This window comes from Campylobacter sp. JH32, assembly GCF_017846535.1.
In the GTDB taxonomy this organism is placed as follows: Bacteria; Campylobacterota; Campylobacteria; order Campylobacterales; family Campylobacteraceae; genus Campylobacter_D; species Campylobacter_D coli.
Genome location: NZ_JAEQBS010000010.1, coordinates 1 through 57,671 on the forward strand (window position 1 = coordinate 1; position 57,671 = coordinate 57,671).

At 31.2% G+C, this 57,671-nt stretch carries 59 protein-coding genes, 3 tRNA genes and 1 pseudogene (1 of these 63 running past the window's edge); 28 read left to right on the forward strand and 35 right to left on the reverse strand.

Annotated elements, in window-relative coordinates:
- Positions 1-169: 169 nt before the first annotated feature.
- Positions 170-1,147: an exopolyphosphatase gene (locus KAR67_RS07720; protein WP_002777475.1), complete on the reverse strand. Its 978-nt coding sequence runs from the start codon at positions 1,145-1,147 to the stop codon at positions 170-172.
- A 54-nt stretch (positions 1,148-1,201) separates the two neighbouring features.
- On the opposite strand from KAR67_RS07720, the gene KAR67_RS07725 reads away from it, so the two are divergent.
- A complete protein-coding gene (locus KAR67_RS07725) occupies positions 1,202-1,969 on the forward strand; it encodes a pyridoxine 5'-phosphate synthase (protein WP_002783656.1) in 768 nt (255 codons plus the stop codon).
- Between the two features lie 2 nt (positions 1,970-1,971).
- A complete protein-coding gene (pdxA, locus tag KAR67_RS07730; protein ID WP_002777479.1) occupies positions 1,972-3,072 on the forward strand; it encodes a 4-hydroxythreonine-4-phosphate dehydrogenase in 1,101 nt (366 codons plus the stop codon).
- Here the strand turns inward: pdxA and KAR67_RS07735 are convergent.
- On the reverse strand, positions 3,056-3,661 hold the full coding sequence (locus KAR67_RS07735; RefSeq protein ID WP_002789871.1) for a hypothetical protein: 606 nt from the start codon (positions 3,659-3,661) through the stop codon (positions 3,056-3,058). The two genes, pdxA and KAR67_RS07735, sit on opposite strands and share 17 nt — an antisense overlap.
- A gap of 242 nt (positions 3,662-3,903) precedes the next feature.
- Between KAR67_RS07735 and KAR67_RS07740 the strand changes: the two are divergent.
- The 3 genes and pseudogenes from KAR67_RS07740 (at position 3,904) to KAR67_RS07750 (ending at position 6,283) form a co-directional block, all read left to right on the forward strand.
- Positions 3,904-4,214: pseudogene (locus tag KAR67_RS07740) on the forward strand (hypothetical protein).
- 147 nt (positions 4,215-4,361) lie between these two features.
- A complete protein-coding gene (hemE, locus tag KAR67_RS07745) occupies positions 4,362-5,384 on the forward strand; it encodes a uroporphyrinogen decarboxylase (protein WP_002789869.1) in 1,023 nt (340 codons plus the stop codon).
- Positions 5,381-6,283 (forward strand): radical SAM protein, encoded by a 903-nt coding sequence (locus KAR67_RS07750; RefSeq protein WP_002777490.1) that lies wholly within the window; start codon positions 5,381-5,383, stop codon positions 6,281-6,283. Before hemE ends, KAR67_RS07750 begins: the two co-directional genes overlap by 4 nt.
- Here the strand turns inward: KAR67_RS07750 and KAR67_RS07755 are convergent.
- The 3 genes from KAR67_RS07755 to KAR67_RS07765 are packed head-to-tail and all read right to left on the reverse strand — an operon-like array spanning position 6,280 to position 9,758.
- Positions 6,280-7,473 carry a hypothetical protein gene (locus KAR67_RS07755; RefSeq protein WP_162284664.1) on the reverse strand — a complete coding sequence of 398 codons (1,194 nt, stop codon included), beginning with the start codon at positions 7,471-7,473 and terminating at the stop codon, positions 6,280-6,282. The two genes, KAR67_RS07750 and KAR67_RS07755, sit on opposite strands and share 4 nt — an antisense overlap.
- Before the next feature lies 1 nt (position 7,474).
- Positions 7,475-9,289, reverse strand: coding sequence for an excinuclease ABC subunit UvrC (gene uvrC, locus KAR67_RS07760; protein WP_002786130.1), 1,815 nt, complete (start codon positions 9,287-9,289; stop codon positions 7,475-7,477).
- On the reverse strand, positions 9,282-9,758 hold the full coding sequence (locus tag KAR67_RS07765) for a hypothetical protein (RefSeq protein ID WP_002777499.1): 477 nt from the start codon (positions 9,756-9,758) through the stop codon (positions 9,282-9,284). The genes uvrC and KAR67_RS07765 overlap by 8 nt, the downstream gene beginning before the upstream one ends.
- 136 nt (positions 9,759-9,894) lie before the next feature.
- On the opposite strand from KAR67_RS07765, the gene guaA reads away from it, so the two are divergent.
- Together guaA and KAR67_RS07775 are read left to right on the forward strand one after the other, a co-directional pair.
- Entirely contained in the window at positions 9,895-11,430 is a 1,536-nt protein-coding gene (guaA, locus tag KAR67_RS07770; protein WP_002831315.1) for a glutamine-hydrolyzing GMP synthase, read from the forward strand.
- Positions 11,431-11,604: 174 nt separating this feature from the next.
- On the forward strand, positions 11,605-12,213 hold the full coding sequence (locus KAR67_RS07775; RefSeq protein ID WP_002783669.1) for a class I SAM-dependent methyltransferase: 609 nt from the start codon (positions 11,605-11,607) through the stop codon (positions 12,211-12,213).
- 122 nt (positions 12,214-12,335) lie between these two features.
- Here the strand turns inward: KAR67_RS07775 and KAR67_RS07780 are convergent, their stop codons facing one another.
- Positions 12,336-12,893 (reverse strand): methyltransferase domain-containing protein, encoded by a 558-nt coding sequence (locus KAR67_RS07780; RefSeq protein ID WP_002831311.1) that lies wholly within the window; start codon positions 12,891-12,893, stop codon positions 12,336-12,338.
- A gap of 135 nt (positions 12,894-13,028) precedes the next feature.
- Between KAR67_RS07780 and KAR67_RS07785 the strand changes: the two genes are divergently transcribed.
- The 7 genes from KAR67_RS07785 (at position 13,029) to KAR67_RS07815 (ending at position 21,842) form a co-directional block, all read left to right on the forward strand.
- Positions 13,029-14,489: a hypothetical protein gene (locus KAR67_RS07785; protein ID WP_002780191.1), complete on the forward strand. Its 1,461-nt coding sequence runs from the start codon at positions 13,029-13,031 to the stop codon at positions 14,487-14,489.
- Positions 14,490-14,729: 240 nt separating this feature from the next.
- Complete coding sequence (purD, locus tag KAR67_RS07790) at positions 14,730-15,980, forward strand: phosphoribosylamine--glycine ligase (RefSeq protein ID WP_002777514.1); 1,251 nt, start codon at positions 14,730-14,732, stop codon at positions 15,978-15,980.
- Positions 15,977-16,429, forward strand: coding sequence for an RDD family protein (locus KAR67_RS07795; RefSeq protein WP_002777521.1), 453 nt, complete (start codon positions 15,977-15,979; stop codon positions 16,427-16,429). The genes purD and KAR67_RS07795 overlap by 4 nt, the downstream gene beginning before the upstream one ends.
- Positions 16,419-18,467 (forward strand): LPS-assembly protein LptD, encoded by a 2,049-nt coding sequence (locus tag KAR67_RS07800; RefSeq protein WP_002792270.1) that lies wholly within the window; start codon positions 16,419-16,421, stop codon positions 18,465-18,467. Before KAR67_RS07795 ends, KAR67_RS07800 begins: the two co-directional genes overlap by 11 nt.
- 73 nt (positions 18,468-18,540) lie before the next feature.
- Positions 18,541-20,700, forward strand: a complete 2,160-nt coding sequence (locus KAR67_RS07805; protein WP_002838536.1) for a polyribonucleotide nucleotidyltransferase — start codon at positions 18,541-18,543, stop codon at positions 20,698-20,700.
- Positions 20,697-21,179 (forward strand): DNA-deoxyinosine glycosylase, encoded by a 483-nt coding sequence (locus KAR67_RS07810; RefSeq protein ID WP_162284663.1) that lies wholly within the window; start codon positions 20,697-20,699, stop codon positions 21,177-21,179. Before KAR67_RS07805 ends, KAR67_RS07810 begins: the two co-directional genes overlap by 4 nt.
- Positions 21,180-21,632: 453 nt before the next feature.
- Positions 21,633-21,842 (forward strand): 4-oxalocrotonate tautomerase family protein, encoded by a 210-nt coding sequence (locus KAR67_RS07815; protein WP_002777534.1) that lies wholly within the window; start codon positions 21,633-21,635, stop codon positions 21,840-21,842.
- Here the strand turns inward: KAR67_RS07815 and KAR67_RS07820 are convergent.
- Together KAR67_RS07820 and KAR67_RS07825 are read right to left on the reverse strand one after the other, a co-directional pair.
- Positions 21,839-22,495, reverse strand: a complete 657-nt coding sequence (locus KAR67_RS07820) for a DUF4230 domain-containing protein (RefSeq protein ID WP_002777536.1) — start codon at positions 22,493-22,495, stop codon at positions 21,839-21,841. The two genes, KAR67_RS07815 and KAR67_RS07820, sit on opposite strands and share 4 nt — an antisense overlap.
- 20 nt (positions 22,496-22,515) lie before the next feature.
- On the reverse strand, positions 22,516-23,700 hold the full coding sequence (locus KAR67_RS07825) for an MFS transporter (protein ID WP_021033678.1): 1,185 nt from the start codon (positions 23,698-23,700) through the stop codon (positions 22,516-22,518).
- Positions 23,701-23,753: 53 nt separating this feature from the next.
- Here KAR67_RS07825 and KAR67_RS07830 point away from each other — a divergent pair, with 53 nt between their 5' ends.
- On the forward strand, positions 23,754-24,209 hold the full coding sequence (locus KAR67_RS07830) for a low molecular weight protein-tyrosine-phosphatase (protein WP_002777540.1): 456 nt from the start codon (positions 23,754-23,756) through the stop codon (positions 24,207-24,209).
- Between the two features lies 1 nt (position 24,210).
- Here KAR67_RS07830 and KAR67_RS07835 read toward each other — a convergent pair whose 3' ends face one another.
- The 5 genes from KAR67_RS07835 to KAR67_RS07855 all read right to left on the reverse strand — a co-directional run bounded on the left by KAR67_RS07835 (position 24,211) and on the right by KAR67_RS07855 (position 29,475).
- Positions 24,211-25,080, reverse strand: coding sequence for a 1-aminocyclopropane-1-carboxylate deaminase/D-cysteine desulfhydrase (locus KAR67_RS07835; RefSeq protein WP_002780176.1), 870 nt, complete (start codon positions 25,078-25,080; stop codon positions 24,211-24,213).
- A gap of 9 nt (positions 25,081-25,089) precedes the next feature.
- Entirely contained in the window at positions 25,090-26,040 is a 951-nt protein-coding gene (locus tag KAR67_RS07840) for an OmpA family protein (RefSeq protein ID WP_002789860.1), read from the reverse strand.
- A complete protein-coding gene (locus KAR67_RS07845) occupies positions 26,037-27,491 on the reverse strand; it encodes a MotA/TolQ/ExbB proton channel family protein (protein ID WP_002842549.1) in 1,455 nt (484 codons plus the stop codon). The genes KAR67_RS07840 and KAR67_RS07845 overlap by 4 nt, the downstream gene beginning before the upstream one ends.
- Positions 27,492-27,589: 98 nt before the next feature.
- Positions 27,590-28,654: a class II fructose-bisphosphate aldolase gene (gene fbaA, locus KAR67_RS07850; RefSeq protein ID WP_002777549.1), complete on the reverse strand. Its 1,065-nt coding sequence runs from the start codon at positions 28,652-28,654 to the stop codon at positions 27,590-27,592.
- Complete coding sequence (locus KAR67_RS07855; RefSeq protein ID WP_002777551.1) at positions 28,654-29,475, reverse strand: peptidylprolyl isomerase; 822 nt, start codon at positions 29,473-29,475, stop codon at positions 28,654-28,656. Before KAR67_RS07855 ends, fbaA begins: the two co-directional genes overlap by 1 nt.
- 82 nt (positions 29,476-29,557) lie before the next feature.
- Here KAR67_RS07855 and nth point away from each other — a divergent pair, with 82 nt between their 5' ends.
- The 4 genes from nth to KAR67_RS07875 all read left to right on the forward strand — a co-directional run bounded on the left by nth (position 29,558) and on the right by KAR67_RS07875 (position 31,770).
- On the forward strand, positions 29,558-30,184 hold the full coding sequence (gene nth, locus KAR67_RS07860; RefSeq protein WP_002777553.1) for an endonuclease III: 627 nt from the start codon (positions 29,558-29,560) through the stop codon (positions 30,182-30,184).
- Positions 30,181-30,831 (forward strand): DNA/RNA non-specific endonuclease, encoded by a 651-nt coding sequence (locus KAR67_RS07865; RefSeq protein WP_002780169.1) that lies wholly within the window; start codon positions 30,181-30,183, stop codon positions 30,829-30,831. The genes nth and KAR67_RS07865 overlap by 4 nt, the downstream gene beginning before the upstream one ends.
- A 9-nt stretch (positions 30,832-30,840) precedes the next feature.
- Positions 30,841-31,473: a trimeric intracellular cation channel family protein gene (locus KAR67_RS07870; RefSeq protein WP_002780167.1), complete on the forward strand. Its 633-nt coding sequence runs from the start codon at positions 30,841-30,843 to the stop codon at positions 31,471-31,473.
- A 78-nt stretch (positions 31,474-31,551) separates the two neighbouring features.
- The gene (locus KAR67_RS07875) at positions 31,552-31,770 is read left to right on the forward strand and encodes an EexN family lipoprotein (protein ID WP_002780165.1); all 219 of its coding nucleotides are present in this window, start codon (positions 31,552-31,554) and stop codon (positions 31,768-31,770) included.
- Between the two features lie 3 nt (positions 31,771-31,773).
- On the opposite strand, the gene cmoA is transcribed toward KAR67_RS07875, so the two are convergent.
- From cmoA to KAR67_RS07935, 12 genes are read right to left on the reverse strand one after another with little or no spacing between them, the layout of a single operon-like run.
- On the reverse strand, positions 31,774-32,478 hold the full coding sequence (gene cmoA, locus KAR67_RS07880) for a carboxy-S-adenosyl-L-methionine synthase CmoA (RefSeq protein ID WP_002780163.1): 705 nt from the start codon (positions 32,476-32,478) through the stop codon (positions 31,774-31,776).
- Between the two features lie 3 nt (positions 32,479-32,481).
- Complete coding sequence (locus KAR67_RS07885) at positions 32,482-33,318, reverse strand: bifunctional riboflavin kinase/FAD synthetase (RefSeq protein ID WP_134162940.1); 837 nt, start codon at positions 33,316-33,318, stop codon at positions 32,482-32,484.
- Complete coding sequence (locus tag KAR67_RS07890) at positions 33,287-34,036, reverse strand: TlyA family RNA methyltransferase (RefSeq protein ID WP_002777566.1); 750 nt, start codon at positions 34,034-34,036, stop codon at positions 33,287-33,289. Before KAR67_RS07890 ends, KAR67_RS07885 begins: the two co-directional genes overlap by 32 nt.
- Positions 34,033-35,037, reverse strand: a complete 1,005-nt coding sequence (locus tag KAR67_RS07895; RefSeq protein ID WP_002786117.1) for a hypothetical protein — start codon at positions 35,035-35,037, stop codon at positions 34,033-34,035. The genes KAR67_RS07890 and KAR67_RS07895 overlap by 4 nt, the downstream gene beginning before the upstream one ends.
- Entirely contained in the window at positions 35,018-36,961 is a 1,944-nt protein-coding gene (ligA, locus tag KAR67_RS07900) for an NAD-dependent DNA ligase LigA (RefSeq protein WP_060787420.1), read from the reverse strand. Before ligA ends, KAR67_RS07895 begins: the two co-directional genes overlap by 20 nt.
- Positions 36,958-37,497, reverse strand: coding sequence for a hypothetical protein (locus KAR67_RS07905; RefSeq protein ID WP_170876447.1), 540 nt, complete (start codon positions 37,495-37,497; stop codon positions 36,958-36,960). The genes ligA and KAR67_RS07905 overlap by 4 nt, the downstream gene beginning before the upstream one ends.
- Positions 37,472-38,482, reverse strand: a complete 1,011-nt coding sequence (locus KAR67_RS07910) for an AAA family ATPase (RefSeq protein ID WP_002817051.1) — start codon at positions 38,480-38,482, stop codon at positions 37,472-37,474. The genes KAR67_RS07905 and KAR67_RS07910 overlap by 26 nt, the downstream gene beginning before the upstream one ends.
- Before the next feature lie 39 nt (positions 38,483-38,521).
- A complete protein-coding gene (gene folP / locus KAR67_RS07915; protein ID WP_060787421.1) occupies positions 38,522-39,691 on the reverse strand; it encodes a dihydropteroate synthase in 1,170 nt (389 codons plus the stop codon).
- A complete protein-coding gene (locus tag KAR67_RS07920; protein WP_060787422.1) occupies positions 39,688-40,299 on the reverse strand; it encodes a DNA polymerase III subunit delta' in 612 nt (203 codons plus the stop codon). The genes folP and KAR67_RS07920 overlap by 4 nt, the downstream gene beginning before the upstream one ends.
- On the reverse strand, positions 40,299-40,832 hold the full coding sequence (locus KAR67_RS07925) for a HobA family DNA replication regulator (RefSeq protein WP_020974468.1): 534 nt from the start codon (positions 40,830-40,832) through the stop codon (positions 40,299-40,301). The genes KAR67_RS07920 and KAR67_RS07925 overlap by 1 nt, the downstream gene beginning before the upstream one ends.
- The gene (locus KAR67_RS07930) at positions 40,833-42,035 is read right to left on the reverse strand and encodes an aspartate kinase (protein ID WP_162284662.1); all 1,203 of its coding nucleotides are present in this window, start codon (positions 42,033-42,035) and stop codon (positions 40,833-40,835) included.
- A complete protein-coding gene (locus KAR67_RS07935; protein WP_020974466.1) occupies positions 42,035-42,505 on the reverse strand; it encodes an RNA pyrophosphohydrolase in 471 nt (156 codons plus the stop codon). Before KAR67_RS07935 ends, KAR67_RS07930 begins: the two co-directional genes overlap by 1 nt.
- Before the next feature lie 94 nt (positions 42,506-42,599).
- Between KAR67_RS07935 and hemW the strand changes: the two genes are divergently transcribed.
- The 4 genes from hemW (at position 42,600) to queA (ending at position 45,903) form a co-directional block, all read left to right on the forward strand.
- Entirely contained in the window at positions 42,600-43,667 is a 1,068-nt protein-coding gene (gene hemW / locus KAR67_RS07940) for a radical SAM family heme chaperone HemW (protein WP_162284661.1), read from the forward strand.
- Between the two features lie 62 nt (positions 43,668-43,729).
- Positions 43,730-44,134, forward strand: coding sequence for a Sec-independent protein translocase protein TatB (gene tatB / locus KAR67_RS07945; RefSeq protein ID WP_002782021.1), 405 nt, complete (start codon positions 43,730-43,732; stop codon positions 44,132-44,134).
- A complete protein-coding gene (tatC, locus tag KAR67_RS07950) occupies positions 44,135-44,881 on the forward strand; it encodes a twin-arginine translocase subunit TatC (RefSeq protein ID WP_004283725.1) in 747 nt (248 codons plus the stop codon).
- Positions 44,878-45,903 (forward strand): tRNA preQ1(34) S-adenosylmethionine ribosyltransferase-isomerase QueA, encoded by a 1,026-nt coding sequence (gene queA / locus KAR67_RS07955; protein WP_002782020.1) that lies wholly within the window; start codon positions 44,878-44,880, stop codon positions 45,901-45,903. Before tatC ends, queA begins: the two co-directional genes overlap by 4 nt.
- Positions 45,904-45,905: 2 nt before the next feature.
- On the opposite strand, the gene lpxD is transcribed toward queA, so the two are convergent.
- From lpxD to KAR67_RS07980, 5 genes are all read right to left on the reverse strand, one after another.
- On the reverse strand, positions 45,906-46,859 hold the full coding sequence (lpxD, locus tag KAR67_RS07960; protein ID WP_002777599.1) for a UDP-3-O-(3-hydroxymyristoyl)glucosamine N-acyltransferase: 954 nt from the start codon (positions 46,857-46,859) through the stop codon (positions 45,906-45,908).
- Positions 46,856-47,320, reverse strand: a complete 465-nt coding sequence (gene ilvN, locus KAR67_RS07965; protein ID WP_002782017.1) for an acetolactate synthase small subunit — start codon at positions 47,318-47,320, stop codon at positions 46,856-46,858. Before ilvN ends, lpxD begins: the two co-directional genes overlap by 4 nt.
- Positions 47,317-49,017 (reverse strand): acetolactate synthase large subunit, encoded by a 1,701-nt coding sequence (locus tag KAR67_RS07970; protein WP_002777609.1) that lies wholly within the window; start codon positions 49,015-49,017, stop codon positions 47,317-47,319. Before KAR67_RS07970 ends, ilvN begins: the two co-directional genes overlap by 4 nt.
- A 77-nt stretch (positions 49,018-49,094) precedes the next feature.
- Positions 49,095-49,538: a GatB/YqeY domain-containing protein gene (locus KAR67_RS07975; protein WP_002777611.1), complete on the reverse strand. Its 444-nt coding sequence runs from the start codon at positions 49,536-49,538 to the stop codon at positions 49,095-49,097.
- Between the two features lie 16 nt (positions 49,539-49,554).
- Positions 49,555-50,574, reverse strand: a complete 1,020-nt coding sequence (locus KAR67_RS07980; RefSeq protein ID WP_002777613.1) for a bifunctional 3,4-dihydroxy-2-butanone 4-phosphate synthase/GTP cyclohydrolase II — start codon at positions 50,572-50,574, stop codon at positions 49,555-49,557.
- A 106-nt stretch (positions 50,575-50,680) separates the two neighbouring features.
- Here KAR67_RS07980 and KAR67_RS07985 point away from each other — a divergent pair.
- Together KAR67_RS07985 and KAR67_RS07990 are read left to right on the forward strand one after the other, a co-directional pair.
- Positions 50,681-50,755 (forward strand) — tRNA-Gln (locus tag KAR67_RS07985).
- Between the two features lie 31 nt (positions 50,756-50,786).
- Positions 50,787-50,862, forward strand: a tRNA-Met gene (locus KAR67_RS07990).
- A gap of 216 nt (positions 50,863-51,078) precedes the next feature.
- Here KAR67_RS07990 and KAR67_RS07995 read toward each other — a convergent pair.
- Positions 51,079-51,154: transfer RNA gene (locus tag KAR67_RS07995), tRNA-Phe, on the reverse strand.
- A gap of 140 nt (positions 51,155-51,294) precedes the next feature.
- On the opposite strand from KAR67_RS07995, the gene KAR67_RS08000 reads away from it, so the two are divergent.
- Together KAR67_RS08000 and KAR67_RS08005 are read left to right on the forward strand one after the other, a co-directional pair.
- On the forward strand, positions 51,295-52,638 hold the full coding sequence (locus KAR67_RS08000) for a TrkH family potassium uptake protein (RefSeq protein WP_002786100.1): 1,344 nt from the start codon (positions 51,295-51,297) through the stop codon (positions 52,636-52,638).
- Positions 52,639-52,649: 11 nt separating this feature from the next.
- Positions 52,650-53,300 (forward strand): TrkA family potassium uptake protein, encoded by a 651-nt coding sequence (locus KAR67_RS08005; RefSeq protein ID WP_002777618.1) that lies wholly within the window; start codon positions 52,650-52,652, stop codon positions 53,298-53,300.
- Here KAR67_RS08005 and KAR67_RS08010 read toward each other — a convergent pair whose 3' ends face one another.
- From KAR67_RS08010 to gltX, 4 genes are read right to left on the reverse strand one after another with little or no spacing between them, the layout of a single operon-like run.
- Positions 53,301-53,972: an MqnA/MqnD/SBP family protein gene (locus KAR67_RS08010; RefSeq protein ID WP_002829524.1), complete on the reverse strand. Its 672-nt coding sequence runs from the start codon at positions 53,970-53,972 to the stop codon at positions 53,301-53,303. It lies immediately after the preceding gene.
- A 5-nt stretch (positions 53,973-53,977) separates the two neighbouring features.
- A complete protein-coding gene (upp, locus tag KAR67_RS08015; protein WP_002829522.1) occupies positions 53,978-54,604 on the reverse strand; it encodes a uracil phosphoribosyltransferase in 627 nt (208 codons plus the stop codon).
- Positions 54,601-55,836, reverse strand: coding sequence for a malic enzyme-like NAD(P)-binding protein (locus KAR67_RS08020; protein ID WP_002782010.1), 1,236 nt, complete (start codon positions 55,834-55,836; stop codon positions 54,601-54,603). Before KAR67_RS08020 ends, upp begins: the two co-directional genes overlap by 4 nt.
- Positions 55,836-57,227, reverse strand: coding sequence for a glutamate--tRNA ligase (gltX, locus tag KAR67_RS08025; RefSeq protein ID WP_002777625.1), 1,392 nt, complete (start codon positions 57,225-57,227; stop codon positions 55,836-55,838). Before gltX ends, KAR67_RS08020 begins: the two co-directional genes overlap by 1 nt.
- A 64-nt stretch (positions 57,228-57,291) precedes the next feature.
- On the opposite strand from gltX, the gene KAR67_RS08030 reads away from it, so the two are divergent.
- Positions 57,292-57,671, forward strand: the beginning of a protein-coding gene (locus KAR67_RS08030) for a hypothetical protein (RefSeq protein ID WP_002777626.1). It continues 436 nt past the right edge of the window; 380 of the gene's 816 nt are visible here — the first part of the coding sequence; the start codon lies at positions 57,292-57,294; its stop codon lies beyond the right edge, outside the window.

Consider the following 57,671-nt stretch of genomic DNA (forward strand, 5'->3'; position numbering starts at 1 on the left):
CTTTTTTCTCTAATTCCAATATCTCTTCTCTTATTTTTTTATCAAAGATATAAATTCCACCATAATTACTTGCAAGAGTTTTTATTTCACTTGCTTTTTTTTCTTTAAAAGCACATGCACTTAAAAAGATTAGGGTAAATAAAGTAAAAAATAATTGCTATGGTAATTTTCATTGGTAATCTTTTAAATTTAAATCAGCCATACAAAGCCCCTCCCTTAAACCCTCATCAATCACTATAAGTTTTTCTCTTTCAAAAATACTAAAAAGCAAAAAACATCCCGCAACTAAATAATTTTTTCGCGTATTTCCTACCCAAAAACTTGCCTTTTTTTCATCCATATACCAAAGTTTTTGCCCAAAAGTTAAAAAATCATTGATATTTAATCTTGCACCATTGATTTTCTTTGCCTCGTATTTTTCATAATTTAAGCCTTTTTTTAAAGCCGCTAAAGCCGTAGGGACACCTGAATTTAAAACGATATTTTTCATCTTGCTTTGTTTTAATGCTTTTTTTAAACCATTGCTTTGCCCAAAGGCCTCAAAAGCCATGGTTTTTAAAAAATTATCGTGAATTAAAAAATGAATTTTTAGCTTTTTATCTTTAAATCTATAAGGAAAATTAGGATATTTTTGAAGTATTTTTTTAAAAGAAAAAGAATTTGCGATTTTTTTTATCTTGCATTTTTCATAAAAACTGATAATACCAAAATCAAAACTTTGAAAATTATCCCTAAAAGAAAATTCACAAGATGCGCCCCCTAAATCACAATACCCACAATCCAAATTTAAGCCTAAATTTAAAAGCCCCCTTTTCATACCCAAAACGCTGATTTTAGCTTCAATTTTGGCATCTATCACTTTAAAATCAATTTGAAATTCCTGTTTTAAACGAGTAAAAATTTCATTCGTATTGCTTGCTTTTCTAAAAGCTGCAGTTGCGACTGCTCTTGCTTGGCTTAAGTCATATTTTTTAGCTATTTCTTGAAGTGCATTGCGAAGTTTTTCTATGGCTTCATCACTTATCTTTCCAGTTTTATCTAAGTTTTTAGCCGAACCTATGATAAATTCATATTCATCCAATTTTTCAAATTTTTCATTTATAAAAACCGCTCTTAAAGTATTTGAGCCAAGATCTATACCTAACATCACTATCCTTATTTAATTTATAGTATAATAGCAAAAAAGTTCTAAAGGAAAAATATGCTTTTAGGTGTAAATATCGACCACATTGCAGTATTAAGACAAGCTAGAATGGTAAATGATCCTGATCTTTTAGAAGCCGCTTTTATAGCTGCTAAATTTGGAGATCAAATCACTTTGCATGTAAGAGAAGATCGTCGTCATGCTCAAGATTTTGATTTAGAAAATATCATACGCTTTTGCAAAAGTCCTATCAATTTAGAATGTGCTTTAAATGATGAAATTCTAAACTTAGCACTTAAATTAAAACCTCATCGTATCACCCTAGTGCCTGAAAAAAGAGAAGAGCTTACCACAGAAGGGGGGCTAAATTTAAATCATAATAAAATCAAAGAAAGTATAGAAAAACTTCAAAATGCGCAAATCGAGGTTTCACTTTTTATCAATCCTAGCTTAGAAGATATACAAAAATCATATGAATTAAAAGCTGATTTTATAGAACTTCACACAGGACATTATGCAAATTTGCATAACGCACTTTTTAGCAATATCTCTCATACAGCCTTTGCTTTAAAAGAATTTGATTTAAGCAAAAAAACATTACAAAGTAAATTTGAAGAGGAGTTAAACAATATAGAAATTTGTGCTAAAAAAGGAGTGGAGCTTGGATTAAAAGTCGCTGCTGGGCATGGGCTAAATTATAAAAATGTAAGCCAAATAGCAAATATCAAAAAAATTTGCGAACTTAATATCGGCCAAAGTATTGTAGCAAGATCGGTTTTTGTAGGACTACAAAATGCGATTTTAGAAATGAAAGCACTGCTTTAAAGATGAAAAAATTAGCCATTAGCATAGGCGATATCAATGGCATAGGGCTTGAAATTCTAGCACGCTCACATGAAAAATTAAGCCAAATTTGCACTCCTTATTATTTTATCCATGAAAGCTTGCTTCAAAAAGCTTTAAAACTTTTAAATTTAGAGCTTTTAAATGCAAAAATCGTAGCTTTTAAAGATGCTAAAAATTATGAATTTACACTGCTTAAAAAGCATAATTCTCTTGAAATTTATTCTTTTGGCTTGCCTTTAAATTTAAAAGTGGATGAAAACTTTGACATTAAAGCAGGAGAAATAGATGCAAAAAGTGGCCTATATAGCTTCTTAAGCTTTAAGGCGGCAAGCTATTTTGTTTATAAAAACCACGCACACGCCCTACTTACTCTACCTATACATAAAAAAGCTTGGGAGGATGCGGGGCTTAAATTTAAAGGACATACTGATGCACTAAGATTCTTTTTTAAAAAAAATGCCATCATGATGCTAGGATGTAAGGAACTTTTTGTAGGACTTTTTAGCGAGCACATACCCTTAGCAAAAGTAAGCAAAAAAATCACTTTTCAAAATTTAAGTATTTTTTTAAAAGACTTTTATCAAGAAACTCGCTTTAAAAAAATCGGACTTTTAGGTTTTAACCCACATGCAGGAGATTATGGGGTGATAGGAGGCAAAGAAGAAGAGCTTATGCAAAAGGCTATCGCTTTTGTTAATGCTTTTTTAAATTCTAAAAAAGATGAAAAATTCTTTAAAAAAGCTCTAAAAGATGAAAAATTACAAAAAGAATTGCTTTTAAATTTTAATACAAAAGGTGTTTATTTGCCCTACCCTTTAGTCGCAGATACAGCTTTTACAAAATCAAATTTAAAAGCATGCAATCGCTTAATAGCCATGTATCACGATCTTGGCTTAGCACCCCTAAAGGCTTTGTATTTTGAAAAAAGTATCAATGTGAGTTTAAATTTGCCCATTATACGCGTAAGTGTTGATCATGGCACCGCCTTTGATAAGGCCTATAAAAATGCCAAAATCAGTACTAAAAGCTATTTTGAAGCGGCTAAATTTGCTTTAGAATTGCCTTCTAAAGCTTCAATCTAGCATTATCATCGATCAAGCCCTCTTGGGCTAGATTGTCTATAAAAATTTCCAAATCTATAGGATCTTGAATGCTCATTTGGATTAAATTTTCATATCTATCTACTTGATTATTAAAAATTTGCTTTAATCTTTCTTTGCTTTGAGTATCTTTTTTAGCTTTTTGCATAAGCTCTAAAAATACTTTAGCATAAGTTTTTTCTATACAATCAGTCTTGTAAACAAAAGGCGATTGAGGATCTTGATCTGCTTGCAAAAGATCGTTTGATATAACTTTGGCACAATTTTTTCTTTCTCTAAACATTTTTTTCACAACCAATTTAAAATCTTCTTTTATAATTTCATTTGCATTTTTTAAAAGCTCTTGATATAAACTTATAAAGATATTATCCATCAAAGCAAGTTTTTTATTTTCAAATTCATTAATAGCGCCTATTTTATTGCATATGATTAACTCATCATCATTTTTGCCATTATTTTTAACCTTAGAACAATCAAAACTCGCTCTAACTTCATTTTTATATATAAGCTCATCAAAACTCAAGCCCCATAAGCTAAGAAAACTTAAAATTGTTAGTAAAATTATCTTCATTGCCTCTCCTTATTTTTTGTTTTATTGTAACAAAAATATTTTTAATTTTTTTAAAAAAATCAAAATACAAATTTTTAACCATCACAATACAGATTTATTTCAAACAAATTAACAAAACTGTGAAAACTCCTTTTACTTTTTGATAAATGATCAAAAATTTTCTAAAAAATTATCCAAAATTTCTAAATTGGAATAAAAATTGCTTATCTAATTTAAAATCAAAAAAACAAAAGGAGGAGAAAATGGTGGTAAAAGATATCCAAACAACTTCAAGCTCTATGTTTAGTGCCACAACCAAGGTTAAGGAAAAAAGCACTTCAGCAGATGAATTTCAAGCTACTCTAAATGAAGTTAAAAACAAAGAAGAAAAAGAAGACAAAAAGACAAGTTCAAGTGAATTTACTAATGAAGATCTTGATCTTAGTGCTGTTAAAGAAGATTTTAATCTTATGCTTGGCAAAAAATGAGAGAAGATCAATACAAAAAAAATGAAGAAGATTTACTCAATAAACTTTTTGCAACCATTGATGCGGGAAATACTGCTAAAATATAAATTTAAAATTTCATTGCGAGAATTTTTCAATTCTCGTATAAATTTATAAAACACCAAAATAAGACAATCACAAATCTTTCATACAACAAAACACATTTATTTTTATTAATTTCTGTTATAATTTTATGAAAAAAACAAAGGAAAATTATGATTTTTATCGACGCTTGCTTTAAAAAACCTACACCCTATACACCCGTTTGGATGATGCGTCAAGCAGGAAGATATTTGCCTGAATATATGAAAGTTAGACAAGAAGCGGGAGATTTTTTATCCTTATGTAAAGACTACAAAAGAGCTTCGGAGGTTTCTTTACAACCTGTTGATATTTTAGGAGTTGATGCGGCGATTATCTTTTCAGACATTTTAGTAGTCCCTCTTGAAATGGGAATGAATTTACGCTTTGAAAAAGGCGAAGGACCGGTATTTCAAACACCTATTTCAACCTTAGAAGACCTTAACAAGCTAGATGATAAAAATGCTTATAAAAAACTAAACTATGTTTATGATGCTTTAAAACTAACACGCGAAAAATTACCGCTTGATAAAGCTTTGATAGGATTTTGTGGCAGTCCTTGGACTATAGCAACTTATATGATAGAAGGAAGCGGAAGTAAAAATTATGCAAAATGTAAAAAAATGCTTTATCAAAATCCAGAACTTTTGCATGAAATTTTAAATAAACTCACTCAAGTTTTAAAATCTTACTTAGAAGAACAAATCAAAGCAGGTGCAAATGCGGTGCAAATTTTTGATAGCTGGGCGAGTGCTTTAGAATGTGATAAATTCTTTGATTTTTCATTTAAGTATATGCTTGAAATTTCTGATTTTATTAAAAACAAATACCCTCACATACCTGTAATTTTATTTCCTAAAGGCATTAGTGGCTATTTGGATAAAATCGATGGAAATTTTGATGTTTTTGGAGTTGATTGGAGTACTCCTCTTGATTTAGCACGCGATAAATTATCCCACCAATACACCCTACAAGGCAATATGGAACCTTGCAGACTTTATGATAAAAAAGCTATCAAACAAGGCGTAGAAAATATTCTTGAAATTATGCAAAATAAAGCTCATATTTTCAATCTAGGTCATGGAATCTTGCCTGACATTCCTGTTGAAAATGCAAAATACTTTATCCAGCTTGTGCAAGAAAGTTCAGCCAAATGAAAATTCTCTTTGGCCCCATCAATTCAAGACGTTTTGGAAGATCTTTAGGTATTGATCTAAGCCCTAGCAAGAAACAATGCAATTTTGATTGCGTATATTGCGAACTTGAGGCTCAAAAACCTCAAGAAAAACAAGATGAGATTGTAAGCGTAGAAGAAATCATTTTAGAAGTTCAAGGCGCTCTTGAAAAAAATGTCCCATTTGACTTTCTTACCTTAACAGCCAATGGGGAACCAAGCCTTTATCCTCATTTAGATGAATTGATCTCATCCTTACGCAAGATTGCTAAAGATAAAAAATTGCTCATTTTAAGCAATGGCACCGTGGTTTTAGATCAAGACAAATTCAATACCTTATTAAAGTTAGATGTGGTTAAATTTAGCCTAGACAGTGCTATTTCTAAAACCTTTTACCGTATTGATAGGGCTTTAAAAAATATTAACTTAGAAAAAATGATAGAAAAAATGGCAGAATTTAAAACCCAATTTAAAGGTGATCTTGTAATGGAGATCCTTGTCGTAAAAGATCTTAATGACAATGAAGAAGAATTTATCGCTTTAAATCAAGCTTTAGCTAAAATAGCGCCCTTAAGAGTTGATTTAAGCACCATTGATAGACCCCCAGCTTATGCGGTTAAAAAAATAAGCGAAGAAAGACTTTTGGAACTTTCCAAACTCATAACTTCCACTCCCGTGCTTTTGCCCAAAAGACACTATGAGGGTGAAAAGTTAAATTTTAATGAAGAAGAATTGCTAAAAATGCTTCATCTACGCTCACAAAGTGAGATAGATATAGAAAATAAATTAGATAAAACTTCTCAACTTCTTTTAGACAAGCTTATAAAAGAAGAAAAAATAAAGATTCTTAATCTAGCAGGAGTTAAATTCTATAAAGCCTAATTTTTAGGCAAATATTTTCTAATCAAAGCTATAAGATCATTTCTGCTGATATCATTTAAAACCTCGCTTACGCAATCAAAATCCCTCACCCTCTCCCTAGAAAAGAATATAATATGACTTTGAGGGTGTTGCTTTTTATAAGCGCTAAGAATAGAACGCATCTGCTCAAGATCAAATTTAATCAATTCATAATCAAGCAATATCAAACGATAAGCTTCTTTTTTTAATTCTTTTTTCAATTCACTAAAAGAATTCACGCGCATATTTTGGGAGCATTGTTTTTCTATGATATTAAAAAACAAAGTTGCATCAAACTTATTTTGTTTAAAAAGCAAAACATTATTTTGATAAGGAGTTTGAAATTTTAAAGCACAAATTTTATCAAGTTTTCTTTGCAAAATATTTTCAAGCTCTTTTTTTTCAAAAGGTAGGCTTAAAAAATACTCATAATATAAGTTTTTACTACGCCCAAACACGATAAAATCATCAGCTTTCTTAGAACTTTGCTCTAAAATTTTATCCTTAATGAAAACCACATGAAAATCATTGATATCAAAACTCAAACTCTTAAAAATAGTATTTTCTATGCCAAAATAAGACAACAAATTTGCTAGCAAAAATGCTTCAAGCCCATCATCACTTACTATCGCAGCACTTGCTTCAAATTGCAAAACATTGCCCTGTGCCACCCCTATGCTTTTATGGTATTCTAAAGCTTGATTAAGTCCAAGTCTAATTTGTTCTTTTTGATGTTTTAATGCATTTAAAACAAGTGATTTGATTTCCTTGCTTGCTTCTTCTTCATCTAAACATCTTACAACGCCCTCAATATTGCCAATTTGATACAAACTATCCTCTAGCAATTTTGCATAAGTTTCTTTTTCATGAGAAATCTTAAATAAATCTTGATTTAAATGTGCTATTTTTTCCCGAATCAAATCCAAACTCGTTTCGATATCTATCTCTTCAGCATGTATAAATTCATTTTTAATTAATAAAATTTTTTGATCTTTCCTAGCCAAAGCTCGTTTTTTTCGAAAAAGGAAAAATATTAAAGTTAAAGACAAAATAAAAATACTAGCAAAAAAAGTAAGTTTAATTTGCTCAAGGCTTTCATGAATTCTTGTAAAATCTATACTTAAAAAAGCCAAAATAATATTAAAAATAAAAATAATCCAAACCAATAACAAATCAATCTTCCTTTATTTTTTGTGCTGATTTTTTTCCTACTAATTGGCACAATTCTTCAAAATTTGCCTCATAAATAGCTTCAAAACTTCCATAATACGCCAAAAGTTTTTGTATAACTCCCGCACTAAGTCCTGATTTTACAAGCTTAGAGCTTGATAAATCTTGTTTTTTCTTAGTGTTTTGATGAAAACTTATGGCAAAACGATGTGCTTCATCTCTTAATTTCTGTAAGAATTGTAATTTTTTATCGTTAATGCTTAGGGCAAATTCTCCTTTTAAAGAGTGAATTTTATCTTTAGCCCCTCCTTTAGCGCGGTGAGCTTTAGCATCGATTTTTTCTTTTGAGATTGCTAAAATATCAACATTTGCCCCACTACTTAAGATGATTTCTTTAGCTAAATCAAGCAAAGCCTTTCCTCCATCTATAAGCCACAAATCAGGAGCAGGCATTTTGTCAAATTCTAATGCTCTACGCGTTAAAACTTCACGCATTTGCTCATAATCATTTTTGTATTTTAAATGAAATTTTCTATAATTTGACTTATCCCAAGTACCCATTTTATAAGTTATCATAGCTCCTACATTCGCCACACCTTGCAAATGAGAATTATCAAAAACTTCTATACAATTTGGCAGATTTTCAAGCTCGAAATAATTTTTAAGTTCTTTTTGTATATTAAAATCACTATTTTTTTGCTCTTTTTGTATATTTAAACACGCATTTTGAAATGCCAAATCACAAATTCTTCTTTTTTCCCCTATTTTAGGAACTTTAATGCTGATTTTTTTATCAAATCTCTGGCTTAAAATTTCTTCTAAAAGCTCCCTGTCTTCAAAATCCTCATAAACATAAACAGTATTTGCAACCAAAGGAATGTCTACGCTAAAATTTTCTAAAATAAGCTGTTTATAAATCTCATTTTTATCAAAATCTGTATTGTTTTTAAGCGGAGTGATTTTAGAATTAGCGCTGATGATTTTTCCATTTTGCACCACAAAACGCAAAGTTGAAAGCATAGAGCTTTCACAAGCTAAAGCAAAAATTTCAAAGTCTTCTAATTTAGCGATATCAATCTCAACTTTAATTTCCAAATCCCTTATCGTAGCAATCTGATCTCTTATTTTTGCCGCTTCTTCATAATTCTCATTTTGGGCTAAATGAAACATTTGTTTTTCCAAATTTTTCACTAAAATACTAGGGCTTAAAAGAGCATTGATAGCTTTATCTAAAATCAAACGATATTCTTCTTGGGTAATTTTTTTATCACAAGGCGCAAGACAACGAGAAATTTGATAAAAAATACAAGGAGATTTACAACTTGCTTTTTGCTTTAAAGGATAGTATAAATAAAGCGCATCTAAAAGCTCTCTAGCTCCTTTAAAAAAGGGGCCAAAATATTTGATTTTACTTTTTTTAACTAATTTTCTAGTGATTTCAAAACGCGGAAATTCTTCATTAAAATCTACATAAATATAAGGATAAGTCTTATCATCTCTTAGTAAAATATTGTATTTTGGATGAAGTTGCTTGATAAAAGAATTTTCCAAAATCAAAGCATCAGCTTCTGAATTTGTTGTAATAAATTCCAAATGCACCGCTTCTTCTATCATTTTTTGAATTCTTAAAGAATTTTTTGGATTGGCGCGTAAATTTGGGGTAAAAGCAAAATAAGATCTTACGCGGTTTTTAAGATTTTTAGCCTTGCCTACATATAAAAGCTTTCCTTCGGCATTAAAATACTGATACACTCCAGCATTTGCAGGTAGGGTTTGAAGCTCTTCTTTGAGAGTATTTTTAAGTAAAATTTCAGCCATTTCTTATCATCTGCCTTATTTCTTCAAATTTCTTTGCTAAAATTTTATTTTCAAATTTATTTTCAAATTTTCCAAGGCTTAATTCTATATAGGGTTTTTTAGCCGTGAAATTTTCATTATTTTTTATTGTATTATTGTATTTTTGTGTAAAAATTTTTAAATCTTTTATATCTGAAAATCCACTCAAAGGATACATTTTTCCGTATTTTTTTATGAGAACTTTAATATAAATTTTGCTATTATCGTGATTTAATTCTTGGTAAGCGGCTGAATTTAAAGTCACTATATTTAAAATATGATTTTTTATATAAATTCTAGCGATTAAACGCTGTTTGGCAGGCGGAAAAGAATTTAAAAAATCTTTACAAAAAAATAAGGTTTTTAAGGGTCGATAATGAGACTTACTCATCAAGTCATTAAGAATGGCGCTAGTATTTTTAATTATCTTTGGACTTTGAAATTTTTCCATAAGATGATTTTAGCATTTTTTTTCTTAATTTTTTTGTGTGCATGTGGCTATAAGGGCAACCCACAATACACTAGCTACGAACAAAATGGTTCAATAAAAAGCATTAAAAAATACGAACAATTAAATAGGTGGTAGAATGAAAAAAGCAGATATTTTAGTTTTAGATTTTGGATCGCAATATACTCAGCTTATAGCAAGAAGATTGAGAGAGCAAGGCGTTTATGCTGAGATTTTGCCTTTTAATGTAAGTTTAGCAGATATCAAAGCGAAAGAACCTAAGGGTATTATTTTAAGTGGTGGCCCTGCAAGTGTTTATGCAACAGATGCGTACTTTTGTGATAAAGAGGTTTTTAATCTAGGCTTACCCATACTTGGAATTTGTTATGGTATGCAACTCATGGCTCATCATTATAAAGCCAATGTTGCTCCAGCAGGACACAAAGAATACGGCAAAGCAAGTATAGAAATTCAAAAAGATAGCGATTTGTTTAAAAATCTACCTAAAAAACAAATCGTTTGGATGAGTCATTCTGATAAGGTTGAAAATTTACCACAAGGTTTTGAAGTTTTAGCAACAAGTGAAAATAGTCCGTATTGTGTTTTTGCAAATGAAGAGAAAAAATTCTTTGCCTTGCAATTTCACCCTGAAGTACAACACAGTGAATTTGGCAAAAATATCTTAAAAAATTTTGCTAAATATGCTTGCAATTGTGAAAGTATTTGGAATATGGGTTCTTTTGCAAAAACTCAAGCAGAAAAAATCCGCGAAGAAGTAGGCAATGATAAAGTGCTTTGTGCTGTAAGTGGCGGAGTAGATAGTAGCGTAGTTGCTGCACTTTTAGCTAGTGCTATAAAAGAGCAAATTATAGTAGTTTTTGTAGATAATGGACTTTTAAGAAGTGGAGAAAAAGAACAAGTTGAATTTATGTTTAAAAACACTTTAGGCATCGATCTCATCAGCATTGATGCAAGTGAAATTTTCTTAAGTCGCTTAGCTAATGTCACAGATCCTGAACAAAAAAGAAAAATCATAGGAAATACCTTTATAGAAGTTTTTGAAGAAGAAGCAAAAAAACATAAAGATGTAAAATATCTTGCCCAAGGCACACTTTATACTGATATCATAGAAAGTTCTGTTGTAGGTGCAAGCAAAACCATTAAAAGCCATCATAATGTAGGGGGCTTACCTGAAAAAATGAATCTTAAACTCATAGAGCCTTTAAAAGAAATTTTTAAAGATGAAGTGCGTGCTTTAGGTATCGAGCTTGGATTAAGCAAAGAAATAGTTTATCGCCATCCTTTCCCAGGCCCTGGTCTTGCTATACGCATCATGGGAGAAGTCAATCGCCCAAGTCTTGAATTACTACGCAAAGCAGATGTAATCTTACTTGAAGAACTAAGAAGCACGGGTTGGTATGATAAAACTTGGCAAGCTTTTTGTGTATTGTTAAATGTAAAAAGCGTTGGTGTTATGGGAGATAACCGAACTTATGATAATACCATTTGTGTTCGTGTTGTTGATGCAAGTGATGGAATGACAGCGACTTTTTCACACATACCTTATGAAATTTTAGAAAATATCTCGCGTCGTATTATCAATGAGGTTGAAGGTATTAACCGCGTAGTTTATGATATCTCAAGTAAACCACCTGCAACTATAGAATGGGAATAAATTAAAAAATCTGAAAACCTGATAATAATATACAGGTTTTCAAGAATTTAAAACCCTCATTAACAAATTTTTAATACATAAAAAACTAGCATATAAAGTCATAGAAAAAGCTTATATTAAATGTATTAATTTTATTATAAAAATCAAAGAGTGTTAAAATTTTTAGGAATATGGATGGAAAATAGCATAAAAGATTCATACAATAAAATTTGTAAAAAGTGGAGTGAATTTCGCAAAAATACCTCAATCAATCAATGCATTGTCGACTTCGCAAATAATTTAAGTCCAAATTCAAGAGTGCTAGATATTGGTTGTGGAACTGGATATCCTATCGCTTTATATTTATCAAAACAAGGATTTCAAGTTACAGGGATAGATATTTCAGAAGAAATGATAAAACAAGCACAAAAACTTAACTTACATAATGCCACTTTTTTAGTAGAGGATATTTTAAATTTCAAAACAGATAAAAAATATGATGCAATCATCGCATTTGATTCTATTTGGCACATTAGGTATGATAAACAAGAATGTATTTATCAAATCATTTCTTCTTTGTTGACATCTGGTGGATTGTTTTTATTTACTCATGGAAAAAATGATGGCGAAATTATAAGCACAATGTGGAAAGAATCATTTTATCATAGTGCTTTAGATTTAGAAAAAGTACATAAATTATTAAAGCAAAACGGATTTGATATCTTATCTTCCATAGAAGATTATATAGAAGAAACTACGGGTGATCGAGAATTGCTCATTATTGCTAAAAAGAAAGAATTATAATATAGCTTTATTTAAAATTATCAAGCTTTAATCCAAAAATTTTACAATGCGTGCTTATTTTTAGGACAATCCGTGTAATAAAGCATTAAGTTGTGTTTTATCAAAAAAATGGGGATAAAAATTTACTTCTTACAATAATACACCACAGCGGGTGGGAAATTTTGCCAAACAACTTTTGAAATTCTCACCTCTGTAAAAAGAGAAAATATCTTTTGACGAAATTTTAAACTTGAATAAGTAGGTAGCACATAAGCAAAGGTGCTAAAATATCCGTTAGGTTTTAAACTTTTATGGATGATTTTTAAAAGCTTTTCTTGCTCGTGATCCCTAAGCAAACTCCACGGAATTCCACTTATAATCACATCTGCATAGGTGATATTTCTTTGCCTTAAAAAATAAGGTAAATTTTCAGCACTCCCTATTTCTATATCCAAATTTACAATTTTTCTTTTAAGCTTATCTGCCATATTTTTATTGATTTCTATAGCAAAAAATTGTGCTTTTTTATTTTTATATTTTAAAATATTTTCAGTAAAAACACCTGTGCCAGGTCCAATCTCTACGATATAGTTTGCTTGACGCAAATTAATATTTTGAGTCATAACAAAACCTAGCTTTTGAGAGCTAGAACAAAAAGCACCGATTTGTTTTGGATTTTTAAGATATTCATAAAAAAACATTCAATTTTTCCTATGGTAAAAAAAATATAACTAAAAAGAATTTTAAAATCAAACATGTAATTTTATTCTTTTGCTTATAAAATTTTTATAAAAATAAAGCTAAAATTATCTTTTAAAAACTTTCAAGGATGAAATATGCATGGAAAAATAGCTATATATATGGATTCCACAGGGCGTGGAACTGTAACGAATTCAGCAAATACTTTTTTTGACTTTAGTCGTCAAATTTGGAATGATAAAAAAAGTATGCCAAGTGTTGGGATGCTTGTTGAATTTCGCACGCTCTCTAGTGATAAAAAGTCTGAAAACGGCGCTCCTGTGCCTGTAAGCAAAACTATCACAGGGATAAAACCTTCCAAATTTCAAGAATTTAAAGAGGGTGATTTTATCACTGAACATGATTTTTGGAAAACCGATAGTGATGATGAGCTTGAAGATTTACAAAATTCTCGCAGAAGTGCGTATATTACAGAACTTTATAGAAGCATTGATTTTGATTCTATAGAAAAAATTCCCTTATCTTTTACTATTCCTCAAGCCATACAAAAATATTTTGCCCATGAAATTTTATCTGTTGAAGCCTTGCAAGCCAATTTACAAGATGAAAAAGATATTCCTTGTATTTTGGACTATCTCATTCTTAAGAGATTTTTATTTAAAGCTTATGATACTTTAATTTTTATGGATAATAGTATAGATCAAACCCAATTTAGCGCCCTAAAAAGCATTATGATGCACTTAGAAAATTCTTACAAACAAATGATAGCAGATAAAAAACCCAATATCACTAAAATATTTAATGAAACTTTCTTATCTTTACAATGCCATTACCAAGCTTTAATAGCCACTATAGATACAAGAAAAAACCGCCTTGCTTCACTTGAAGCACAAATGAAAGCTTTACAATCTGAAATTCAACTTAAAAGCAATGCGGCCAATGCAGATCCTGAAAAACTCAAAGCAAGACAAGAAAAATTAGCAAAACTTCAAAAAGAAGCGGAGTATTATAGAACAACCCTTAAAAGACTGGGTGCTATACAAGAGGATTTTTATAAGAAAAATTATAATATTTTTGAAAATGCTTTCAAGCTTTCACGCGAAAAACTCTTTAAAAAAATAATTACAGGTCTTAATTTATGTGCTACGATAATGGATGTTAAAATTTGGCACCTGTCCTTAAAATCATCAGGGGTTAAAAATTCATATTTTACAATGAGCAATATAGAAAATTCCTTTTGTTCTCTTTCATTTGCAGAGCATTATCTAAGTCGCTTAAACAAAGCAGCGCTTAATCCTTTTGATCAAAAACTTTTAGTTTATATCCAAAAAATTACCAAAGAACAAAGAAAAAAATTTTTAGTCGTGACTTCGGATTTGGATTTGCTTTGTAAATTAAAAATAGAAACCTTTGCGCAAAATCCTTATTTCATAGTAAAGTACGCCCCTAAAAAAGTCAATTATCAGTCTTTAATGCGTGATAATAGTTTTGATATAGTGTTTATCGATGAAAAACATATATGGGAAAGTGTAGCAGATATTATTTTAGAAGGAAAACATTTTGATAAAATAGGAAAAACCAAATTTAAACTGATTTAAACATAGAATTTTAAGCTAAATAAGGCTATAATTTGCTTGCCTAAACAGTTCGTGATATTTAAAGTGATCCAACATATTTTTATTAACTGTGATTGTGCGATTTACCGTGTTCTGTGGCGTCGTTTGAGTTTCGAAAGAAGCGAGAAGTTACAGCCTTTAAAAATCGCCTAACGGTTTTCTTTGACTTTTTGGGGTCAATCTTTATTAAGCGGCTGTTTGGGTTTTATACAAGGAGAATAAATGAAAATAATGATTTTGGGTAGCGGTGCTCGTGAATATTCTATCGCTTTAGCGCTAAAGCGTGTGGATGAAAATTTAGAATTTTACTTTGCCCCTGGTAATGGTGCTACCGAAAGTCTTGGAACCAATCTCAATTTTAAAGATCCTGTAGTTTTAGCCACTTATGCAAAAGAAAAAGAATTTGATCTATGCATAGTGGGTAGTGAAAGTTTTTTAGCTGAAGGCGTTGTAGATATTTTTAAACAACACAATATTCCTATTTTTGGACCTACAAAAGCTGCAGCTATGCTTGAAACTTCTAAATCTTTCATGAAAAGCTTTTTAAAAAAATATCGTATTAAAACAGCAAAATTTTTAAACACAAATGATATAGAAAAAGCAAAAAACTTTATATTAAGCTTAACTCCTCCTATAGTCGTTAAAGCTGATGGGCTTTGTGCTGGCAAAGGAGTAATTATCGCAAAAACTCACGAAGAAGCCATAGAAGAGGCTTCTAAAATGCTAAGTGGAGAAAGCTTTGGAGAAGCGGGTAAACTTATCGTTGTGGAAGAATTTTTAGATGGCTTTGAGCTTAGTATTTTTGCGGTATGTGATGGCAATGACTTTGTGCTTTTACCTGCTGCACAAGATCATAAAAAACTTTTAGATGGGGATAAAGGACCAAATACGGGTGGTATGGGAGCTTATGCTCCGAGTTCTTTAGCTAATGAAAGCTTGCTTAGAAAAATACAAAAAGATATCATTATCCCAACTCTTGCAGGTATGAAAAAAGAAGGCAGTGAATTTTGCGGGGTATTGTTTATAGGTATTATGGTTGTAGGCAATAAGCCTTATGTCTTGGAATTTAATGTGCGCTTTGGTGATCCTGAATGTGAAGTTTTAATGCCTTTGATTGAAAATCCTTTAGAACTTATTTTAGCCACTACACAAAAGCGTTTAAGACACACCAAGATAAAAATTAAAAAAGATTATGCAGTGGGCGTAGTATGCGCGAGTGAAAACTATCCTTACAAAAGCTCTCCAAAAAGTGAAATTTCTATAACAAATATTCCTGAAAATACACATATTTCTTATGCTGGAGTAAGTTTAGAAGATGGTAAACTTATGGCAGATGGTGGGCGTGTATTGGTTTGCGTTGGTACAGGCTCAAGCATAGAAGAGGCACAGAAAAAAGCTTACGAGCTTTGTGAAAATGTTCATTTTAAAGGCAAGCAATTTAGAAAAGATATCGCTCATCAGGTTATTCAATGAAAGAAGATTTGCTTACGCGTCTTGAGCGAGAAAATCTTACCATTGCTAGTTTCAATAAAAGGATATTGGCATATTTTATCGATAATCTTGTACTTTCGCTGATTGTATTTGTTATTTTTTATGATAAATTACTTAATGCTAAGGATTTATTTGATACAGCTCAAATTTTGGGCGATTTTTACTTAGGATTTTTATTGCTTCATATTACTTACCAAACAATTTTTACTTATTTATATGGGGCAAGTTTAGGAAAAATGGTATGTAAAATCATTATTTTAGATGAAGACTTATTAGACAAACCCAATTTAAACCAAAGCTGCATACGCTCAATCGTTAGGCAAATAAGCGATATGGCATTTATGTTGGGCTTTGCTTGGGCTTTAAGCAATGATTTACGCAAAACTTGGGAAGATTATCTAGCAAGGACAATAGTAGTTAATGTGGCGTAAAATTTTATTTTTAAGCGCTAGTCTTACTTTACTCAATGCCACTCAAGTTGATATCTATGCACTTGATGCTAAAAAACAAGGGGATATACTCACTGCAAACGATGATGTGATTATTTTTTCAGATTTTTATTTTATCACTGCCAATAAGGCTATTTACAATGAAAAAACCGGAGATTTAGAGCTTTTTGGTGATGTGAATATATTAAGAGGACAAAATGAACGCTCTCATTCAAACTATGCTAAAATCAATTTAAATTCAAATGAAGCTAATTTTAATAATTTTTTCTTTTCTAATAATAATTTAGAAGTATGGTTTCAAAGCAAGACTAGCTATTTAGATGAGAATGTTTTCAAAAGCGAAATTTCAGCTGTTTCAAGTTGTAATGTCGAAGATCCTGATTGGGAAATTCGCTTTTCTAAAGGATGGCTCAATAGGGAAAATAATTTTGTTCATTTATATAATGCAAAATTATATGTTAAAGATTTTCCTATATTTTATTTACCCTATTTTGGTTTTAGTGCAGATACCCACCGCCAAAGCGGACTTTTAATCCCAAAAATAGTCTTAAAAAACAGCGAAGGTTTGTATTATGAACAGCCTATTTATATCGCACCTTATGAAAATTGGGATCTAGAATTAAATCCTCAAATTAGAACCGATCGTGGTTTTGGGCTTTACTCAACCTTAAGATTTATCGACTCTCCTTATTCTATAGGAGAGGTAAATTTAGGAGCTTTTAGAGAAAATTCATCCTATTATCATGATGAAAATTTAAAAAACCAAAGTCATTACGGCGCAGAATTAAAATATGCTAGAAATGATTTAATTAAAACCCTGTTGGGCGATAATTTTCAAGAAGGCTTATGGATAGATGCTACCTATCTTAATGATATAGATTATCTTAATCTTGGCAGCAGGGATTATCGTGATTTAAATTCATTAGTTACTTCAAAAATCAATTATTTTCTAGCGGATGAAAATAATTATTATGGAGCTTATGCAAAGTATTATATCGATACTTCTGCATTAAATAACGATAATACCTTACAAGAATATCCAAGCTTTCAATATCATCGTTTTTTGAATAATTTTTTTGATGAACGCTTGCGTTATTCTTTTGATGCATCTTTTCATAATTTTTATCGCCCTGTAGGCCCTTATGCAAATCAATTGAATTTAAATTTGCCTATTTCTTATCATAATGCTTTTTTTGATGACTTCTTGCATTTTACTTTTACCGAACGCTTTTATGCTTCATTTTTAAACTATAGTCATTATCCTCAAAAAGATCATGAGCATTATTTTAGAAATACGCACGATTTTAATCTTTATACTGATTTATCTAAAGCATATGATAATTTTTTTCATACTCTTAATTTTGGGTTAAAATATGTTCTTCCAGGAGCCAAATCAGGAAGTATTTCAGAAGATTATCTTGAAGAAATTGACAAAGAAGAGGAACATCTTGGCTTTTATACTACTCAATACTTTTACAATAATGAAGGTCAAAAAAAAATCAAACATAGAATTAATATTGATTATTTAAACAAGCAAGGTGAGTTTGATGAGATAAGCAATTTATTAAGCTATTATTATAATAACAATATCAGTTTTAATAGTGAGATTATTTACTCTGATCTTCAAGATCGTTTTACAAATATCATCAGTCAAATGGAGATCAATCCTAACCCTAAATTCAATTGGAGTTTTTCGCATGCTTATCAAAACGATGAGTATGGAAAATATAGTTTTATAGGCACGCGCGCAAATTACCTTGCAAATGCAAATTATCATTTGTTTGGAGGAATTTGGTTTGATACCCAAAGAGCGCATGCTAATATGTGGGAGTTTGGATATACTTTTCAACGCAAATGTTGGAATTATTCTTTAATGTATAGAGAAAGAATTGATCCGCAACTTACAAGTGCGGGAATTACTGCTAAAAATCAAAGCGGTATTTATTTTATTTTTAACTTCTATCCTTTAGGTGGAGTTAAATACGATTTTTCTTTAGCAGAAACGGAGAGTAAAATTTAAAATTAAGGAATGAGATTTGCTAAATATTTTTAAAAGTTTGACAAATTTATTATATGGAAAAAAAGGACAAATGATGCAATACAGTATAGAAATCAATGGTAATTTAGAAGTATTCGATATAGAAAAAGTAGCTAAACAAGCTGCAGGTGCTGTGCTTATGCAACAAGGAAAAAGTGTCGTTTTAGCCGCGGTTGCAAGAGAGGAAAAGCCTGTTGAAGAAGAATTTTTGCCTCTAACTGTTCAGTATATAGAAAAAGCCTATGCAGCAGGAAAAATCCCAGGCGGCTATGTTAAAAGAGAAACCAAACCAAGCGATGCAGAAACTTTAACTGCACGCATTATAGACAGAAGTTTGCGTCCGCTTTTTCCAAAAGGATATGCCTACCCGACACAAATTGTCGTAATGGTTCTTTCTGCTGATCCTCAAGTAGATCTTCAAGTTATGAGTCTAAATGCAGCAAGCGTAGCACTTTATCTTAGTGATATTCCTATGAAAGCTCCTGTTTGTGGAGTTCGCATAGGTCGCATAGAAGAAAAATTTGTCCTAAATCCAAACAATGAAGAACTTAAAAATAGCACCCTTGATCTTTATGTAGCAGGGGTTAAAGATGAGCTTTTAATGATAGAAATGCGTGCTTTACCTAATCAAAAAGAAGATGAAATCTTTATCGAAGCTCCTTATGCAGATGTTTTAACCCAAACAACTTCACAAAGCATGAATGAACTTAGCGAAGATGAAATTTTAGAAGCGCTAAGTCTAGCCCAAAAAGCTATATTAAATGGCTCTAATGCTTATGAAGAAGCTTTTTTGAAACATAAAAAATCAAGCGATTTAAATTTCAAAGATGAAATAGAAAATTTCGAACTTCTCGCCTTTATAGAAAATAATTTTCACGATCAAATCGTACAGGCTATCAATCAAATGGCAAAAAGTGAAAGAGCGAGTGAGTTAAATAAAATTGCTGAAAAAATATTAAATTTTGAAAGCGCGACAAAATGGGATGAAGAAAGTATTTTAAATGCCCTAGCAAAAGTCAAACATAAAATCGTTCGTAGCCAAATTTTAAATACAAAAAAAAGAGCAGATGGTAGAAATTTAAATGAAGTGCGTCCTATTGCCATAGAAACAAATATTTTACCTAATGCACATGGCTCTTGCCTTTTTACACGCGGACAAACTCAAGCTTTGGTTGTGGCGACTTTAGGTAGTGAAAATGATGCGCAAATGGTTGATGTGTTAACCGAAAAAAATCCTATCAATGAACGCTTTATGGTTAATTATAATTTTCCAGGTTTTTCAGTAGGCGAGGCAAGCCCTATCAAAGCACCTGGAAGAAGAGAGTTAGGACATGGAAACTTAGCCAAAAGAGCCCTTTATCCAAGCATAGATGAAAATTATCCTTATGTTATCCGTTTGGTAAGTGAAATTTTAGAAAGCAATGGCTCTAGTTCTATGGCAACGGTTTGTGGAGGGTCTTTAGCCTTAAGAGCAGCGGGAGTACCTAGCTTAAAACTTGTAGCAGGAGTAGCTATGGGGCTTATTTTTGAAGGCGATCAATATGCTATTTTAACTGATATCATGGGCTTAGAAGATCATGATGGGGATATGGATTTTAAAGTAGCAGGTAGCAAAGACGGTATCACAGCCTTACAAATGGATATCAAATTGGGCGGTATTGATCAAAAAATACTCAAAGAAGCCTTGTATCAAGCTAAAGAAGGTAGAATTCATATCTTAAATATCATGGAAGAAGCACTTAAGGAAATTGTTGTTAATGAAGAGGTATTGCCAAAACTCGAGCTTTTCAATGTTGATCCTTCAAAAATAGTCGATATCATAGGTCAAGCTGGAAAAACTATCAAAGAAATTATTGAAAAATTTGGTGTTTCTATAGACTTAGATCGTGAAAAGGGTGAAGTAAAAATTGCGGGCAATGAAAACGAACAAATTAAAGCCGCAAAAGATTATATTATCAATATCACAAGTTCTCAAAAAAATAATAAAAAAGGCTTTAAAGAAAAAGATCTATCAAACTTTGAAATCGGCGAAGAATTTGAAGGAAAAGTCAAAAAAATCACGAATTTTGGAGCCTTTATAGAACTTAAAAATGGAATTGATGGCTTGCTTCATAATTCTAAAAGTAAAAATCTCAATTTAAGTGAAAATCAAATTTTAAAAGTAAAAGTAAGTGAGATTAAAAATGGCAAAATCTCTGTGGATTTATGCGAGTGAGTGAGTTTTTAACTCATCCTTTTAAACCCTTTTTTGATAAGGATTCTAAAATTTTAATTTTAGGATCTTTTCCCTCGGTAAAATCAAGAGAAGATGGATTTTACTACCAGCACCCAAGAAATCGTTTTTGGCCTATACTAGAAACACTTTTTGATACAAGATTAGAAAATATAACAAAACAACAAGCGTTTTTAAAAGAAAAAAATATCGCCATTTGGGATGTGCTTCAAAGCTGTAAGATTAAAAATTCAGATGATAAAACCATAAGTTACGCAAAGGCTAATGATTTAAATTTAATCCTTTCTCAAGCACAAATCCAAGCTATTTTTACCACAGGGAAAAGTGCTTATCGATTTTTTACTAAATTTCATCCTCATTTAAAAGCCATAGCCCTACCCTCAAGCTCTCCTGTAAATTTAAATTTTTCTTTTGAACAACTTTTGCAAAGCTATAAAATAATCAAAAATTTTATAAAATAATTTTTGATTACGTATGTAAAAAATACCCAAAAGCATATATAAAAATAAAATTATTTCACAAAAAAGTAATACATATAAAAACACACCTTCGCATATAAAAAACATAAATCCAAAAAAGGCAAATAAAAATAAAGCTAAAGTTCCTAAAAACAATTTAGAAAGATCTTTAGCACAAAAAATCATATAATTTATAAAAAAATCAAACATTTTAAGATTTATGACATCCTTTTAGCAAATTTTAATCAGCTTTTGTGATAGTGAGTCATTTTTTATTTATATAAATTTAAACTATAGATGAATTTATATTTTAATACTGATATTAAATTATAATCTTGTTTTTATAAATTTAATATTAATTATCAAAATAATTTTTATAAAAAATGAGCTTTTCTAATAAGCTTGTATTAATGTTTTCTATTTAAAATTATTAAAAAATATATAAAGGAGTTTTAAATGCCTTTTGTAAATATACGCATTACCAAAGAAAACGGTGAACCTACAAGCGAACAAAAACAAGAGCTTATCGCAGGAGTTACAGATTTACTCGCTAAAGTTTTAAACAAAAACAAAGCCTCAACCGTAGTAATCATTGATGAAATCGATACAGACAATTACGGCTTAGGTGGAAAAAGTATCACTCAAGTAAGAAAAGAAAAAAGCTAGTTTATATCTAGCTTTTGAGTATTGTCCTTAAATTCAAACTCTACCTTTTTTGCTCCAAAACCTTTGGCTATAGCTTCTAAAGTATCTCTAGCACTTTTGTGAATTTTACTTTCTAAATTTCTAATAAGATTTAATGACAATTCTTTAACCTCTTCTTTGGCTTCTCTTATAAGTTTATTTTTGTCATTTTCACTAAAGCTAAGTCCTGTGCTATTAATAGAATCAGGCAGTAAAAAAGGCAAAAATTTAGCATTTTTTTCATCATAAAATTTCATATCTATAATGCTGTGCTTGTATTTGCATTCAGGCATAATAATCTTATAATGATCATTATCTAAAACTATGATTTCAAAATTTTTATCTCTTAAATCATATAAAAATGTGATCTCAAATTCAAAAATCAAAGCAATCTGTCTTTCGCTTAAAGACCAACCCAAAATACTTTTCCAAATTCCGTTAAAAGCACTATCTTTTTTAGTAACAATTTCTTTACTAAAGACTTGAAAAACACTAAGCTCTCCTATGGATTTAAGTTGGGTAATATCATTGCTAATATGAATGTCCTTCTCTTCTATTTTAGAGCTATTTTTAAACTGCTTTATAATGACAAATACAAGCAAAATAACAATCAAACTAAGTAAAATGAGTTCCATAAAATCACCTTTCTAAAGAATTATAAACCTTGATTAGAAAAAATATAATTTCTTTCAAATATCAAAAAAATTATAGCATTTAAAATAAAAATACAGCAAATAAAAGCAAAAACAAGTTCTACACTAAAATGCGCTGTTATCAATCCTCCTCCAAAAGCACCGCAAAAATTTCCTAAAAACTGACAAGTTTGATTAAAGCCAAATACAAGGCTTAAATTTTTAGCACTAACACCTTTTTTAAGCAAAGCATTCACGCAAGGCAAAAGTCCTCCAAGACCTATTCCTATAAGCAATCTTACGAAAATAAGTGCATAAACATTGGTAGCCAAGGATTGTAAATAAAAACAAATTCCACAAAATATCAAAGCGCTAAAAATAACCTTGCTAGGGCCGATTTTATCTGCTATTTTTCCAAGTTTTGGCGCAAAGAAAAGGTTGCTAATCCCACTTGCAGCTACAACTATACCTGCCCAAAGAGCCAAATTTTCACCTTGATAAATTTGTTCTACATAAAGACTTAAAATAGGCATAACCCCAAAAGTTCCAAACTGAATGATAAAAGTTGTGATAAAAATAATAACAATAAGTTTTTTATTTTCTTTAAATTCTTGAGTATTTTTTTTTGCTTCTTTTTGAATTTTTCTCTCATGAATAAAAAGAAAAATTGTCACAAAAGAACAAGCAAGCAAAAAGGCTACCAAATCAAAAACTACACTAATGCTAAAAATTCCTGCCGCAACTCCACCAAATAAAGGACCTAACAAACTCCCACTGATAGATGCAGTAGAAAGTGTCCCCAAAGCATAAGCTACTTTTTCTTTGGGTGCTATTACAGCGATAAAAACAACAGCTGCTGCGGTAAATCCTGATACAATACCCGTTAAACCTCGTATCAAAACCACTTCCATAGCATCATGAGCAAAACTAAGCCACAGCGTTAAAGCTGACATTCCTAAACTTGCTCGAAGTAGCATATTTTTATAGCCGTATTTTGCACCCAAATATGCCCACAAAGGTGAAAAAATAGCCATTCCAAGTGGTGTGATTCCAAAAGCTAATCCTGAGTAAAATGCGATTTCGCTAGTATCTGTATGTCCTAATTCTTTGATATATAAAGGCAAGATTGGAGCAATTTGACTAAGTCCCATACTTGTAGTAAAGACGCCAAACCAACATACCCATAAAGTCCTATTGAAATTTTCCATAAAATTATTGTATGATATTTTTTATAATTTTCAATTAAATTTCAAGGATGAAAATGAAAAAGATAGTTTTTGTATGTCTTGGAAATATTTGTCGTTCCCCCATGGCTGAATTTGTTATGAAAGATCTTGTTAAAAAAGCAAATTTAGAAAAAGAATTTTTTATAACCAGTGCTGGAACCTCAGGAGAACACGATGGAGAAAATATGCACTATGGCACTCAAAATAAACTTAAAAGCTTAAATATAAAATATCAAAATTTTACAAGCAAAAAACTCACTCAAGCACTTTGTGATGAAAGTGATTTTTTAATCACCATGGATAATTCTAATTTTAAGAATGTTCAAAAAAATTATAAAAATACTCAAAATAAACTTTTAAAAATCACTGATTTTGCTTCTCATTTAGGATATGATGAAGTCCCTGATCCATGGTATAGTGGGAATTTTGATGAAACCTATCAAATCATTTCTTTAGCGTGTAAAAATCTTTTAAGCCATCTACAAAAATAAATCATTTATCTTTACAATATTTAAATATATATCTTTCTAACATAGAGGAATTTCCAGAAATTCCTCCTTGGTGGATATAAAGCAAGGGATTTTTCCATTCTCTTTTTAAGGCTATGCTCAATCCTAGCATGTCATAAAGCAAGTCAAATTCTATTTGACATTCTTGTTTTAAATCTTTATAAAGCTGATAAAATTCTAGATAAAGTTTAGCAAAATGATATTTTTTATCACTTTTTAGAATTTCTAAATTCGAAAAATCATAATTTTTAATAAGATTTAAAATTTGAGTTTTAAGGTAGCACTCATCTCCAACACAAGCACAAGTAAAAACTTTAAATTTGGAATTTTTAGCTAAAAATGCAGCCGAAGTTCCTGTGCCAGAGGGTAGAAAAATATCAAAATCTAAACCTAAATTTTTACTTTGACTTTCTATTTCCTTGGCTAGTTGAATATAACCTGATTCGGCATTTAAATTAGCAACTCCTTGCTCTATAAAAACATCATCTTTTTCACACAAAGAAAGTGCAAATGTTTTTAAGTCTTTATCGCTATGATTTTCAATAAAATAAACATTATTTTCCAAGGCTAATTTATAATTACCGCAAGGATTATTTCTTAGATAAGTAGGAATCTTTTCGCAAGCATAAATAAGAGTTAAATTTCTTTTACTTGCAAATATGCTAAGTGCTACTAAAGCATTACTTTGAATGCCACCATAACTTATAAAGCGTTGGCTCTGATTATAATTTTGAGAAAGGTAAAAAGCAAGTTTTCTAGCTTTATTTCCATTGATCTCTCCTAGCAAATCATCACGCTTGATATAAAATTCAAATCCTTGAAATTGAATTTTTTCTATAGGAGAAATTAGCATTTAAAATTCTTAGTGAAACTCAAAAAACTTTTCAACATCTTTTAAAGCATTATCATTTTTAATACTGAATTTAATCTCTATGCGGCGGCTTTTATCTTTATCCTCTACTCCATTTACAAGAACAGGATCAGAAAACGATCTGCCACTTGCCATCAAAAGTTTTTGCAATCTTATATCCTTATAAAAAGTATAGATAAAATTCATCACTTCATAAGCACGCTTTTGGGATAAATCAAGATTATAAATATAAGATCCATCGCTATCCGTATGCCCTTCAATGATAATATTTTCAATATTAGACAAAATCTTTGGATCATTGATAATAGCATTAAAATACTCACTTAAAATTTTTCTCAAACTCGCCTTAGCTTCATTTTTAAGCGTATAAGAATCCTTATCAAACAATACCTCAGAAGGTAAAGAAATAGAACCTGTTTTTTGATCTATGGTGATATTGCTATCGAGTTTAGCTTGTAGCTCTTTACTTAGATTCTCGCGAATCAAACTTAAATTTTGAACCTTTTCTTTTGCTTTATCAAAGCTTTCTTGCAAATTTCTAATTTCTTCATCTTTCTTTTCTAGCTGACCTAGCAAAATCAAAATTTGCTTATCTTTATTATCTATAGATGAATTAAGCTCTTTGCTTAATTGCTCATAATTAGTGATATTTGCTTCAAGTTCTGCTTTTTGAGAATTTATAAGATTTAAAGCACTTGAAGCATTGTTTAAATCAGAGCTTAATTTAAAAACAATAGCTTCTTTATTTCTAAGCTCTTCCTTGCTTTCTTCTAAGCGTGCTTCTTGTTTGTTAAGATTATCTTTAATTTCTCTTAGATCGCTTTGAGTTAAAACGTATTTAACTACAATAGCACCTATTAACAGGATAAAAACAAAAAGTAGCCCTGCCATCAAGTCAGCATAGGCTATCCAAAAATTACCTTCTTCTTGCTCATTTTTCATTTATCTTCTTTTTCTTCTTTATTAAAATTTTTATTAGAATCTAAAGTGTCGCTATCATTTTGATTTTCTTTGGTTTGCTCTGTATTTTCAGTTATCTTTTCGCTTGAAAGAATTTCATTTTCTATATTATCTTGCTCTTCTTGAGCAGGATTAGGAAATTTACCTATTTTAGCCATCACTTCATTTGTTTCTTCATTTAAATTCTTAATTTCTTGCTTTAATTTATCCATCATTTTGATTTTCGCATCGATACTTTTTTCTTCTTCATAAACTTCTTTAAATTTATGCATACCCTCAAAAAGACTTGCTTTAAAACCTTCAAAAACTTTTTCTTGACTTTCTAAAATGGCTTTTTCATATAATTCAAAATTTTTACCAAAACGATCTACTTTTTCATCAAAAGCAAGCAAGGTTTTATCAAAATGCTGAATTTTTTCACTACTGATATCAAGAAGGCGGTTATATTGTTCAGACATTCGCATATTGATTTCTTTTAAATTTTGATTAAGCATTCCTATACCATTTAGCATTTCGCCATACATTTTTCCAAGATCTCTTTGATCTCTTTGTGCTCTACTTAACTCACCCATAGTTTGCTTAATATGCTCCCCACTCAATCTTATAGCTTTTTCTTCTACATTGAGCATATCTTGAAAAATTCCAAATTTTCTATCTATAGTATGATCAAGCTCTGCAAAAAAATCTTGATTGCTTACTTGTTTAAAAATGGCACTGATTTTTTCAAAATGTTGCAAGCTTTCACTCAAATATCTTTGATCAAGCTCTTCTTTTGTCCAAAAAAATCCACTTGTAGAATTTTTTTGACGATTTAACAAACGCTCGATCTTACTCTTTCCAAATTTTTCAAAAAACATCCACCAAAGAGCTAGAAAAATACCATAAATTGAAACATAAAAAGCAGTTCCTACACCACTTAGCAAAAGAGCGATCTCTTGCTCTAAGGCTGCTGTATCGCTAGAGCTAAAATTAGGCATAGACAAGGCTATACTGATAAAAGTTCCTAAAATTCCCATCATAGGAAAAATAGCTGCACCAATACTAGCAAAGTTTTCATTCCTTGCACCCCTAACATAAGCATAAGCAAAATCATCAAAATTTGCATTAGATTTTGTATCCTTACCTATAGTAAGAAAATGCTTCATAATATGTCTTTTTAAGGCTTGTTTAAATTCATCTTTTTGTTGTTCAAAAATGCTGTATGCGTATTCAGAACTATGCCTTGCAAACACAAGGGCTGTGAAAAAAATAAAGCCTATCATAACAACAGTGTGCAATTCGACTTTAAAATTTATAATATCATAATAACCCAATAAAATAAAAACATAAAGTAAAGCGGGTATAAAAATAATTTTTAAATAAACCAAATATCCTTTTTTCTCTTTACTTTCTGGTAGAATGAGTTCTGAAATTTCATCCGATCTTATATCCATAACACTAATACCCCATTAGCTAAATTCTATTTTAAAGATTGTTATCAAGCAATTTAAAAAATCTTTAAAATAAAATTTGGAAGATTTAAGCCAAAGGCTTAATTTCTTCCTATACAATTTAAATCTTCAAAAGCAAGTTCTAAACGCTTTATCATACTTTCCTCACCGCTTCTTAGCCAAACACGCGGATCGTAGTATTTTTTATTAGGCTTATCTTCACCTTCTGGATTGCCAATTTGGCCTTGCAAATATTCACGGTTTTTTGCTTCATATTCGCGAACTCCGTCCCAAAATGCCCATTGAGTATCTGTATCGATATTCATTTTTACTACACCATAACTCACCGCATCTTTGATATCTTTTAATTCGCTTCCACTTCCACCATGGAAAACAAAATTGATCGGCTTATCAACTTCTAGGCCAAATTTTTCTTTTACAAATTTTTGTGAATTTTTAAGAATTTCAGGTTGTAAACTTACATTTCCTGGTTTATAAACTCCATGTACATTTCCAAAGCTGGCTGCTATTGAAAATTTATCGCTGATTTTCCCAAGTCTTTCATATGCAAGTGCTACATCTTCAGGCTGGGTATAAAGCTTAGAATTATCAATACCTGTATTATCCACTCCATCTTCTTCTCCCCCAGTGCAACCAAGTTCAAGTTCGAGTGAAATTCCCAAAGAATCAAGTTTTTTAAGATATGTTTCGCAAGTGCTTAGATTATCTTCTAAATCCTCTTCGCTAAGGTCAAGCATATGAGAGCTAAATAAAGCCTGTCCGTGAGTTTTTTTGTACTCAGCATTTGCTTCTATAAGTCCATCTATCCAAGGTAAAAGCTTTCTAGCAGCGTGATCTGTATGTAAAATCACTGGGATACCATAAGCCTTAGCAAGCAAATGCACATGCTTAGCCCCGCTAATCGCTCCTAATACATCACCTTGTGGACAATTTTTTCCTGCATAAAATTTCGCTCCTCCATTAGAAAATTGGATGATAACAGGAGAATTTACTTTTTTAGCAGCTTCTAAAACAGCATTGATCGAATCAGTTCCCACTACATTAACGGCAGGGATAGCAAAACCCTGTGCTTTAGCGTATTCATAAACTTTATTAAGCTCATCTCCGCTAACAACCCCTGCTTTTACGATGTCTAACAAGCCCATTATTTGTATTCCACTTTAGCATTGTTTAACAAATCTTGACCTTTTTGATTGATCACTTTTTTAAATTCTTCAAATTTCAAACCATTTTCAATGCCTTTTTTAACATCATCAAATTTGATTTGTTCTTTTGCACGAGAATTTTCTTTTAAGATTACATGATAGCCAAAATTTGTTTTTACAGGAGTGGTTGTAATGGTGCCATTTTTAAGTGCAAATGCTGCGTCAGTGAATGGTTTTACCATTGTTGATTGATCAAACCAACCTAATTCTCCACCTTGATTTTTTGAACCTGGATCGATTGATTTTTCTTGAGCAAGCTGGCTAAATTTATCATCTAAAGCTTTACCTTTTAAACCTTTGAGTTCTTTAATGATATCTTTAGCTTCTTGTTCGCTAGATACTAAAATGTGCTTAGCTTGAACTGCAGCAGGTTTGATATATTTTTCTTTATTTTGTTCGTAAAATGCTTTAACTTTAGAAGAATCAACTTTAATAGAATTAAGAATTTTTTCTTGATAAACATTAACAAGTATGCTATCTTTTGCGCGTTCTAATTCTTTTTTATAAAGAGGATCTTTTTCTAAATTTTGTTTTTTAGCATCTTGTAGTATCAAATCTTGCATGATGTATTGTTGCAAAAGAGCCTTTTTTTGATGATCAGGCAAGCTTTTAAAATCCTCTCCTCTAAGCATCGGTGCAAAAAATTCACTCACTTCAGTATCGCTTATATTTTTACCATTTACAGTAGCTATAGTAGCTGCATTTAAATTTAAAGTTACACCTGCAATTAAAGCTGCGGCAATTAAAGAAACTTTTCTCATTTTAGACTTCCTTTTTTAATAAAATAGATTAAAATCAATTATATCTCAACTTGGTTTAAAGCTAATTAATTAAAATAAAAAAATGAAAAGAAATTCAGAAATCAAAGAACTTTTTTTAAAACATTTTGATAAGCCTACTACAGAATTAAAGTTTTCAAATCTCTATGAACTTTTAGTCTGTGTGATGCTTTCTGCACAATGCACCGATAAAAGGGTTAATCTTATCACCCCTGAGCTTTTTAAAGCTTATCCTGATATCACAAGTCTTGCAAATGCAAATTTATCAAGCCTTAAAACCTATATACAAAGTTGTTCTTTTTATAATAACAAAGCCCAAAATCTCATCAAAATGGCTCAATCAGTCCGTGAAAATTTCAACGCCGAAATTCCACTGGATGAAGAAAAATTAAAATCCTTAGCAGGAGTAGGACAAAAAACAGCCCATGTGGTTTTGATCGAATGGTGTGGTGCAAACTGCATGGCAGTAGATACTCATGTTTTTCGTGTTTCTCATCGCTTAGGACTTAGCAAGGCTAAGACTCCTGAAGCGACTGAAGAGGATTTAACACGCATATTTAAAGACAATCTTAACTATCTTCATCAAGCCATGGTGCTTTTTGGACGCTATACCTGCAAGGCTAAAAAACCTCTATGTAAAGAATGTTTTTTAAACCATCTTTGCAAAAGTAAAGACAAGGAACTTGAATGAAACTTATCATCTTTTTATTAGCATTCACACTTCATGTTTTTGCTTTAGAAGCTTATAAGCCCGATAAAGATTTTGCGCCTTATTTTAATCCTTTAAATTGCTCTGTTGTTTTGGATAAATTTTTTTATACCAATTGTTATGATTATAAACTCAAAGGCACTAAAGCCGTAGCCTATAAAGTCGAAGCGTCCAATCTAAAAGAAAAACAGATCAAAAAACGAGCTCGCTTTGAAGATGACACAAATATCCCTAAAAAATACCGCAGTACTTGGAGTGATTATAAAAATAGTGGTTATACCCGAGGACATATAGCCTCAAATGCTTCTTTTCGCTTTAGTAAAGCAGCACAAACATCGGTTTTTTTGATGAGTAATATCACTCCACAAAATGCACAAGTTAATGCAACGGTTTGGAATGAAATCGAACAAAGAGAAAGAAGTCTTGCTTTTAAATTCCAAAGCGTTGAAGTGCTAAATCTAATACTTTATGGTAAAAATCCTAAATTTATTAAAAATGGCATTGCTATACCGAGTTCTTATGTTAAGATTATCAAAACTTCTCGGTTTGAAGAATGTTATGAAGTACCCAATAACAATATCCAGAGCGAAGAAATCAATGATTATAAAATTTCTTGCAATAAATTCTAAAGGCTATGAATGGAAATCAGTGCTTTAACCATAACCATACTTTACATTATAGGAATTTCAGCAGAGGGTATGACAGGTGCCTTGGCTGCAGGCAGACATAAAATGGATCTTTTTGGAGTAATTTTCATAGCCTTAGTAACTGCCATAGGAGGTGGAAGCATACGCGATGTGCTTTTAGGTCATTATCCACTTACTTGGGTTAAACATCCTGAATATATTGTTTTAATTTGCCTTTGTGCTCTTGTTGCCACTAAAATTCCACGCATTGTTAGCAGATTAGAAAGTTTATTTTTAACGCTTGATGCCATAGGACTTGTAGTCTTTAGCATACTTGGCGCACAAATTGCAATAGAACAAAACCATGGCTTTATCATCGCAATCTCTGCAGCAGTGATTACAGGTGTTTTTGGTGGAATTTTAAGAGATATTTTATGCATGAGAATTCCTTTAGTTTTCCAAAAAGAAATTTATGCAGGAATCGCAATCATAGCAGGGGCGATTTATTATACTTTAATGGTTTATCTTCAACTGCATGCTTTAATTTGCACGCTTGTAACGCTATTTGTAGGAGTTACAGCTAGGCTTTTAGCGATCAAATACCAATGGTCCTTACCCATTTTTTCTTATAATGAGGAAAAATAATGAATTGTATTTATAAAAATTTGCTAAGATAAAAAGAAGCGTGATAAAAGTTTAATTATGCTTTTTAAGGAAAATACTATGAATAAAGCAATACTACTTACCCTTATTTGTTTATTTTTTACAGCTTGTGAACAAACCAAAAGTGTAGAATACTACAAAGCTCATCCCGAAGAAGCCAAAAAAAGAAGTGATGAATGTCGTTTGAAATCTATCATCAGTCAAGATTGTGTAAATGCTCATAGCGTTGCTATCCCAAAAGAAGATTGGGATGAAGGCCATGATACACAAACAAGATAATTTTTATTTAAAGGCTATAAAGGTTTCAAAATTAACCCACTTAAAAACACTTTCTATTTTTTCAAATCCTGCATTCTTAAGCATATCTAAATTTTCTTTTTCACTATAAGGGATAAGAACATTTTCCAAAGCCTCCCTTTTGGCTGCAATTTCGATTTTAGAATAACCTTGTCTTTCTTTATAATCTGCATAAAGTTCTATCATATTTTTAGACAAAAAAGCATCTTCATAAAGAATTTTTTCACTCATGATAAAAATACCACCTTTGTTTAAATTCTTATAAATTTCATTAACAAGTTCTTGTCTTTTAGGCGGACGGATGAATTGCAAAGTATAATTAGCTACAAATACATCACTTTGAAAAAAAACAAAATCACACAAATTCGCTTCAAAAAATTCTATATTTAAGCCATAAGCTTGTGCTTTTGATTTGGCGATTTCAAGCATAGAAGGTGCATTATCCGCACCAAAAAGCTTAAGATCTTTTCTTAAGCTGGCTAAAAAAATTAAAAAATTCGCACTAGAACAACCCAAATCACAAACCTTTGCTCCCTCTTTAGTCAATTTTTTTATCAAATTTGCACAAAGTTCTAAATTTTCCCTATAAAAAGGCACAGAGCGATTAATCATATCATCAAAAACACTTGCGACACTCTTATCAAATTCAAATTGTTTGGTTAGCTTTTCTTTAAAAAGTTCATCTTTCATTTTTTATCCTAAACACTCTTTAGCTTGATTTATATCTTTTGAAATTTGTTCTTTAAGTTGGGCAAGGTCGTTAAATTTTTGATTTTCTCTTAGAAATTCTACAAATTCAAGCTCCAAAACTTCTCCTATAGCTAAGCTTTCATCAAATTTTTCTATAATATGACTTTCTATGGCAAATTGCATATCACTAGAGCGCACACCCACAAAACTTATACTCTTATAGCGCTTATCATGAAAACTCACGATGCTAGCATAAACGCCATTTTTAGGTAAAAAATATTCCTCGCATTCTAAATTTAAAGTTGCAAAAAGCTCTTTTGAGCCAAGCCCTTGACCCTTTATGAGCTTGCCTTTGATTGCATAATTTCGCCCCAAAAAAGAATTTGCCTTTTTGATATCACCTTGCGTCAAATACTCTTTAATCAAGCTTGCATGAACACCTACTCCATCTAGCTTAAATTCATCTATGATCGTTGTTTTAATCCCACTAAGGGCTTCTATATCTTTTGCCTTATAACTTCTATTTTTTCCAAAAGAAAAATCAAAACCTACAACTATACGCTCCAAATTTACAAATTCTTCTTTTAAAGCTTGTAAAAAATCCTTACCATCTAAAGCTTTGATGTTTTCAAAATCAAGCTCTATAATCTCTTTTTGAGCTAGGAATGCTTTGTCTTGATTGGTACAAAGTTTTTTACCCTTAAATTTATCGATAATCAAAAGAGCTCCAGAATCATCTAAACATTCTATAAGTTTTCTATGTCCTAAATGAACTCCATCAAAACATCCTATGGCTAAAGTTTTAATATTATTTTTTAGTGTAGTAGTAAAAATATTCAATATTGCCCTCTTTTCCTTTGATTTTAGACTCTTCACAACATTGCAAGATCCAACCTAAACGCGCGCAAGCATTTTCAAATTCTCTCATAGCTTTAAACACGGCTTTTTCATCTTTTAAAACACCCTTTTTATCTCTTTTTGCTTGCTTGCCAACTTCAAATTGAGGCTTAAAAAGCAAAACTATATCCTTTAAAGCTAAATTATCGATATACGAGAGCAAATAAGCTAAAGAAATAAAACTAACATCACAAGTGATGAAATCAAATTTTTGCTCGCTTTTAAAAGTTCTTAAATCTGTATTTTCAATAATTTCAATCCTTTTATCATCGCGTAAACTAGGATGGAGTTGATTATCACCCACATCTAAAGCACTTACTTTTAAAGCCTTGTGTTCTAATAAAATTTGCACAAAACCACCCGTACTTGAACCTATATCAAGGCAGGTTTTATTTGCTATATTGATATTATGATTTTCTAAAAAATATTTGAGCTTAAAAGCCGCGCGAGAAACATAAAGCTCGCCTAAAAGCTCTAAATTTAATTCTTTAGAATTTAAAAGCTCTTCTTGATCTGCTATCTTATTTTTAAGCAAATTTTGCACATCAAAAGAAGCTTTATAAGGCTTGGAATTAAGTAAAATTTCTTCATTTTCTATCAATTCCAAAGCTTTATTTCTGCTAAGATTTAAACGCTTTGCTACAAAAATATCATATCTCATTGAAGACTTTCATTTAAGGCTTTTTGCAATTCTTCTTTCTCTTTGGAAAACCACCAAATTCCTATCTCAAAGGCATTTTTATCCAAAAGTTCTTGCACTTGTTTTAAATTTTTAACTAGTCTATCTTTATCATTTTGAAGCATACTTAAATTTTGCTCTTTTAAAAAAGAAAGATTATTCATCATCAAAACAAGCTCTTTTTGATAAGCTTTTGGATTTTGGTTTTTATCCTCTATGATAAAAAATGAAGCTAGAGTTATAAAAAATGAAAAGACAAAAACATAAGTTTTCTTTTTTGCCTTAAAAGCAAAATTATAAAGATAGGCCACAAAGGAGCAAAAAATAAAAAAATTAATAAAATCAAAAATAAAATTTAAAACCCTAAACCAAAAAAGCCCCAAAGAATATAAAAAATATTCTTTTAAAGCATTTATAAGTGTTAAAATTTGAGAAATTAAATCAAAAATAAAAAACTTTGAGTTTTTATAATAAATAATACTTTGATTAAAATCTTCAAGATTAAAACTTTGTATAGGATTTACCACCCCATTAAAAATCGCATATAACAAAGCTAAAATCAAGCTTGATAAAATGATTATTCTAAAATCATTATAAGCATTATCTAAAAACTGCAACTGAAGTTTTTGCTTGAAAAAAAATAAAAATAAAGGCAAGAGTACAAACAAAAAAAATCCATCTTGTTTTTCAAAACTGATCAAATTTAAAAACAAAGAAGCAAGTGCAAACAAGGCCATAAAAAAACTCAAGCTATAGATATAAAAATCTCCCGCACTCACACGATAAATCAAACTATCTTTAATCATCGTTGCTTCTTTTATGATATTTTTTCTAAGCCTTAAAAAATAAAAAAATTCCAAAAAAAATGCTAAAAAAATAGGGATTAAAAAAAGCGAAACCCAAGCAAATTTTTGCCAAAAAAATAAAAATGCAAAAATACTCAATAAAACAAATAGCTGAATATTATTTTTCAATAAGCTCATTGAATTCATTCTCATCAATACATTTTACACCCAGCTCTTGAGCCTTGTCGAGTTTAGAACCTGCTTCTTGACCAAAAAGCACATAATCAGTCTTTTTAGAAACCGATCCACTAACCTTACCTCCAAGACTTTCTATTAGATTTTTAAACTCATCTCTAGGGCGTGAAAGCGCGCCTGTGATCACGAAAGTCTTGCCAAAAATAACACTATCTTCTTGAATTTGCACCTTTTGCTCTTTTAAATTTAAAAGCTTATAAAACTCATCAATTCTTGCACTATTTACACGAGAAAACTCACACAAAGAAAGAGCCATTTGCTCACCAAAACCTTCTAAATTTGCATAAGCTTCCAAACTTTGTTTATGCCATTCTTTACCAAAACTTAAAGCTAGCTTTTTAGCAGCCACTTCTCCAATATGCTCGATCCCCAAAGCAGTGATAAAACGAAAAAGCTCACAATCCCTTGCTTGCTCAATAGCATTTAAAATATTATTGATCTTTTTTTCTTTAAAACCTTCCAAGCCTTCAAAATCACTAAATTTGAGATGAAAAATACTCTCAAGAGTGGTTATTTTTCTCTCTTTAAATAAAAGTTCGACTATACTTTCTCCAAGCCCGTCAATATTTAAACATTTTTTAGAAACAAAATGAATGATAGAATTTACAAGCCTATCTTCACAATCAATATTTTGACATTTGATCAAAGTTCCCTCATCTAAAAGTTCGCTTTTGCAGGTAGGGCAAAACTGAGGTCTAGCTATATCAAGCTCTAAGCCATCTCTACGCTCTTTGAAAACTTTAGTGATTTTTGGTATCACATCACCACTTCTTATCACGCTTACAAAATCATTGATCTTTGCATCAAGTCTTGCAATTTCATCAAAATTATGAAGTGTGGCAGATTTTACGATAACTCCATCCAAATTTACAGGCTCTAAAACCGCCACAGGAGTGATAACCCCGCTTCTTCCAACCTGCAAATTTACCCCTATTAAACGCGTAGTTTTTTCTAAGGCTGGAAATTTAAAAGCCGCCATAAATTTTGGAAATTTCACAGTATGACCTAGCTCTTTGCAAAGCGCAAGATCATCTACTCTTACTACCATTCCATCCATCATCATAGGCTTTTTATCTCTTAGGCTTAAAAGCTCGTTATAAGCTTTTAAAACCTCATCTAAATTTGCACAAAGCTTTACAAAGTCATCTTTTAAAAAACCAAGCTCTCTGATAAATTGCATCACTTCGCTGTGCTTGGTAAAATTTAAGGTATTTTCCCCTACTCCCCAAGGATAAAATTTCAAATTTCTTTCTTTAGTGATACTTGTATCAAGCTGCCTTAAACTCCCACTTGCAGCATTGCGTGGATTTGCAAACAAGCTTTGGTTTAGACTGGCTCTTTTTTCATTGATTTTTTCAAAATCATCTTTTAAAATCACCACTTCGCCGCGAATTTCTATCTTTTCTTTATAGTTTATAGTTTTTGGGATATTGTCGATTTCAAGCACATTAAGCGTGATATCCTCACCTATTTCCCCATCTCCTCTTGTCGCACCGCTTATTAGTCTACCATTATCATAAAGCAAATTTAAGCTTGCTCCGTCAAATTTAGGCTCTATAAAAAAATTCTCTTCACATCTTGCACGCTTTGCCCATGCTCTAAGCTCACTCTCATCAAAAACATCTTCCATTGACCACATACGACTTAAATGAGCAAGTTTTTTAAATTCGCTTTGTATAGTAGGGGCTATTTTTTGCGTAGGAGAATCAGGAGAAATTTCATTTTCATTTTGCTCTTCAAAAGCTCTTAATTCTCTAATCAAAGCATCGTATTCTGCATCACTTGCTAAAGGCTCATCCTTTTCATAATACGCCCTCATCCAAGAAGCAGCCAAGGCAACTTTTTCTAAGTACTCTTTTTTTGTCATATTTCGCATCTTGCACTAAAAATTTTTTCATATATAGGTAAAAAAGATTTTCTAGGTGCGCATTTTATTTCAAAATTTTTTAAAGAATCTCGTGCTTTAATAGCATGCTCAATTTCGCTTCCCTTCTGGCGGTTTTTATATGTTTGATAATTGTTACCATCTTTTATTACAAGATATAAATTAATAATATAATTTTTAAAAGCTATATTATTTTCTTGAAAAAGCCTCTTGAGTAAAGTAACACTATCTTCAAATTTTTGCACTATTTCCTGTTTTTCTATATTGCTTTGTTTTTGATTTTTAAATTCAACTAAAAAAATCTTATCAGCTTGACAAAACAATGCATCTACTTTTTTCACGCCTTTATTATTTTCTAAGCTTAAACTTAAATTTTCAAAATTTATAACCGTATTTTCTTTCAAACATAAATATTCATTATTAGTTTTATCATAACTAGTATTTTTTAGAGTATCCTCATATTGTTTATATTTATTTTTAAAAATATTAAAATCAGCCATTTTTAATATCCAGTTCATCAAAAGTTTGAAAAGGCTTATTAAGCTTTTCAAAAATTAATTCCATAGTTTTTTCATTATTTTCAACCTGCTCTATTTTAGACTCTAAACTTACATGAAAATTTACTCTTGCTTTATAGTGTATACCGTATTTATAAATCGCCTCGACAACATAAGGACTGTGAGTATTTATAAGTATAGGAATATTCTTGGTTGATAATTTAATAAGTATTTGAGCAAACAAAATTTGCCAAGTTGGATGTAAATGATTTTCTGGTTCATCAAAAATTAAAAAACCTTGAGGAGTAATACGATGATTGTTAATCAAAGTTTGCAAAATACCAAACTGTTTAATACCTGTCGCAACATTCTCTATAGAAATTTCCCTATTATTTCTATAAAATTTATAAACTTCTTTATTGTTTTGTAAGAAATGGCCGTTGATAATCTCTACTATTTCTTCCTTAAGCTCTTTAAAATCCAAAAACTTTTTTAATGGTCTTTGCAACCCTATTTTTTGATATAAATCCCAAAGCAAATATGGATAAGAAAGCTCATATCCTCCACCATAAACTCTAGCATTATCGTTCGCAAGACGCACTTTTGTAAAAAAATCAAACAAATCCCAAACTAAAGGACTTTGTATAAAAGTACAATCGACATAATCTTGACCCTTGCTTTTAAAACTAGCACATCTATTTCTTTCAATGCAAGCCTCATAAATAATATTTTGGCCTTTGCTTAATATTATCTTCCCGTTATTCTTTAACTCTCCATTAAATATTAAATCCATAAGCTTATCAAAAGCTCTTTCTTTTATCCAAACTTTATTAGATTTTTTTGTTTTCCACTCGCTCATATTATGTGTTTTAATTAAGGCCATTAAAATTTTACCCACAGTGCTTTTACCTGTATCATTTTCACCTGCTATAATACTTAAACCTTCTAAATTAATACTTGCCTCTTTTATAATTCCAATATTTTCTAAGTATAATTTTTTATTCATTATTAAACTCCTTTTCTAAGTATAATTTTTTATTCATTATTAAACTCCTATGCTTTGCATCGCATTTGCCATTGCAAAAAGCTGTTTATGCTCATATAAATCATGCACCCTTATAATGCTCGCGCCATTTTCAAAAGCCTTTAAATGCAAATACAAAGTCCCCGCTAAGCGATCTTTAACTTCACTTTCATAATACGCATTGATCACACTTTTGCGACTTGCTCCTATAAGCAAGGGCTTTTTAAATTGCAAAAAATGTTCTAAATGCTTGATTAAAATCATATTGTGTTCTGCACTTTTGCCAAAGCCAATTCCCACATCTAAAATGCTTTCTTTCACTCCTAAAGTATCTAAAATTTCAAGTTTTTCTTTAAAAAAACTACTCATTTCATCAAGCAAATCATCATATCTTGGATCATCTTGCATGGTTAAAGGATCATTTTGCATATGCATAAGGCAGTATTTTGCATTGTATTTGCTTGCAAGTTTAGCTAAATTCAGATTTCTTAAGCTGCTGATATCATTGATAAATTTAAAGCCTTTGTTTAAAGCGTATTCTAAGCAATATTCATCAAAACTATCCAAACTAAAAATGGCTTTTTCATAATAATTTTTATCATAAATTAAATCCAACACATTTTTAAGTCTTCTAAACTCTTCTTCCTTGCCACAATATCTAAACTCTTCTTCCTTGCCACAATACACGCTTTTTGGCCTAGAGCTTACCGCTCCTATATCAATATACTCGGGATTTAAGGCCAAAATTTCATTTAATCTTTCTTCAAAATCTTTATAACTCACCCTAGAATCAGCATTAAAACTATCTTCATTGACATTTATAACCGCCATAAGCTCTGCTTGCTTTGGTTTTGAAAAATCATTTTCTAAAAACCTAGCTAAATTTTTAAGCCCAAAATCTTGAAGTTTTTCTTTGTTTATAAGTTTTTGAATTTGTTCTTTTGTGGCCATTAAAAGTGCATTAGAATGTGTGATTTTAGCAGTGATGACTTCCTTGTGTGTTATAAGCTCAGCTCCCACCCTTAAGGCATCTTGTTTTAAAATATTTGCCGCAGGAGTAGCTATATCTTTAATCAAAATAAAATGAATTTGAGTTTTTTCACTCATAATTTTTTGCCCCATTTTATGAGGATTTATAAAAGAGCAAAGCAAGTTAAAATCAGTGTTTGGATTGATTTTAAAAAATTTCATTTTTCATTCTTTGTATAATAGTTTAATAAAAGCGTAGCCAGTATCAAAGAGCTTTTGGAATTTAACTTTGCAAGCTCATAGCTTTCATAAAAAAATTCAAGCTCATCGGCATTAAAATCTTTAAATTTAACACTTTCTTCTGCAATCAATGCGATTTTTTCCATTAATTCCACTTTATCTAAATTTTCATTTTCTTGTAAAAACTCAAACAAAGTCTTTAAATCCATTTTACTAAGTTCTAAATTTAAAGTATTTTTAGCCTTTATTTTGTTGCGCTTTTCACAAATAAGACGTGATTTTATGGTAGGCAAAAGTAAATTTTTAGAAGGAACTACGATAAGAAATTTAATATTTTTTGGCGGCTCTTCAAGAAGCTTGAGTAAAAAATTTTGAGCTTCTATCCTAAAAGAATTTGCCATTAAAACAATGATTTTTTCACTTGTTTCTGCGATATAACTTTCCTTTTCAACCGCTTTAGCATCATCGATTAAAAACTCGCTTGCAACTTCTTTAGGTATAAAACGCAAAGAATTAGGATGAAATTGTTTTAAAAGCTCAGCTCTAATACCATCAAAATCATCAGTGATGATAATTTTACTTACAAACACTAAAGACTCACTTTGGAAAATAAAATCGCATCCAAACTCGTATCAAAAAGTTTATAAAGAGTGATGAGTTTAACATCCAAATCTTTATCTTTGGAATTCAAATAAAAACTATCTTGCAATTGCTCATCAAAAAGCCATAAAAGACTATCGTCGCGTGATTTAGCGATTAATGATTTCTTATCGCTTGCACTTCCTATATAAAAATAAATAAAGCCATTAGGAAACGAAATATCAAGCAAATCATTAAGCAAGGCTATATCTTCGATATTTTGTATCTTTTTTTTACATAAAGATTTTAAAGACACAAAAGGAAGCATGGGGCGAGTAGTTTTAGAATTTATATTTGCTAAAAAGTATTCTTCATACCAAGCCCTTTGTTCATCACACATTAAAACAAAGGTTCGCCCCTCTAAAAGGTATTTTAATCTTGCGGCCATTAAAGGAGCCCATTCTAAACGACGAGACTCCATCCAAGCCATAAATGTTCCGCCATTGCGGATATTTTCAAGTGTAAAACTTAAAAAATCGCTCATTTATTTATCAAGTCCATAGCACTCATGCAAGGCTCTTACCGCAAGCTCGCCATATTTTTCATGTACAATCATTGAAATTTTAATCTCGCTTGTAGAAATCATACCTATATTAATACCCTCATCCGCCAAAGCTTTAAAGGCTTTACTTGCTACACCCGAATGTGATTTCATACCCACGCCCACTATAGAAACCTTAACCACAGCACTATCACTTTCTATAGTTGTCTTAGAACCTAAAATTTTCTGCATAGCATTTTTTGCCAAATCAAGCTCGTTTTGAGGCACGGTAAATCCTAAATTTGTAGCTCCATCTACTCCGACATTTTGTATAATCATATCTACATTGATATTTTCATCCGCTAAAACAGAAAAAATTTCAGCTGCAATCCCTGGTTTATCTTCTATATTTCTTAAAGTTACTCTTGCTTGATTTCTATCTAAAGCAATACCGCTAACTAAAGCTTGTTCCATTCCATCTTCTTTTGTTATCATTGTACCCTCATTATCATTAAAACTACTTCTAGTAACTAATTTTACATTTAATTTTTTTGCAAGTTCAACCGAGCGATTTTGTAAAACCTTAGCCCCCAAACTAGCAAGTTCAAGCATTTCTTCATAAGAAATTTTATCAAGTTTTTTTGCTTTTGGCTCGATTCTTGGATCTGTAGTATAAACTCCATCCACATCGGTATAAATTTCACACAAATCCGCTTTAAGAGCTCCTGCAACAGCAACTGCACTCAAATCACTTCCGCCACGCCCTAAAGTTGTAACATCACCCTCTTTATCAACTCCTTGAAATCCCGCTACAATAACTATCTTTCCTTCGTTTAAAGCCTTGGTAATTTCTTGAGTATCAATATAAGAAATTCTAGCCTTTGTAGAAACGCTATCTGTAACAATGCCTGCCTTTCTTCCTGAAAAAGCAAGAGAAGGGTATCCTCTTTCGTTCAGTGCAATAGACAATAAAGCACTCGTTACACGCTCTCCGCTACTTAAAAGCATATCCATATCTTTGCCATTAGGATTTTTGCTAAAGTATTCTGCTTGCTCTATTAAAGTATTTGTAACTCCACTCATCGCTGAAACTACAACCACAAGCTGATGTCCCTCTTTTGCACTTTTTATAACACGCTCTGCTACTGCGTCAATGCGTTCTAAAGTGCCAACGCTTGTTCCGCCATATTTTTGAACTATAAGCATTAAATATAACCTTTCTCTTCAAAATATTTAATAACTTTAACATAAATATTTCTCTTGAAATGATTTATGGTTTCAAACACTTGTTTTACCCCAACAAATTGATAAGCATCAAATTCAGGATGTTTTGTATTAATATTAATTTTAGCACCGTGTTTTAATCGCACTAAAAAATATTTTTGGCTTTGCCCATCGTAAGGATACATTTTTTTTGCAACCTTTTCTGGAAAGTCATAACTCAACCATTCAGGATGCTCAGCTATGATTTCCACTTCATCTGTGCCAATCTCTTCTTTAAGCTCTCTTAATACAGCACTTTTAGGATCTTCTCCCTCATCGATACCACCTTGTGGAAACTGCCAAATATTATCCATATCGCTTCTTTTGGCTATAAAAAGCTTACACTCAAAAGGATAAGCACTTGATAAAACAATAGCAGCGACATTAGGTCTATACTTTTTTTCTTTTTCCACTTTTTTCCTTCAATTTTAAGCTTACAATTTTAACCTAAATGAAATCAAATTTTCATTAAAATAAAAAAATAACATTATAAAATTTAAGGTTTTTATGCATTTATATATTCACATTCCTTTTTGCGAAAGCAAATGTCATTATTGTGCTTTTACAAGTCTAAAAAAACATGATTATGAAAATAAGTATTTTGAGGCTTTGTATAAAGATATTTCCTTTCATTTGGAAAAATTCAATATTAAAAAAAACAGCATTAAAACCCTCTTTATAGGAGGAGGCACCCCAAGTGCTGTTAGTGCAAAAAATTTTGAAATGATCTTAACACTTTTAGAACCTTTTTTAAGTAAAAATATAGAATTTTCAAGCGAGGCCAATCCCAATTCAGCCGATATAGAATGGCTTAAAACAATGAAAAATTTAGGGCTTAATCGTATCTCTTTTGGAGCACAAAGCTTTCATCCTAAAAAGCTGGAATTTTTAGGAAGAATTCACGATCAAAAAATGATTTTTAAAGCATTAGAAAATGTGAACAAATTGGGATTTAAAAAGATTAATTTAGACTTGATTTATGATACAAAATTAGACGATAAAAAAATGCTTGAATTTGAACTTGAACAATTAAAACAAATTAAAAATTTAATCACTCATCTAAGTGCTTATAATCTTACCATAGAACCACTGAGTGCTTTTGCAAAAAAGGAACATTTTAAAAAAAACGCACCCTATTTAATGAAATTTTTCATCCAAGAACTTCAAAATCTTGGATTTTTACAATACGAAATCAGCAATTTTGCTAAAAATAATGCCCAAATTTGCAAACATAATTTAGCCTACTGGAAGGGTTTGGATTATCTAGGTTGTGGTTTGAGTGCGGTAAGTTGCTATAAAAATGAGCGTTTTTATACGGCTAAAAATTTAAAATCCTATCTTCAAAACCCTATATTTAGAGATGTTGAAAAACTAAATCAAGAAGATTTGAATTTAGAACATTTATTTTTAGGACTAAGAAGTATAGTGGGTATTAAAGAATGCAAATTAAGTAAAATTCAAAAAGAAAAGGCTAATTTGCTTGTAAGAGAAAAAAAGCTCAAATTTGAAAAAGGGCGTTATTATAATCTTAATTTTTTAATTAGCGATGAGCTTGCCTTATATCTCTCATCTTAAATTCAACTTTTTTAAGTAAAATGTTCCTTTTATAAAATTTCAAATTTTTAAGAGTATTGTTTATGAGTTTTGGTGAAATTATTGTAATTTTAATAGTAGCAATTTTAGTTTTAGGGCCTGATAAACTTCCTGAAGCCATAGTGCAAATAGCAAAAATTTTAAAGGCTTTAAAACGCAATATCGATGATGCAAAATCAAGCATAGAAAAAGAAGTTCGTATCAATGATTTAAAGGAAGAAGCTAAAAAATACAAAGATGAATTTTCAAGTGCAAATGAAAACATCCGTAAAAAACTTAGTTTTGAAGAATTTGATGATTTAAAAAGAGATATTTTGGATAAAACTAAAGTGGATTTGACTTTTGATAGCAGAGAAAATTCCACCCCTAGCCCAAACGAACAAAATCCAAATGAAAATCAAAAACCCAAACTCAATCCATTTGAAAATCAAGAAAAAGTAGAAAAATAAATGTTTGAAGAATTAAGACCCCATTTAATAGAACTTAGAAAGCGTCTTTTTATTAGCGTTGCTTGTGTGATTGTAATGTTTATAGTATGTTTTGCTTTTCGTAGCTATATCTTAGATGTATTAAAAGCACCTCTTATTCAAGCTTTACCCGAAATAGCTAAACATGTCAATGTTATCGAAGTTCAAGAGGCTTTATTTACAGCTATGAAGGTAAGCTTTTTTGCTGCTTTTATCTTTTCTTTACCTGTTATTTTTTGGCAGTTTTGGAAATTTGTAGCTCCAGGTCTTTATGATAATGAAAAGCGTCTTGTAGTACCTTTTGTAAGCTTTGCAAGCATTATGTTTGCTTTAGGGGCTTGCTTTTGCTATTTTATTGTAGTGCCTTTGGCTTTTAAATTTTTAATCAATTTTGGTTTAAGTGAAGATTTTAATCCTGTAATCACCATAGGAACTTATGTGGACTTTTTTACAAAAGTAGTTGTTGCTTTTGGCTTGGCTTTTGAAATGCCTGTTATAGCATTTTTCTTTGCTAAAATTGGACTTATTGATGATAGTTTCTTAAAACGCCATTTTCGCATAGCTGTTTTAGCTATCTTTGTATTTTCAGCCTTTATGACTCCACCTGATGTCTTATCTCAATTTTTAATGGCTGGACCACTTTGCGGACTTTATGGACTTTCTATTTTAATCGTTCAAAAAGTAAATCCTGCTCCAAAAGATGAAGAAAAAGAAGAAAGCGATAAATGAAAGATTTACTTCTTTCAAGCTATGATTATACCTTACCCAATGAACTTATAGCTACTTATCCTGTGCATCCTAAAGAAGATGCTAAACTCTTAGTTTTTGAGCGAAAAAATAATCAAATTTCTCATACTACTTTTAAAAATTTACAAGATTTCTTACCTGATTGTGCTCTCTTTTTTAATGATACCAAGGTGATTAAAGCAAGAATTTATGGAAATAAATCAAGCGGTGGAAAAATAGAACTTTTCTTACATCAACCCTGTTTAGATTCACAAGATTCGCTTTTTTTAGCACAAATTAAAGGGCGTGTTAAAAAAGATGAAATTTTATCTTTTGAACAAAATTTAAAAGCCAAGGTTATAGAACTTTTAGATGATGGCTTACGCAAGGTGCAATTTTTTCAAAATGATGAAGTTTTAAATACCTTCAAGCTTTATGAACTCCTTGATACAATAGGACATGTGCCCTTGCCTCCCTATATCAAAAGAAGTGATGAAAAAAGTGATTTAGAAGATTATCAAAGTATTTTTGCTAAAAATTTAGGGGCAGTAGCAGCTCCTACAGCTAGCTTACATTTTAGTGAAAATATGCTTGAGAATTTAAAAAAAAGACATGAAATTTATCATTTAACTTTGCATGTTGGTGCAGGAACTTTTAAAAGTGTAGAATGTGAAAATTTAGAAAATCACAAAATACATAGTGAATTTTTTGATATTCCTAAAAAGGCATGTGAAGTGATTGATTCCCAAAAAAAGATTTTAGGCGTAGGCACTACAGTAACAAGGACTATAGAATACTACGCAAGAACCAAACAAAACCAAGGCTTTTGCGATCTTTTTTTGCATCCTCACAATCCGCCCTTAAGACAGGACTATCTTTTAACTAATTTTCATCTACCAAAATCAACTCTGATTATGTTGGTTTCAGCATTTATAGGCAGGCAAAATTGTCTTAAGCTTTATGATATTGCCATAAAAGAAAAATATCGTTTTTACTCTTATGGCGATGCTATGCTTATTTTATAAATTTATTCTTTAAATTTCATAGCAATTTTTGCTTGAAGTTTAAGCCAATCTTTTTGAAGCATTATAGGAAAACCCCCATAAACCCTACCGCCTTCAAGATTTTTACTCACACCACCGCGTGCTGCAATAGTGCTAAAATCCCCTATTCTTAAATGGCCGCTCGTTGCACTTTGTCCACCCATAACCACATTGCGTCCAAGCTCACTTGAACCCGAAATTCCAGTTTGTGCAACGATAATGCAATTTTGTCCTATATCGCAATTATGACCTATTTGGACAAGATTATCTACTTTTGTTCCTGCTTTAATGATAGTGCTATCAAACACTGCTCTATCTATTGTTGTGCAAGCTCCTATTTCAACAAAATCTTCTAAGATAACATTACCATTGTGATAGATTTTATAATGCTCTCCATTTTTATTGTGCGCATAACCAAATCCATCGCTTCCTATTACGCAATTTGCAAGTAGATGACATTTTTTGCCAATTTTGCTATCATTATAAATCACCACATTAGGATGGATAATGCTTTCTTCGCCTATGCTAACATTATCTCCTATATAAGCTCCTGCCATAATGACAACATTTTCGCCTATATTGACATTATTGCCTATATAAACATTTGGCATGATTTTTGCACTTTTTGCTATATTTTGAACTTTTTCTTTTGCGTTGCTAAATAAAGGTTTAGCAAAAATTTTACTCAAAAAAGCAAAACACAAATGCGGACTTTGAGTAATGAGAGCTTTTGTATCTTTAGGCACTAAATTTTCATATTCTTTAGCAACCAAAATCGCTGCTGCTCCTGTGTTGGGTATATCTTTAATATTTCTTTCACCATCACAATAAGTAAGCTCGGTAAAATTCGCCCTCAATAAAGAATTTAAAGCCGTTATTTCGATATCTTCGCCTTCGTATTCTAAACTTAAAAATTCCGCTATTTCTTTTAATCTCATTTAAGCTCCATTAAAACCGATCCACTGCGAACAATGTCGCTAGGATTGTATTTTTTAATTGTTTTTAGAAAATTTTCTATACGATTTGTATCATCAGCTACAAGCAAGAAAAGAAAATTTTCATTGCTATTTGCAATAGTACCATTATAAGCTTTCAAAACGGCATCAAGTCCACCTAAATTTTCACTGAGTGGAATTTTTACAAGCGCCATTTCTTTTTCTATAAATTCATCTCTTTCTATTACCTTATAAGTAGGTATAAGTTTATGCAACTGCTTTACTATTTGCTCAAAAACACGCTCATCTCCAAAAGTAACTATATTGATACGAGAAAATTCTCCACCTGGTAAAGGAGCGACGGTTAAGCTATCGATATTATATCCCCTACCTGAAAAAAGTCCTACGATACGAGAAAGCACACCATGTTCATTTAAAACTATAACCGATAAAACACGTCTCATTGCTTATCCTTTAATTTTGGTAAAATCATATTATAAATAGCCCCACCCGCTGGCACCATAGGAAGCACATCTTCAAAGCGATCTATAAATACGTTAAGCAAGCTTGTTTTATTGGACTCTAAAGCTTGCTTGAATGCTGTGCGAAACTCATCTTTTGTTTTTATATTATATCCTTCACATCCAAAACCTTCAGCTATCTTTATAAAATCTGCTTGCAAGCTTAAATCTGTAGCCGAAAAATGCTCTTCATAAAACATGCTTTGCCATTGGCGAACCATTCCCAAGAATGAATTGTTTAAAATAATATTTATGGTTTTAATACCATTTTCATAAGCTGTCATCAGTTCTTGAATATTCATTAAAACAGAACCATCACCCACAAAATTTATAACAACTTCTTCTCCTACCGCAAGCTTTGCACCCAAAGCAGCAGGTAAAGAATACCCCATCGTTCCTTGTCCGCCACTGGTTGCAAGCTGTCTTGGGTAATTAAAAGGATAAAATTGTGCAACCCACATTTGATGTTGTCCTACATCAGTGATTATCCTTGCATCTGGAGCAAGTTTTGCACATTCTTGTATTACCCATTGAGGTTTTAAAACCTCATCGCTATCTTCATAAGCTAAAGGATAAAGCTCATCATAACGCTTAAGAGTTTGCCTCCACTCATGGATATTTGACTTAAATTGATTTTTTTTCAATTCTTCCAAAAGCTCTTTAACAACTTCTTTAATATCTCCAACTATAGGAAAATGCGCATTGATAATCTTAGAAATAGAACTTGGATCTATATCAATATGCACTATTTTAGAATGCTTGGCAAATTCACTTGTTTTACCTGTAATCCTATCATCAAAACGCGCGCCTATTGCTACCAATAAATCACATTCACTCAAAGCCATATTAGCTGTATAACTTCCATGCATTCCTGCCATTTTAAGATTTAGCTCATCATCACTTCTTAAAGTTCCAAGAGCCATTAAGGTTTCAACGGCTGGAATTTGAGTAATCTTAACAAGTTCTCTGATCTCATTAGCCGCATTTGATGCTATACATCCGCCTCCAAGGTAAAAAAGAGGACGCTTAGCTTCTTCTAAATTTTCAGCCAATTTTTTAATTTGTTTTGAATTTCCTTTATAAATAGGCTTATAAGTTTTCATTGAAATTTCTTTTGGATAATCCCAAATACCAAGGGCTGCACTTACATCTTTTGGTACATCAATATGCACAGGACCTTTTCTTCCACTTTTTGCTATGTAAAAAGCCTCTTTTAATATTCTTGGAAATTCTTCTATGCAAGTGACTAAATAATTATGTTTTACACAGGGGCGAGAAATTCCTACCGCATCAATTTCTTGAAAAGCATCGGTGCCTATTAATGAATTTGCAACTTGACCTGAAATCAAAACCAAAGGTATAGAATCACTATAAGCTGTCGCAAGTCCTGTGATGGTATTAGTAAAACCAGGTCCGCTTGTAACAACAGCTACACCCACTTCACCGCTCATTCTTGCATAAGCATCGGCTGCATGTACAGCAGCTTGCTCATGACGCACCAAAATATGCTTAAAATACTTTTGCAAATAAATTTCATCATAAATATTTAAGGCTGCTCCACCAGGATAACCAAAAACTATCTTAACATTCTCTTCTTTTAAAGCTTCGCAAATCATTGCCGAACCGCTTATTTTTCTCATAAGGCCTCCTTTGAAAATTAAATTATAACAATAATTCAATCTTTTATTTAGATAAAATATAAAAAAGTTTGAAAATTTTAATTTAAAAGCTCTCTAAGTGTTACATTTAATCTTTTTCCATCCACCCTTGCTCCAAATTTAGCCTTTGCTTCTTTCATCACCAAACCTTGATCTTTTAAAGAACTAACCCCTAAATTTGCAATCATTTCTTTTAAAGCTGCTTGCAATTCCTCATCGCTTAATTGCTGAGGTAAATAACTTTCAAAAAGTGCTATTTCTTTTTGTTCTTTTTGTGCCAAATCCTCTCTTCCACCTTTAGAATAAAGCTCGATAGCATCTTTGCGCTTTTTAATCTCGCTTGCGATAATTTTTAAAATTCTTTCATCACTTAGCTCTATTCTTTCATCTACTTCGACCTGTTTAAACGCGGCATTTAGCGTTCTTAAAGTATCGCGTTTAAAATCATCTTTTTGCTTCATCGCTTCTTTGATATCATTTAATATCTGCTCTTTTAAATTCATTGTATATCCTTTTATTTTAGTTAAAATTACAAATTTTAAGATTTAAACCAAAGCCTTTTAAGCCTATATAATCCTTATCACAACTTTGCGACATAAGCTTAATCTCTTCTATGCCAAAATATCTTAAAATTTGCGCACCTATACCATAATTTTTAAATTGAGTTACACTTGATTTTTCACCCTGCATAAAAACTATCACTCCTCCATTTTCACTCAAAAAACGAATTTGATCTAATAATTTAGAAAATTTATCAGAGGTTAAAAGCTCAAAATCACTTCCGCTAATATGAAATTTAACATTTTCACATTTTTGAATTTCTTTAAATGCAAATGCTATATGCTGAGCATTATTATGATCTGTAAAAATGAATTTTTGTGCTTTAAAACCTGCTAAAATAGCATCACTTTTTTCTTGTAATTTAATAAGACTTTCATTTTTTAAACGATATTCTATGATATCAGAAACAGCTATCATGTTTAGATTATGCTTAGTACAAAATTCTTCCAAATCACTTCTTCTTGCCATATCTCCATCATCTTTAACAATCTCACAAATCACGCAAGCTTGTTTAAGCCCTGCTAAATGACAAAGATCAACCGTTCCTTCTGTATGGCCTGTGCGCTCTAAAACACCGCCTTTTTTGGCTATCAAAGGATTTATATGTCCAGGGCGTACAAAATCACTCGCTTTTGCATTATCGTCTGCAAAAATTTTTATCGTCATATCTCTTTCATAAGCACTTACACCTGTAGTTGCATCTTTTGCATCCACTGTGATTGTAAAGGCTGTTTCATGATTTGAAGTATTTTTGGGCACCATCAAAGGAAGTTCAAATTTTCTTGCAAGTTCTTCTGCGAGTGCTACACACACAACCCCTCTAGCTTCTTTTATCATAAAATTTACTTTTTCTTTAGTGCTAAATTGAGCTGGAAAAATCAAATCTCCTTCATTTTCTCTATCTTCTGCATCTACCATTACAAGCATTTTTCCTTCTTGTAAATCCTTAATTGCTTGTTCAATGCTTACAAACTTCATTTATAATCCTTAAAATATTATTTTTTTTAAAATTATAACTTCATTTGCTTGACAAATAAATTAAAATTGATTATAATCTCGTTTTTACTTTTTAAAAATTAAATATTGGGGTATCGCCAAGCGGTAAGGCAACAGGTTTTGGTCCTGTCATTCAGGGGTTCGAATCCCTTTACCCCATCCACGAACTAAACTTCAAACACAAATTTGATTGTCGCGAAGTAGAGCAGTGGTTAGCTCGTCGGGCTCATAACCCGAAGGTCGGGAGTTCAAATCTCCCCTTCGCAACCAAAACTTATCCATAACTTTAAATCTTAAATATACAAAAATGATTTATTTTAATTTTCTAGAATTTTATTTTTTAACTAAAAAAATCGCATTATAAAATAATATAAAAAATAAATTTATAACTAACATATAAGATATAATATGATATAAATTTTTAAATAAAATTTGATGAAGAACTTAGGAAGAAATTAAAGTCATTTTTAATAAAAAATAAAATGATGGTGGTTAGAGGCAGAATCGAACTGCCGACACGCAGATTTTCAGTCTGCTGCTCTACCGACTGAGCTATCCAACCGAGTCATCTTTAAAAATAAAGTGTAATTATACTTTTTTTTCTTTAATTTAAGTTTAAATATAAAAATAAAATTTTATTTGCCTTAAAGTTTTAATCCGATAGAATAGTCGGTTTAAAATTAAAAACCAATGAGGATTTTTTTGAAACAATTTGGCTTAGACAGACGAACTTTTAAAATTTTGCTAGCAGGATATATTGTCATTGCTTTACTTGGCGCTATTCTTTTGCATTCAAGTTGGGCTCATACAAGTCCTATTAGTTTTATCGATGCTTTTTTTACTAGTACTTCAGCTGTGAGTATGACTGGACTTATTGTTAAAAATACAGCAGTTGATTTTACCTTGGCAGGACAAATTATTATTTTAATTTTAGTTCAAATTGGCGGCTTAGGTTATATGAGTATAGGGCTTTTTGTTTACTTGATTATACGCAAAAAAGTAGGTTTTAATGGTAGAAACTTACTTAAAGAATCTTTATTTTATCCTTCCATGGAAGGACTTTTTAAATTCTTTAAAAAAGTTTTACTATTTATTTTTACAATAGAACTTATAGGCACTATACTTCTTACCATGCGTTTTGCACTTGAGATGAATTTTGGTAAAGCCTTATGGTTTGGATTTTTTCATTCAATCAGTGCTTTTAATAATTCAGGTTTTACTATTTTTGAAAATGGACTTCTTGCCTATAAGCACGATGTAGCTATTAATCTCATCTTTACTTCTCTTATTATCATTGGTGGACTTGGATATTTTGTCTTAGTTGAATTGTATTTTTTTCAAAGAAAAAGACTGCAAAATTTAAGCCTACATACCAAAGTCGTTATTATGGCAACCCTTTTTCTTATCATTTCTTCAACACTTATTATCTTTCTTTTAGAGTATGCTAACCCAAAATCCATAGGTAGCTTTTCTCTTTTTGATAAAATTTTGAGTTCTTATTTTATTGCGATCAATTACCGCACAGCAGGATTTAATACACTCGATATGAGTGGCTTGCATGATGCAAGCTTATTTTTTGGCTCTTTATTTATGGTGATCGGAGGAGCACCGGGTGGAACAGCAGGGGGAATGAAAATCACAACTGTTGTGGTGCTTTTGTTTTATGCTTACTGGAGCATTCGCAATGGAAGGGTAAGAATTTTCAACCACGAAATTCCACAAGAGATCATTTCAAGAGCATTTATTATAGCAGTGGGTTCGGCTGTTTATATAGTTATAGCGGTTATTTTCCTTTCTTTGCTAGAATCAGAATTTAATTTTATCCATCTGCTTTTTGAAACCTCATCAGCATTTGCAACAGTGGGAATTTCGGTAGGAGATGGGGGAGATCTTTCGCTTTGTGCTTTATTTAGCAATCCAAGCAAAATTATTATTATTATTATGATGTTAAGCGGAAGGATTGGTGTTTTTGCGTTTTTACTTTCTGTATTTCAGCAAGATAAAGCGATACATATCAAATTTCCTAAAGGAAAAATCTATTTATAAAGGTTAAAATAATGAAAAAGCTTAGTTACGGGGTTATAGGACTTGGAAAATTTGGATCCGTAGTCGCAGATGAGCTTCTTGCTGGAGGACATACTGTAATCATAGCCGATAAAGATGAAGAAGCTTTAAAAAGTATACAAAATTCACCAAGCTATGCCTATATCTTGGATTCTACCAATATTTCAGCACTTAAAGAAGCGGGTTTTCATGATGTAGAAGTCGTGATTGTAAGCATAGGTGAAAATGTTGAAAAATCCATACTTACTCTAATGGCTCTTAAAGATATAGGAGTAAATAATATTATCGCAAAAGCCACTTCTAACATTCATGGGCAAATTTTATCCAAACTTGGGGCTACAAAAGTAATCTATCCTGAAAAAGAAAGTGCTAAAAAGCTTGTAAAAGATTTTTTAACCAAAGATGCAGATTATGAGGTTTTTGATCTATCGGCTAATACTATCCGTGCTATTAAAATCACTATAGATGACAAATTAGCAGGAAATTCATTAAAGCACATTGCACAAAATATGAGAGTTATTAGCTATAAAAAACTTAATACAGACTGGGAAATATTGCCTGATTTAGAAACAACTACTGTTTATGGTGGTGATGTTGTAATCTTACTTGGAACGGTTAAAGAGCTTAGAGAATTTGAGCATTAATTAAGTAAGATTTAAAGCCTTGCAAGCCTTTATAAAACGCTTTAAGGCTGCTTTTTCTTTGGTGGAAATTTTATGATATATGATTTCATCTAAATAATATCTAATATCTTTTATATCTAAATCCCTTGTTTTGGCATAATTTTGCAGTATATAATAAGGAATTTTAATCTTTGTTTTTGGAATTTTTTTTAAGATTTGTTTATATAAAGCTTTTTTTTGCACACATGAAAACCTAGCAAAAACAAAAGGCAGGCCTGTTTTTTCATGCCATTTTGTGCACAAATCAGTATACCTAGAAGGATCTTGTAAATAAAGTTTTAAAGCCTTATCACCTATAATCACCCTCCCCTCTTGTTTTAAAACCTTAGCTAAAGCATTAGAAGTTGCCGAGCTTGGATCTTTAGCATTGGGTGTATTTTTTTCTACTAAAACACTTAAAACTCTTTTATTGGCACAAATACCCAAATCTAAATTTTTATATTTTTTTCTAGCGCTTTCTATACTTGAAACAATAGCTGCATCAATTCTTCTATAAAATAAATCTTTATTTAGCTTACTTGGAACTCCTTTTTTATGCTCCATACTTGCTTTAAAACCATTAGGTAAAGGATATTTCTTAAGATATATATGCAAAGGTAAAAGATTAATATAATCAATTTTTCCAAAAATCATCTCTTTTAAAGAGTGTTAAACACTCTATCTCCTGCATCTCCAAGCCCTGGGATAATATAACCTTTTTCATTTAAACCTTCATCAATACAAGCCACAAAAACTTCTACATCATCATGCATTTGGCTAAATTTTTGCAAACCTTGTAAAGCAGCAAGTATGGATATAAATTTTATTTTTTTAACTCCTTGGCTTTTTAAAAAATTACAAGCCTCTATAGCAGTCCCACCTGTAGCAAACATAGGATCTATAACAATAGCGGTGCGTTTTTTTACATCTTTAGGAAGTTTTTGAAAATAAAAATCCGCCTTGAGAGTTTTTTCATTTCTAACAAAACCCAAAAATCCTACACTAGCATCAGGAATAAGTCTAAAAATACTATCAAGCATACCCAAAGCTGCCCTTAAAATAGGGCATATCATAATCTTTTCATCTAATCTTTTTACCTTAGCATTAGCAACAGGGGTTTGAATTTGTGTTTCTTTTAAACATAAATCTTTAGTCGCTTCAAAAAGCAAGAAAGTAGAAATCTCATCAATGAGCATTCTAAAATGGAAAGGTTTAGTTTCTTTATCGCGCAAAAACCCTAATTTATGCTCTATCAAAGGATGGCATATGTGATGAATATTTTTCATTTTAAACTCTCAAAATATGTTTTCTCATCAAATTCCTTAAGCAAAGCTACCCCATCTTTTACAGCCGCAGCAGCTACCGCAGTACTTACAACAGCCTTAACCCTCTCATCAAAAGGTTTTGGGATAACATAATCCTTTCCAAATTCTAAATGGCTTATCTTATAAGCATTTTTAACCGCATCACTTACAGGTAATTTTGCCAAATCTGCTAAAGCTTTTGCTGCAGCTACTTTCATATTTTCAGTAATTTTTGTCGCACGCACATCTAAAGCCCCACGAAAAATAAAAGGAAAGCCTAAAACATTATTGATTTGATTAGGATAATCACTTCTTCCCGTTCCTACAATAGCATCTTTTCTAAGCCTTGCCACATCTTCAGGCATCACCTCTGGAATAGGATTTGCCAAGGCAAAGATAACAGGATCTTTTGCCATAGACAAAATCATCTCATCATCTAGTATCTTTGGTGCACTAAGCCCCAAGAATACATCCGCATCTTTCATAGCCTCTTTTAAAGTATCTGCTTGCGTATCGCTTACAAATTCAAGCTTGTATTGATTTAAGTCTGTTCTTTTTTTATTGACCACACCCTTACTATCTACAAGAATGATATTTTTAACACCTAAATTTCTATACATTCTAGCACTAGCAATACCCGCAGCTCCTGCTCCACTTACAACAACTTTAATCTCTTCAAATTTTTTACCACTTATCTCCATAGCATTCATAAGCCCTGCGGTTGAGATAATAGCGGTTCCATGCTGATCATCGTGCATTACAGGAATTCCTAAATCCTGCAAAGCCGCTTCGATTTCAAAACATTTAGGTGCTGAAATATCTTCTAAATTGATTCCGCCAAAAGTAGGTGCTATGGCTTTACAAAAAGCAACAATTTCTTCAATGCTGTGTGCTTCGATTTCTAAATCATACGCATTTACATCAGCAAATTTTTTAAACAAGCAAGCCTTACCTTCCATAACCGGTTTAGAAGCTTGCGCGCCGATATTTCCAAGACCTAAAACCGCAGAACCATCACTAACGATAGCTACTAAATTCGCTTTGTTTGTATAAGTATAAGCAAGCTCATTATTAGAAGCAATTTCAATGCAAGGTTCTGCAACACCTGGACTATAAGCCAAAGATAAATCATGACTTGAATTCATAGGTTTTGATGGCTTTATATCTATCTTGCCTCCTAAGTGATATCTTAAAGCCTCTTCTTTTAAATTCATTATTTTCCTTTAAAATCTAAAAATTTTTTTATTCTTTTTTTACATTCATTGACCCCTAAAAACTCTAAAACTTCAAAAATGCTAGGACTAACCGCACTTCCTGTTAGAGCTATGCGTATAGGTTGAGCCAAATCTTTTAATTTTACCTCATTTTTTTGTAAGAATTCGTTAGTAAATTCTTCAAAATCTTTTGCACTTTTCTCTTCATTTAACTCATTTGCATAGTTTTGAAGCAATAAAAGATTGTTTTCGTTTATAAATTTATTTATAGCATTTTCATCATAATTTTGTGGCGCTTCAACGATACTTTTAGCTCCGCTAATAATTTCAAGTAAAGTTTTTGCGCGCTCTCTTAATAAATCGAGTAAAAATCCTGCTTTTGTATAAACGCTTAAATCAAAACCAAGATCTTTTAACTGACGATTGATTTCTTCAAAAGGCAAAGTCTTGATATAATGAGCATTGAGCCATTCAAGTTTTTTAAAATTATAACAAGAAGCACTTTTGTTGATATGATTAGGATCAAAAAGCCTTTTAAGATCTTCTAAAGAAAAAACCTCATCATCGCCATGGCTCCATCCTAAACGCACTAAAAAATTTAGCAAAGCTTGAGGTAAAATTCCCATAGCCTTGTATTCCATCACATCGGTTGCTCCGTGTCGTTTTGAAAGCTTTTTACCATCTTCTCCATGTATCATAGCCACATGGTAAAATTTAGGAATTTCAAATCCTAAAGCCTCATAAAGCACGATTTGTTTAGGAGTATTTGAAAGATGATCATCCCCTCTAATCACATCGCTTACTCCCATTAAAGCATCATCAATTACAACTGTAAAATTATAAGTAGGACTTCCATCACTTCTTGCTATGATAAAATCATCTAAAATATCTTCTACTTTAAATTTCACTTCCCCTTTAACACCATCTATAAAGCAAATTTCACCCTTTTGAGGAGCTTTTATACGCACCACGGGTTCTATATTTGATGGTGGAGTTCCTGTAAAATCCCTGTATCTGCCATCATATCTTGGGCGTTCTTTGGCCGCTTCTTGTTTAGCACGGAGTTCGTCAAGCTCTTCTTTACTCATATAACAATAATAAGCCTTGCCCTCATCCAAAAGTTTTTGTATGTATTTTTTATAAAGATCAAAGCGTTCAGACTGGTAAGTTACCTCACCATCATAATCCAAACCACACCATTTAAAGGCTTCTATGATAGCTTGCGTAGCTTCTTTGGAATTTCTTTTTAAATCCGTATCTTCTATACGAAGTAAAAAATTGCCCTTATTTTTTCTTGCATACAAATAACTATAAAGAGCGGTTCTTAAACCACCTATATGCAAATATCCTGTAGGGCTTGGAGCGAAACGAGTCGTAAGTTTTCCTGTCATTTTTTGCCTTTTCTTAAATTTTAATTGATATAATGCGATATTTACACTTAAATAAAGGTTTGAAATGAAAAAAATTTTACTAAGTTTTGTATTTTTTATAAGCTTAACTCATGCAAATACTATAAATGCTATTGCTGTAGTGGTAGATAAAGAGCCTATCACAACCTATGATATAGAACAAACCATGAAAACCCTAAATATACCTAAAAATCAAGCCTTGGGGATTTTGATTAATGAAAAAATGGAGCTTTCACAAATAAAACAATTTGGAATTTATACGAGTGAGCTTGAGCTTGATAATGCCATTGGTAAAATGCTAGCACAAAATAAAATTTCACTTGAAGACTTTAAAAGAGATTTACAAGCTAAGGGGCAAAATTACGAACAATTTCGTAGCAATTTTAAAAAAGATTTTGAAAAAAGAAAACTTTATGAAAAAATTGC

Bases quoted from the DNA above. Each gene is read 5' to 3' on its own strand.
- KAR67_RS07720 (WP_002777475.1), bottom strand. From the start codon at position 1,147: ATGTTAGGTATAGATCTTGGCTCAAATACTTTAAGAGCGGTTTTTATA.
- KAR67_RS07925 (WP_020974468.1), bottom strand. From the start codon at position 40,832: ATGAGCGATTTTTTAAGTTTTACACTTGAAAATATCCGCAATGGCGGA.
- KAR67_RS07800 (WP_002792270.1), top strand. From the start codon at position 16,419: ATGTGGCGTAAAATTTTATTTTTAAGCGCTAGTCTTACTTTACTCAAT.
- KAR67_RS07805 (WP_002838536.1), top strand. From the start codon at position 18,541: ATGCAATACAGTATAGAAATCAATGGTAATTTAGAAGTATTCGATATA.
- KAR67_RS07835 (WP_002780176.1), bottom strand. From the start codon at position 25,080: ATGCTAATTTCTCCTATAGAAAAAATTCAATTTCAAGGATTTGAATTT.
- KAR67_RS07970 (WP_002777609.1), bottom strand. From the start codon at position 49,017: ATGAGAAAAATAAGCGGTTCGGCAATGATTTGCGAAGCTTTAAAAGAA.
- cmoA (WP_002780163.1), bottom strand. From the start codon at position 32,478: ATGAAAGATGAACTTTTTAAAGAAAAGCTAACCAAACAATTTGAATTT.
- tatB (WP_002782021.1), top strand. From the start codon at position 43,730: ATGAGTTTTGGTGAAATTATTGTAATTTTAATAGTAGCAATTTTAGTT.
- KAR67_RS07765 (WP_002777499.1), bottom strand. From the start codon at position 9,758: ATGGAAAAATTTCAAAGTCCAAAGATAATTAAAAATACTAGCGCCATT.
- KAR67_RS07815 (WP_002777534.1), top strand. From the start codon at position 21,633: ATGCCTTTTGTAAATATACGCATTACCAAAGAAAACGGTGAACCTACA.
- KAR67_RS07870 (WP_002780167.1), top strand. From the start codon at position 30,841: ATGGAAATCAGTGCTTTAACCATAACCATACTTTACATTATAGGAATT.
- KAR67_RS07895 (WP_002786117.1), bottom strand. From the start codon at position 35,037: ATGAGCTTATTGAAAAATAATATTCAGCTATTTGTTTTATTGAGTATT.
- KAR67_RS07785 (WP_002780191.1), top strand. From the start codon at position 13,029: ATGCATGGAAAAATAGCTATATATATGGATTCCACAGGGCGTGGAACT.
- KAR67_RS07840 (WP_002789860.1), bottom strand. From the start codon at position 26,040: ATGAAAAATGAGCAAGAAGAAGGTAATTTTTGGATAGCCTATGCTGAC.
- purD (WP_002777514.1), top strand. From the start codon at position 14,730: ATGAAAATAATGATTTTGGGTAGCGGTGCTCGTGAATATTCTATCGCT.
- KAR67_RS07910 (WP_002817051.1), bottom strand. From the start codon at position 38,482: ATGAATAAAAAATTATACTTAGAAAATATTGGAATTATAAAAGAGGCA.
- hemW (WP_162284661.1), top strand. From the start codon at position 42,600: ATGCATTTATATATTCACATTCCTTTTTGCGAAAGCAAATGTCATTAT.
- KAR67_RS07930 (WP_162284662.1), bottom strand. From the start codon at position 42,035: ATGCTTATAGTTCAAAAATATGGCGGAACAAGCGTTGGCACTTTAGAA.
- KAR67_RS07825 (WP_021033678.1), bottom strand. From the start codon at position 23,700: ATGGAAAATTTCAATAGGACTTTATGGGTATGTTGGTTTGGCGTCTTT.
- pdxA (WP_002777479.1), top strand. From the start codon at position 1,972: ATGAAAAAATTAGCCATTAGCATAGGCGATATCAATGGCATAGGGCTT.
- nth (WP_002777553.1), top strand. From the start codon at position 29,558: ATGAAAAGAAATTCAGAAATCAAAGAACTTTTTTTAAAACATTTTGAT.
- fbaA (WP_002777549.1), bottom strand. From the start codon at position 28,654: ATGGGCTTGTTAGACATCGTAAAAGCAGGGGTTGTTAGCGGAGATGAG.
- folP (WP_060787421.1), bottom strand. From the start codon at position 39,691: ATGAAATTTTTTAAAATCAATCCAAACACTGATTTTAACTTGCTTTGC.
- KAR67_RS07750 (WP_002777490.1), top strand. From the start codon at position 5,381: ATGAAAATTCTCTTTGGCCCCATCAATTCAAGACGTTTTGGAAGATCT.
- KAR67_RS07845 (WP_002842549.1), bottom strand. From the start codon at position 27,491: ATGGATATAAGATCGGATGAAATTTCAGAACTCATTCTACCAGAAAGT.
- KAR67_RS07865 (WP_002780169.1), top strand. From the start codon at position 30,181: ATGAAACTTATCATCTTTTTATTAGCATTCACACTTCATGTTTTTGCT.
- uvrC (WP_002786130.1), bottom strand. From the start codon at position 9,289: ATGGCTGAAATTTTACTTAAAAATACTCTCAAAGAAGAGCTTCAAACC.
- KAR67_RS07890 (WP_002777566.1), bottom strand. From the start codon at position 34,036: ATGAGATATGATATTTTTGTAGCAAAGCGTTTAAATCTTAGCAGAAAT.
- KAR67_RS07780 (WP_002831311.1), bottom strand. From the start codon at position 12,893: ATGTTTTTTTATGAATATCTTAAAAATCCAAAACAAATCGGTGCTTTT.
- guaA (WP_002831315.1), top strand. From the start codon at position 9,895: ATGAAAAAAGCAGATATTTTAGTTTTAGATTTTGGATCGCAATATACT.
- KAR67_RS07980 (WP_002777613.1), bottom strand. From the start codon at position 50,574: ATGAAGTTTGTAAGCATTGAACAAGCAATTAAGGATTTACAAGAAGGA.
- lpxD (WP_002777599.1), bottom strand. From the start codon at position 46,859: ATGAGATTAAAAGAAATAGCGGAATTTTTAAGTTTAGAATACGAAGGC.
- KAR67_RS08005 (WP_002777618.1), top strand. From the start codon at position 52,650: ATGAAAAAGCTTAGTTACGGGGTTATAGGACTTGGAAAATTTGGATCC.
- KAR67_RS07820 (WP_002777536.1), bottom strand. From the start codon at position 22,495: ATGGAACTCATTTTACTTAGTTTGATTGTTATTTTGCTTGTATTTGTC.
- queA (WP_002782020.1), top strand. From the start codon at position 44,878: ATGAAAGATTTACTTCTTTCAAGCTATGATTATACCTTACCCAATGAA.
- KAR67_RS07725 (WP_002783656.1), top strand. From the start codon at position 1,202: ATGCTTTTAGGTGTAAATATCGACCACATTGCAGTATTAAGACAAGCT.
- ligA (WP_060787420.1), bottom strand. From the start codon at position 36,961: ATGACAAAAAAAGAGTACTTAGAAAAAGTTGCCTTGGCTGCTTCTTGG.
- KAR67_RS07795 (WP_002777521.1), top strand. From the start codon at position 15,977: ATGAAAGAAGATTTGCTTACGCGTCTTGAGCGAGAAAATCTTACCATT.
- KAR67_RS07875 (WP_002780165.1), top strand. From the start codon at position 31,552: ATGAATAAAGCAATACTACTTACCCTTATTTGTTTATTTTTTACAGCT.
- KAR67_RS08010 (WP_002829524.1), bottom strand. From the start codon at position 53,972: ATGATTTTTGGAAAAATTGATTATATTAATCTTTTACCTTTGCATATA.
- KAR67_RS07830 (WP_002777540.1), top strand. From the start codon at position 23,754: ATGAAAAAGATAGTTTTTGTATGTCTTGGAAATATTTGTCGTTCCCCC.
- KAR67_RS07775 (WP_002783669.1), top strand. From the start codon at position 11,605: ATGGAAAATAGCATAAAAGATTCATACAATAAAATTTGTAAAAAGTGG.
- upp (WP_002829522.1), bottom strand. From the start codon at position 54,604: ATGAAAAATATTCATCACATATGCCATCCTTTGATAGAGCATAAATTA.
- KAR67_RS07975 (WP_002777611.1), bottom strand. From the start codon at position 49,538: ATGAATTTAAAAGAGCAGATATTAAATGATATCAAAGAAGCGATGAAG.
- tatC (WP_004283725.1), top strand. From the start codon at position 44,135: ATGTTTGAAGAATTAAGACCCCATTTAATAGAACTTAGAAAGCGTCTT.
- KAR67_RS07855 (WP_002777551.1), bottom strand. From the start codon at position 29,475: ATGAGAAAAGTTTCTTTAATTGCCGCAGCTTTAATTGCAGGTGTAACT.
- ilvN (WP_002782017.1), bottom strand. From the start codon at position 47,320: ATGAGACGTGTTTTATCGGTTATAGTTTTAAATGAACATGGTGTGCTT.
- hemE (WP_002789869.1), top strand. From the start codon at position 4,362: ATGATTTTTATCGACGCTTGCTTTAAAAAACCTACACCCTATACACCC.
- KAR67_RS07905 (WP_170876447.1), bottom strand. From the start codon at position 37,497: ATGAACTGGATATTAAAAATGGCTGATTTTAATATTTTTAAAAATAAA.
- KAR67_RS07735 (WP_002789871.1), bottom strand. From the start codon at position 3,661: ATGAAGATAATTTTACTAACAATTTTAAGTTTTCTTAGCTTATGGGGC.
- gltX (WP_002777625.1), bottom strand. From the start codon at position 57,227: ATGACAGGAAAACTTACGACTCGTTTCGCTCCAAGCCCTACAGGATAT.
- KAR67_RS08020 (WP_002782010.1), bottom strand. From the start codon at position 55,836: ATGAATTTAAAAGAAGAGGCTTTAAGATATCACTTAGGAGGCAAGATA.